Origin of the sequence: Mycobacterium sp. E796 (assembly GCF_001672815.1) — a bacterium.
Classification (GTDB): domain Bacteria; phylum Actinomycetota; class Actinomycetes; order Mycobacteriales; family Mycobacteriaceae; genus Mycobacterium.
The window spans coordinates 1-55061 of sequence record NZ_LZKK01000353.1; the positions used below are offsets into that span (position 1 = coordinate 1).

General features: G+C 68.3%; 58 protein-coding genes and 2 pseudogenes (1 of these 60 running past the window's edge). 33 read left to right on the top strand and 27 right to left on the bottom strand.

The annotated features are described in order from the left end of the window. From A5706_RS29120 to A5706_RS29140, 5 genes are all read left to right on the top strand, one after another. Nucleotides 1–609 (top strand): RNA polymerase subunit sigma-70 (locus tag A5706_RS29120; protein ID WP_197518023.1); only part of this gene is annotated, 609 nt, incomplete at its 5' end. After that, a complete protein-coding gene (locus A5706_RS29125; protein WP_068139168.1) occupies nucleotides 606–1217 on the top strand; it encodes a maleylpyruvate isomerase family mycothiol-dependent enzyme in 612 nt (203 codons plus the stop codon). The genes A5706_RS29120 and A5706_RS29125, both read left to right, overlap by 4 nt. Nucleotides 1218–1309: 92 nt before the next feature. Continuing rightward, on the top strand, nucleotides 1310–3145 hold the full coding sequence (locus A5706_RS29130) for a fatty acyl-AMP ligase (RefSeq protein WP_068139172.1): 1836 nt from the start codon (nucleotides 1310–1312) through the stop codon (nucleotides 3143–3145). 16 nt (nucleotides 3146–3161) lie between these two features. Next, nucleotides 3162–3836, top strand: coding sequence for a hypothetical protein (locus A5706_RS29135; protein WP_068139175.1), 675 nt, complete (start codon nucleotides 3162–3164; stop codon nucleotides 3834–3836). A gap of 32 nt (nucleotides 3837–3868) precedes the next feature. After that, nucleotides 3869–4630 (top strand): YqjF family protein, encoded by a 762-nt coding sequence (locus A5706_RS29140; RefSeq protein ID WP_068139177.1) that lies wholly within the window; start codon nucleotides 3869–3871, stop codon nucleotides 4628–4630. Nucleotides 4631–4649: 19 nt separating this feature from the next. Here A5706_RS29140 and A5706_RS29145 read toward each other — a convergent pair whose 3' ends face one another. Next, complete coding sequence (locus A5706_RS29145) at nucleotides 4650–5417, bottom strand: SDR family oxidoreductase (RefSeq protein ID WP_068139180.1); 768 nt, start codon at nucleotides 5415–5417, stop codon at nucleotides 4650–4652. Between the two features lie 57 nt (nucleotides 5418–5474). Between A5706_RS29145 and A5706_RS29150 the strand changes: the two genes are divergently transcribed. Beyond that, nucleotides 5475–5951, top strand: coding sequence for a nuclear transport factor 2 family protein (locus tag A5706_RS29150; protein ID WP_068139183.1), 477 nt, complete (start codon nucleotides 5475–5477; stop codon nucleotides 5949–5951). A gap of 86 nt (nucleotides 5952–6037) precedes the next feature. Continuing rightward, the gene (locus A5706_RS29155) at nucleotides 6038–6526 is read left to right on the top strand and encodes a nitroreductase family deazaflavin-dependent oxidoreductase (protein WP_231985456.1); all 489 of its coding nucleotides are present in this window, start codon (nucleotides 6038–6040) and stop codon (nucleotides 6524–6526) included. Here A5706_RS29155 and A5706_RS29160 read toward each other — a convergent pair. Then, a complete protein-coding gene (locus A5706_RS29160; RefSeq protein ID WP_068139185.1) occupies nucleotides 6523–7275 on the bottom strand; it encodes a DJ-1/PfpI family protein in 753 nt (250 codons plus the stop codon). The genes A5706_RS29155 and A5706_RS29160 overlap by 4 nt on opposite strands. A 19-nt stretch (nucleotides 7276–7294) precedes the next feature. Beyond that, the gene (locus A5706_RS29165) at nucleotides 7295–8245 is read right to left on the bottom strand and encodes a GlxA family transcriptional regulator (RefSeq protein WP_068139188.1); all 951 of its coding nucleotides are present in this window, start codon (nucleotides 8243–8245) and stop codon (nucleotides 7295–7297) included. 109 nt (nucleotides 8246–8354) lie between these two features. Between A5706_RS29165 and tpx the strand changes: the two genes are divergently transcribed. Together tpx and A5706_RS29175 are read left to right on the top strand one after the other, a co-directional pair. Then, complete coding sequence (tpx, locus tag A5706_RS29170) at nucleotides 8355–8849, top strand: thiol peroxidase (RefSeq protein ID WP_068139191.1); 495 nt, start codon at nucleotides 8355–8357, stop codon at nucleotides 8847–8849. Nucleotides 8850–8937: 88 nt separating this feature from the next. After that, complete coding sequence (locus A5706_RS29175; RefSeq protein ID WP_231985457.1) at nucleotides 8938–9243, top strand: DUF4333 domain-containing protein; 306 nt, start codon at nucleotides 8938–8940, stop codon at nucleotides 9241–9243. Here the strand turns inward: A5706_RS29175 and A5706_RS29180 are convergent. Beyond that, nucleotides 9224–9518: pseudogene (locus A5706_RS29180) on the bottom strand (nitronate monooxygenase); the annotation flags it as partial. The gene A5706_RS29175 and the pseudogene A5706_RS29180 overlap by 20 nt on opposite strands. A 110-nt stretch (nucleotides 9519–9628) precedes the next feature. Continuing rightward, complete coding sequence (locus A5706_RS29185; RefSeq protein ID WP_068139194.1) at nucleotides 9629–10006, bottom strand: NYN domain-containing protein; 378 nt, start codon at nucleotides 10004–10006, stop codon at nucleotides 9629–9631. Between the two features lie 209 nt (nucleotides 10007–10215). On the opposite strand from A5706_RS29185, the gene A5706_RS29190 reads away from it, so the two are divergent. Further along, on the top strand, nucleotides 10216–11400 hold the full coding sequence (locus tag A5706_RS29190) for an acyl-CoA dehydrogenase family protein (protein WP_068139196.1): 1185 nt from the start codon (nucleotides 10216–10218) through the stop codon (nucleotides 11398–11400). Here the strand turns inward: A5706_RS29190 and A5706_RS35075 are convergent. Beyond that, nucleotides 11395–12033: a PE family protein gene (locus A5706_RS35075; protein ID WP_068139198.1), complete on the bottom strand. Its 639-nt coding sequence runs from the start codon at nucleotides 12031–12033 to the stop codon at nucleotides 11395–11397. The two genes, A5706_RS29190 and A5706_RS35075, sit on opposite strands and share 6 nt — an antisense overlap. Before the next feature lie 291 nt (nucleotides 12034–12324). Between A5706_RS35075 and A5706_RS29200 the strand changes: the two genes are divergently transcribed. The 4 genes from A5706_RS29200 (at nucleotide 12325) to A5706_RS29215 (ending at nucleotide 19875) form a co-directional block, all read left to right on the top strand. Further along, nucleotides 12325–13794 (top strand): condensation domain-containing protein, encoded by a 1470-nt coding sequence (locus A5706_RS29200; RefSeq protein ID WP_068139202.1) that lies wholly within the window; start codon nucleotides 12325–12327, stop codon nucleotides 13792–13794. A 19-nt stretch (nucleotides 13795–13813) separates the two neighbouring features. Continuing rightward, nucleotides 13814–15172, top strand: a complete 1359-nt coding sequence (locus A5706_RS29205; protein ID WP_068139205.1) for a hypothetical protein — start codon at nucleotides 13814–13816, stop codon at nucleotides 15170–15172. A 21-nt stretch (nucleotides 15173–15193) separates the two neighbouring features. Beyond that, entirely contained in the window at nucleotides 15194–16579 is a 1386-nt protein-coding gene (locus tag A5706_RS29210; protein ID WP_068139211.1) for a hypothetical protein, read from the top strand. Between the two features lie 173 nt (nucleotides 16580–16752). Then, a complete protein-coding gene (locus tag A5706_RS29215) occupies nucleotides 16753–19875 on the top strand; it encodes an RND family transporter (RefSeq protein ID WP_082964716.1) in 3123 nt (1040 codons plus the stop codon). Here A5706_RS29215 and A5706_RS29220 read toward each other — a convergent pair. Continuing rightward, complete coding sequence (locus tag A5706_RS29220; protein ID WP_082964717.1) at nucleotides 19776–20279, bottom strand: MarR family winged helix-turn-helix transcriptional regulator; 504 nt, start codon at nucleotides 20277–20279, stop codon at nucleotides 19776–19778. The two genes, A5706_RS29215 and A5706_RS29220, sit on opposite strands and share 100 nt — an antisense overlap. 101 nt (nucleotides 20280–20380) lie before the next feature. Between A5706_RS29220 and A5706_RS29225 the strand changes: the two genes are divergently transcribed. From A5706_RS29225 to A5706_RS29235, 3 genes are read left to right on the top strand one after another with little or no spacing between them, the layout of a single operon-like run. Further along, nucleotides 20381–21274 (top strand): alpha/beta hydrolase, encoded by an 894-nt coding sequence (locus A5706_RS29225; protein WP_068139212.1) that lies wholly within the window; start codon nucleotides 20381–20383, stop codon nucleotides 21272–21274. Continuing rightward, nucleotides 21271–22263, top strand: a complete 993-nt coding sequence (locus tag A5706_RS33345; RefSeq protein WP_068139216.1) for a saccharopine dehydrogenase NADP-binding domain-containing protein — start codon at nucleotides 21271–21273, stop codon at nucleotides 22261–22263. Before A5706_RS29225 ends, A5706_RS33345 begins: the two co-directional genes overlap by 4 nt. Further along, nucleotides 22260–23009 (top strand): MBL fold metallo-hydrolase, encoded by a 750-nt coding sequence (locus tag A5706_RS29235; protein ID WP_068139219.1) that lies wholly within the window; start codon nucleotides 22260–22262, stop codon nucleotides 23007–23009. Before A5706_RS33345 ends, A5706_RS29235 begins: the two co-directional genes overlap by 4 nt. A 93-nt stretch (nucleotides 23010–23102) precedes the next feature. Here A5706_RS29235 and A5706_RS29240 read toward each other — a convergent pair whose 3' ends face one another. Together A5706_RS29240 and A5706_RS29245 are read right to left on the bottom strand one after the other, a co-directional pair. Beyond that, a complete protein-coding gene (locus A5706_RS29240) occupies nucleotides 23103–23786 on the bottom strand; it encodes a response regulator (RefSeq protein ID WP_068139222.1) in 684 nt (227 codons plus the stop codon). Beyond that, entirely contained in the window at nucleotides 23768–25453 is a 1686-nt protein-coding gene (locus A5706_RS29245; RefSeq protein ID WP_197518025.1) for an ATP-binding protein, read from the bottom strand. The genes A5706_RS29240 and A5706_RS29245 overlap by 19 nt, the downstream gene beginning before the upstream one ends. A gap of 85 nt (nucleotides 25454–25538) precedes the next feature. Between A5706_RS29245 and A5706_RS29250 the strand changes: the two genes are divergently transcribed. After that, nucleotides 25539–26441: an NAD(P)-dependent oxidoreductase gene (locus A5706_RS29250; RefSeq protein WP_068139226.1), complete on the top strand. Its 903-nt coding sequence runs from the start codon at nucleotides 25539–25541 to the stop codon at nucleotides 26439–26441. Between the two features lie 9 nt (nucleotides 26442–26450). Here A5706_RS29250 and A5706_RS29255 read toward each other — a convergent pair whose 3' ends face one another. Together A5706_RS29255 and A5706_RS29260 are read right to left on the bottom strand one after the other, a co-directional pair. Beyond that, nucleotides 26451–27272: an alpha/beta fold hydrolase gene (locus tag A5706_RS29255; RefSeq protein WP_068139229.1), complete on the bottom strand. Its 822-nt coding sequence runs from the start codon at nucleotides 27270–27272 to the stop codon at nucleotides 26451–26453. 119 nt (nucleotides 27273–27391) lie between these two features. Then, nucleotides 27392–27958 (bottom strand): TetR family transcriptional regulator, encoded by a 567-nt coding sequence (locus A5706_RS29260; RefSeq protein ID WP_068139230.1) that lies wholly within the window; start codon nucleotides 27956–27958, stop codon nucleotides 27392–27394. A gap of 81 nt (nucleotides 27959–28039) precedes the next feature. On the opposite strand from A5706_RS29260, the gene A5706_RS29265 reads away from it, so the two are divergent. The 4 genes from A5706_RS29265 to A5706_RS29280 are packed head-to-tail and all read left to right on the top strand — an operon-like array spanning nucleotide 28040 to nucleotide 30590. Continuing rightward, nucleotides 28040–28852 (top strand): class I SAM-dependent methyltransferase, encoded by an 813-nt coding sequence (locus A5706_RS29265; protein ID WP_068139233.1) that lies wholly within the window; start codon nucleotides 28040–28042, stop codon nucleotides 28850–28852. After that, on the top strand, nucleotides 28845–29699 hold the full coding sequence (locus tag A5706_RS29270; protein ID WP_068139236.1) for a lysophospholipid acyltransferase family protein: 855 nt from the start codon (nucleotides 28845–28847) through the stop codon (nucleotides 29697–29699). Before A5706_RS29265 ends, A5706_RS29270 begins: the two co-directional genes overlap by 8 nt. A gap of 29 nt (nucleotides 29700–29728) precedes the next feature. After that, a complete protein-coding gene (locus A5706_RS29275) occupies nucleotides 29729–30175 on the top strand; it encodes a helix-turn-helix transcriptional regulator (RefSeq protein ID WP_068139341.1) in 447 nt (148 codons plus the stop codon). A 4-nt stretch (nucleotides 30176–30179) separates the two neighbouring features. Then, nucleotides 30180–30590 carry a VOC family protein gene (locus tag A5706_RS29280; RefSeq protein WP_068110528.1) on the top strand — a complete coding sequence of 137 codons (411 nt, stop codon included), beginning with the start codon at nucleotides 30180–30182 and terminating at the stop codon, nucleotides 30588–30590. A 67-nt stretch (nucleotides 30591–30657) separates the two neighbouring features. Here the strand turns inward: A5706_RS29280 and A5706_RS29285 are convergent, their stop codons facing one another. The 4 genes from A5706_RS29285 to A5706_RS29300 all read right to left on the bottom strand — a co-directional run bounded on the left by A5706_RS29285 (nucleotide 30658) and on the right by A5706_RS29300 (nucleotide 33791). Then, complete coding sequence (locus A5706_RS29285; RefSeq protein WP_068106171.1) at nucleotides 30658–30912, bottom strand: hypothetical protein; 255 nt, start codon at nucleotides 30910–30912, stop codon at nucleotides 30658–30660. 96 nt (nucleotides 30913–31008) lie between these two features. After that, nucleotides 31009–32451, bottom strand: coding sequence for an amino acid permease (locus A5706_RS29290; protein ID WP_068139239.1), 1443 nt, complete (start codon nucleotides 32449–32451; stop codon nucleotides 31009–31011). Nucleotides 32452–32507: 56 nt separating this feature from the next. After that, on the bottom strand, nucleotides 32508–32777 hold the full coding sequence (locus tag A5706_RS29295; RefSeq protein ID WP_068139241.1) for an EF-Tu/IF-2/RF-3 family GTPase: 270 nt from the start codon (nucleotides 32775–32777) through the stop codon (nucleotides 32508–32510). After that, nucleotides 32778–33791: an NADP-dependent oxidoreductase gene (locus A5706_RS29300; RefSeq protein ID WP_068139244.1), complete on the bottom strand. Its 1014-nt coding sequence runs from the start codon at nucleotides 33789–33791 to the stop codon at nucleotides 32778–32780. It abuts the gene before it with no gap. A gap of 76 nt (nucleotides 33792–33867) precedes the next feature. On the opposite strand from A5706_RS29300, the gene A5706_RS29305 reads away from it, so the two are divergent. Together A5706_RS29305 and A5706_RS29310 are read left to right on the top strand one after the other, a co-directional pair. After that, nucleotides 33868–34536 (top strand): hypothetical protein, encoded by a 669-nt coding sequence (locus tag A5706_RS29305; protein ID WP_068139248.1) that lies wholly within the window; start codon nucleotides 33868–33870, stop codon nucleotides 34534–34536. Between the two features lie 29 nt (nucleotides 34537–34565). Then, nucleotides 34566–35409 (top strand): annotated as a pseudogene (locus A5706_RS29310) (class I SAM-dependent methyltransferase). Between the two features lies 1 nt (nucleotide 35410). Here the strand turns inward: A5706_RS29310 and A5706_RS29315 are convergent. Then, entirely contained in the window at nucleotides 35411–36223 is an 813-nt protein-coding gene (locus tag A5706_RS29315) for a family 16 glycosylhydrolase (RefSeq protein ID WP_068139252.1), read from the bottom strand. A gap of 230 nt (nucleotides 36224–36453) precedes the next feature. Between A5706_RS29315 and A5706_RS29320 the strand changes: the two genes are divergently transcribed. After that, nucleotides 36454–36651, top strand: coding sequence for a hypothetical protein (locus tag A5706_RS29320; protein ID WP_068139255.1), 198 nt, complete (start codon nucleotides 36454–36456; stop codon nucleotides 36649–36651). 135 nt (nucleotides 36652–36786) lie between these two features. Continuing rightward, the gene (locus A5706_RS29325; protein WP_156767400.1) at nucleotides 36787–36987 is read left to right on the top strand and encodes a hypothetical protein; all 201 of its coding nucleotides are present in this window, start codon (nucleotides 36787–36789) and stop codon (nucleotides 36985–36987) included. Nucleotides 36988–36996: 9 nt separating this feature from the next. Here the strand turns inward: A5706_RS29325 and A5706_RS29330 are convergent, their stop codons facing one another. Further along, nucleotides 36997–37638, bottom strand: coding sequence for a cutinase family protein (locus tag A5706_RS29330; protein WP_082964721.1), 642 nt, complete (start codon nucleotides 37636–37638; stop codon nucleotides 36997–36999). Between the two features lie 103 nt (nucleotides 37639–37741). Here A5706_RS29330 and A5706_RS29335 point away from each other — a divergent pair, with 103 nt between their 5' ends. Further along, on the top strand, nucleotides 37742–38422 hold the full coding sequence (locus A5706_RS29335; protein ID WP_068139265.1) for a class I SAM-dependent methyltransferase: 681 nt from the start codon (nucleotides 37742–37744) through the stop codon (nucleotides 38420–38422). Here A5706_RS29335 and A5706_RS29340 read toward each other — a convergent pair. The 4 genes from A5706_RS29340 to A5706_RS29355 form a co-directional block, all read right to left on the bottom strand. Next, a complete protein-coding gene (locus A5706_RS29340; RefSeq protein WP_068139268.1) occupies nucleotides 38403–39479 on the bottom strand; it encodes a prenyltransferase in 1077 nt (358 codons plus the stop codon). The two genes, A5706_RS29335 and A5706_RS29340, sit on opposite strands and share 20 nt — an antisense overlap. After that, on the bottom strand, nucleotides 39466–40236 hold the full coding sequence (locus A5706_RS29345; RefSeq protein WP_068139271.1) for a class I SAM-dependent methyltransferase: 771 nt from the start codon (nucleotides 40234–40236) through the stop codon (nucleotides 39466–39468). The genes A5706_RS29340 and A5706_RS29345 overlap by 14 nt, the downstream gene beginning before the upstream one ends. Then, nucleotides 40230–41459 (bottom strand): glycosyltransferase family 4 protein, encoded by a 1230-nt coding sequence (locus A5706_RS29350; protein WP_068139272.1) that lies wholly within the window; start codon nucleotides 41457–41459, stop codon nucleotides 40230–40232. Before A5706_RS29350 ends, A5706_RS29345 begins: the two co-directional genes overlap by 7 nt. 197 nt (nucleotides 41460–41656) lie before the next feature. Beyond that, nucleotides 41657–42085 (bottom strand): cellulose-binding domain-containing protein, encoded by a 429-nt coding sequence (locus A5706_RS29355; protein ID WP_068139275.1) that lies wholly within the window; start codon nucleotides 42083–42085, stop codon nucleotides 41657–41659. Nucleotides 42086–42200: 115 nt separating this feature from the next. On the opposite strand from A5706_RS29355, the gene A5706_RS29360 reads away from it, so the two are divergent. Then, nucleotides 42201–43001: a DUF1906 domain-containing protein gene (locus A5706_RS29360; protein ID WP_068139280.1), complete on the top strand. Its 801-nt coding sequence runs from the start codon at nucleotides 42201–42203 to the stop codon at nucleotides 42999–43001. A 7-nt stretch (nucleotides 43002–43008) separates the two neighbouring features. On the opposite strand, the gene A5706_RS29365 is transcribed toward A5706_RS29360, so the two are convergent. The 4 genes from A5706_RS29365 to A5706_RS29380 all read right to left on the bottom strand — a co-directional run bounded on the left by A5706_RS29365 (nucleotide 43009) and on the right by A5706_RS29380 (nucleotide 48162). Beyond that, a complete protein-coding gene (locus A5706_RS29365) occupies nucleotides 43009–43899 on the bottom strand; it encodes an alpha/beta fold hydrolase (protein ID WP_068139344.1) in 891 nt (296 codons plus the stop codon). Between the two features lie 174 nt (nucleotides 43900–44073). Then, on the bottom strand, nucleotides 44074–46257 hold the full coding sequence (katG, locus tag A5706_RS29370) for a catalase/peroxidase HPI (RefSeq protein ID WP_068139282.1): 2184 nt from the start codon (nucleotides 46255–46257) through the stop codon (nucleotides 44074–44076). Between the two features lie 48 nt (nucleotides 46258–46305). Next, on the bottom strand, nucleotides 46306–46746 hold the full coding sequence (locus A5706_RS29375; protein ID WP_197518026.1) for a Fur family transcriptional regulator: 441 nt from the start codon (nucleotides 46744–46746) through the stop codon (nucleotides 46306–46308). 150 nt (nucleotides 46747–46896) lie between these two features. Further along, on the bottom strand, nucleotides 46897–48162 hold the full coding sequence (locus tag A5706_RS29380) for an Ig-like domain-containing protein (protein WP_068139288.1): 1266 nt from the start codon (nucleotides 48160–48162) through the stop codon (nucleotides 46897–46899). A 71-nt stretch (nucleotides 48163–48233) separates the two neighbouring features. Here A5706_RS29380 and A5706_RS29385 point away from each other — a divergent pair, with 71 nt between their 5' ends. Together A5706_RS29385 and A5706_RS29390 are read left to right on the top strand one after the other, a co-directional pair. Beyond that, complete coding sequence (locus A5706_RS29385) at nucleotides 48234–48995, top strand: hypothetical protein (RefSeq protein ID WP_068139349.1); 762 nt, start codon at nucleotides 48234–48236, stop codon at nucleotides 48993–48995. Between the two features lie 59 nt (nucleotides 48996–49054). Then, nucleotides 49055–50560: an FAD-dependent oxidoreductase gene (locus A5706_RS29390; RefSeq protein WP_068139291.1), complete on the top strand. Its 1506-nt coding sequence runs from the start codon at nucleotides 49055–49057 to the stop codon at nucleotides 50558–50560. Nucleotides 50561–50563: 3 nt separating this feature from the next. Here the strand turns inward: A5706_RS29390 and A5706_RS29395 are convergent, their stop codons facing one another. Together A5706_RS29395 and A5706_RS29400 are read right to left on the bottom strand one after the other, a co-directional pair. Continuing rightward, the gene (locus tag A5706_RS29395; RefSeq protein ID WP_231985458.1) at nucleotides 50564–51085 is read right to left on the bottom strand and encodes a tat pathway signal sequence; all 522 of its coding nucleotides are present in this window, start codon (nucleotides 51083–51085) and stop codon (nucleotides 50564–50566) included. Between the two features lie 80 nt (nucleotides 51086–51165). Continuing rightward, nucleotides 51166–52158: a bifunctional 2-polyprenyl-6-hydroxyphenol methylase/3-demethylubiquinol 3-O-methyltransferase UbiG gene (locus tag A5706_RS29400; protein ID WP_068139357.1), complete on the bottom strand. Its 993-nt coding sequence runs from the start codon at nucleotides 52156–52158 to the stop codon at nucleotides 51166–51168. A gap of 272 nt (nucleotides 52159–52430) precedes the next feature. On the opposite strand from A5706_RS29400, the gene A5706_RS29405 reads away from it, so the two are divergent. From A5706_RS29405 to A5706_RS29415, 3 genes are all read left to right on the top strand, one after another. Beyond that, the gene (locus A5706_RS29405; RefSeq protein ID WP_068139295.1) at nucleotides 52431–53777 is read left to right on the top strand and encodes a PPE domain-containing protein; all 1347 of its coding nucleotides are present in this window, start codon (nucleotides 52431–52433) and stop codon (nucleotides 53775–53777) included. Between the two features lie 314 nt (nucleotides 53778–54091). Then, nucleotides 54092–54373: a DUF732 domain-containing protein gene (locus A5706_RS29410; protein WP_231985459.1), complete on the top strand. Its 282-nt coding sequence runs from the start codon at nucleotides 54092–54094 to the stop codon at nucleotides 54371–54373. A 78-nt stretch (nucleotides 54374–54451) separates the two neighbouring features. After that, nucleotides 54452–55061: the 5' portion of an MOSC domain-containing protein gene (locus A5706_RS29415; protein WP_068139302.1), read on the top strand. 194 nt of this gene lie beyond the right edge of the window; only the first 610 of its 804 coding nucleotides appear in the window; it begins with the start codon at nucleotides 54452–54454; its stop codon lies beyond the right edge, outside the window.

Genomic DNA, 55061 nt, shown 5'->3' on the forward strand with positions numbered 1-55061 from the left:
GTGGTGGTGTCCGTACGCAGCAGCGTTCGCTTGGCGTTCGTCGCTGCGCTGCAACACTTGTCGTCGTTGCAACGCGCGGTTCTGGTGCTGCGCGACGTGTTGGGCTGGCAGGCCGGCGAAGTCGCCGAGATCTTGGAGACCTCCACGCCGGCGGTGAACAGCGCGTTGCAACGCGCCCGGGCGCGACTGGCCGAGGCCGGCCCGATACTCGACGAGCTTGGCGAACCCGCCGAACCGGAGCTGCGCGCCGTCCTCAACCGCTACATGGCCGCCTTCGAACACGCCGACGTCGACCAGCTGGCGGAACTGCTCCGGGCCGACGTCCAGCTCGAAATGCCGCCCATCCCAACGTGGTTCACGGGGCGCGACGCGGTACGCGGATTCATGGCCCGGGTGGTGCTGCATACGCCGGATCAATGGCGGCTGGCCTACACCCGCGCCAACGGTGCCCCGGCGTTCGCCATGTACCGGCGGGCGGCGGACGGTTCTTTCCGGGCTCACGGCCTGGATGTGCTGTCGCTGGCCGGCGGGCGCATCTCCCGCATCGTCGCGTTCAACGACGCCACGTTGGTCGCCAAGTTCGGGTTGCCCGAGACACTAACGGGGTGAGGGCCCGGACCGTGTCCGACACCGATGAACTCCCCGTCCTAGCCGAGGCAACCCGGTACCTGTTCGGCAACCTCCTCTTGGTTCGCGAGGCCGACCTGTCGGCCCCGACGCCCTGCACGGACTGGGACCTGCGGCGGCTGCTGTGGCACGTGCGCAGCTCGCTGGCGGATGTCGCCGACGTGCTCACGGTGCGCGAGCCGCACCGAGGACCCGAGCGGGCACCGGCCGAGGGCGATCCCTCCGATCCCGTCGCCGCGTTGCGGGCCGGGATCGTCGACCTTCTGCTGGCGACTCATCTGCACAACGCCACTACTCCCCGCCCGGCGGGCCGGTGGTGTGAGATCCAGGGTCGCTCGATTCCCGCCAAAGTCGTTGTCTACGTTGGGGCGATCGAGATGGTGCTGCACGCGTGGGATATCGCCCAGGCCTGCCGAACCGACCGCCCCATTCCACCGGAAGTCGCCTCGGCGCTGCTGTGCGTTTCGCCACCCCTTGCCCAGGCGGGGGTGGCCGGGCACGTGTTCGCCGCGCCGTTGGCGTTTTCCGCCACCGCCACGCCAAGCGAGCAGCTACTCGCCCTGTTCGGCCGCCGAGCCGGCCACCGTTAGGCGGGGGCGAGGTTCGCCCCCGCCGCTCGGGCGCCCGCCCGGGGCCGACCCGGCAGCCCGGCGTTGCCCCATCGGGCCCCTAGACTGCGCTTATGGATTGCGGTACCCGCCACGACGCCGCGGCTCCAAAAGGCCTGCTGCTGATAGAGGACTGCCTGGACGCCGACGGCGCCGTCGCGTTGCCGCCGGGCACCACGCTGATCTCTCTCATCGACCGCAACATCGCCAATGTCGGTGACGCCGTGGCGTATCGCTACCTTGACTATGCGCGCTCCGAAGGCCAAACCTTCGAAGTGACGTGGAACCAACTGGGGGTCCGGTTGCGGGCCATCGCCGCCGAAGTGCAGAAGTTCGCCGCGGAGGGCGACCGGGTTGCGGTCTTGGCGCCGCAGGGCATCGACTACGTCGCCGGCTTCTACGCCGCGATCAAAGCGGGCGCCATCGCGGTCCCGCTGTTCGCACCCGAGCTGCCGGGTCACGCCGAACGGCTGCAGAGGGCGCTTCGCGACTCCGAACCCGTCGCGGTCCTCACGACGGCAGCGGCGAAAGAGGCGGTCGAGCACTTTCTGGAAAGCCTGCCGGACCTGCGCACGCCGCAGCTGATCGTCATCGATGCGGTCCCCGACTCGGCGGGGGAGCTGTTCGTCCCCGTCGAGCTGGACATCGACCGCGTGTCGCATCTGCAGTACACCTCGGGCGCGACGCGGCCGCCGGTCGGCGCGGAGATCACGCACCGCGCGGTCGGCACCAACCTGGTGCAGATGATCCTCTCGATCGACCTGCTGGACCGAAACACCCACGGCGTCAGCTGGTTACCGCTCTACCACGACATGGGCCTGTCGATGATCGGCTTTCCCGCGGTGTACGGCGGGCACTCGACCTTGATGGCGCCCACCGCCTTTGTCCGCAGGCCGCTGCGCTGGATCCACGCGCTGTCCGCCGGGTCGAAGCAGGGCCGGGTGGTGACCGCCGCGCCGAACTTCGCCTACGAGTGGACCGCGCAGCGGGGCCTCCCCGCGCCCGGTGACGACGTCGACCTGCGCAACGTGGTGATGATCATCGGTTCCGAACCGGTCAGCATCGATGCGATCCGCACGTTCAACAAGGCCTTCGCCCCGTATGGGTTGCCGCGCACCGCCTTCAAACCCTCCTATGGAATCGCGGAGGCGACGCTGCTCATCGCCACCATCGACGCCTCCGCCGAGGCATCCGTCGTGTATCTCGACCGCGAACAACTGAGCGCCGGTCACGCGGTGCGCGTCGACGCCGACGCGCCCAACGCCGTGGCGCAGGTGTCCTGCGGCCGGGTCGCCCGCAGCCTTTGGGCGGTGATCGTCGACCCCGACAGCGGATCCGAGCTGCCCGACGGTGAGGTCGGCGAGGTCTGGCTGCAGGGCGACAACGTCGGTCGCGGCTACTGGGGCCTGCCCGAGGAAACCCAGCTGGCCTTCGGCGCCAAGCTGCAGTCGCGCCTGGCCGAGGGCAGTCACGCCGAAGGCTCGTCGGCCGGGCGAACCTGGCTGCGGACCGGAGATCTGGCCGTTTACCTCGACGGCGAGATCTACGTGACGGGGCGCATCGCGGACCTGATCACCATCGCGGGGCGCAACCACTACCCACAAGACATCGAGGCGACCGCCGCGGAAGCCTCGCCGATGGTGCGCCGCGGATACGTCGCCGCGTTCGCCGTCCCCGCGAACGGCGAAGGACGCCTCGTCGTAATCGCCGAACGCGCCGCCGGCACCAGCCGCGTCGATCCGCAACCTGCCATCGAGGCGATCGAGGACACGGTCTCGCGGCGGCACGGTGTGGCGGTGTCCGACGTGCGCTTCCTGCCGGCCGGCGCCATCCCGCGCACCACCAGCGGGAAACTGGCCCGACGGGCCTGCCGCGCCGAATACCTCAGCGGCACATTGGGCGTGCGCTAGATGGCATCCTGGCGGTGTGGGTTTGCTCATCCGGTTGGCGGAACTGCTGATCGTGATCCTGCCGCTGACGGGCATGGTCATCGCGGCCGTGCGGGCGTTCGGCGCCAATAGGCGCCGCACCGAAGCGCGCCCCGAACTCGATCGACCGGCCGAAGTCGCGAACCCGCCGACCGACCGCAGCGTGAATAGTCAAGCAGCGCAATGGCGTTCGCTGCGGCGCGTCATCGATGAGCACGGCCGCACCGACGCCCGATGGCTGGAGTACGAACTCGACGTGGCCAAACTTCTCGACTTCCCTTTGATGACCGACATGCGGGACCCGCTGACCGTCGCCTTCCACAAAGCCAAGCTCCGGGCCGACTTCCTGCGCCCCGTCAAGGCCGAAGACCTGCTCGACGACCGGGAGGCGGCGGCGCAGTACCAATCGGCGGTCGAGGACTACGTGACCGCGTTCAACGTCGCCGAGGCCGAGGCGATGCGCAAACGCCGCGGCGACTTCTCGCGCGAAGCCCAGCAGCGGATCGCGCGCGCTCAGAGCTTGTTGCGGGTGGCGTCGGACCCCGCCGCGGCGCCGCAGGAACGCCAGCAGGCCTTCGACCGAGCCCGCAAAGAACTCGACGGCCTCCTGGTGTTGCCGTCCACGACCCGGGCCAGCATCGAGCGCGGGATCTCCGGTCAGTTGGAGGGATAGGCCGCAAACGCGACCCGTGCAACGATGTGCGGATGGCCGCCATACCCGACCTGCCGGACGCGCAATCGGGTCTCGTGGGGTTCCTCGTCTACCCGCCCCCACTTCCCGGCCCGGTCACGTTCGAGCAGCGCTGGGAGGACCTGACCTTCGTCCATTGGCCGGTGCGGCCCGAGGCCGTCGAACGCTTCTACCCGCCCGGCACCCGGCCGGACGTGTTCGCCGACGGGATGACCTACGTCGGCCTGATCCCGTTCGTCTTGACCAGCACCAAGGTCGGCACCGCGTTCCCGGTGCCGTATTTCGGCGGCTTCGCTGAGACCAACGTCCGGCTGTATTCGATCGATGACGCCGGCCGGCACGGCGTCGTGTTCCGGTCGCTGGAAACGTCCCGGCTGGCCGTCGTGCCCGTGATCCGGGCGACCCTCGGCGTGCCCTATGTCTGGTCGCGGATGCGGGTGACGCGACGCGGTGAGCAGATCGCGTACGACAGCGTGCGCCGCTGGCCGCGGCGCGGCCTGCGCAGCCGACTGACGGTCGCGGTCGGGGACGCGGTCGAGCCGACACCGGTCGAGATATGGCTTACTGCCCGGTGGGGGGCACACACCCGCAAGGCCGGCCGGACCTGGTGGGTGCCGAACGAGCACGAGCCGTGGCCGTTTCGCCGCGCGGAGATCGTGGAGTTCAGCGACGACCTGCTCGGCGCGAGCGGGGTGCGCCCCGCCGGCGAGCGCCTGCGCCCGCTCTTTTCGCCGGGTGTGCGGACCCGGTTCGGTCGCCCGTTCGTCGTCGGCTGACCCCTCGGTCAGGGGGAGGTCAGGGGCAGGAGTAGCCGCCGTCGATCACGATGTCCGAACCGGTCATGTAGCTGGACGCCGCGCTGGCCAGGTACACATAGAGGCCGGTGAGTTCCTCGGGCTGGCCCAAGCGGCCCATCGGTATCTTCGGTTCCCACTGCGCGTGGTAGTGCGCGAGCGGCCGCACGAGCTCGGTGAGGATGTAGCCCGGGCTGACGCTGTTGACCCGAATGTTGTGCGGCGCGAACTCGACGGCCATGGCCTTGGTCAGGTGAATGACCGCCGCCTTGGAGGCGCAGTAGTGGCCCACCCGCTGGGGGATGTTGATGATGTGGCCCGACATCGAGGCGGTGGTGATGATGGACCCGCCCTGTCCTTGCCGCACCATCGCCCGGGCCGCCGCCTGGGCGGTGAGGAAGACGCCGGTCACGTTGGTGTCCTGGATGCGCTGAAATTCTTCCAGCGGCATCTGAAGCATCGGGGTGTCCGTGATGATTCCGGCGTTGCAGACCGCAATGTCGATGCCGCCCAACTCCGCGGCCACCCGGTCCACCATGGCGTCGACCTGATCGGGCCGGGTCACGTCGCAACCGATGGGCACAGCCCGGCCACCCGCCGCGGCGAGCTCTTCGGCGACGCCGTCCAGGACGTCGGAATGCCTTGCCGCGATTGCTACTTCGGCGCCGGCCTGAACATAGGCCAGCGCCACCTCCTTGCCGATGCCGCTGGACGCCCCGGTCACCAGAGCTCTCTTGCCGCGCAAGTCAAACAGGTCCAGCACCCGCATCGCACATCCCCATTCAAAGCGTCGCCTTCAACAAAAACCCGTTCTAGTGTGTCCGATATGGGCAAATTCACCAGGGCAGAAATCGAGCGAGCCGTCGAAAACTACACGAAAGTCGCCGAGGGGTGCAGCGCCTCGGGCGACTGGCGACCTTTCGCAGATCTGTTCACCGAGGACGTCGTCTACACCGAGCATCACTACGGCGTCTTTCACGGCCGGGAGGCGGTGCGCGACTGGATCGTCGCGGTGATGGCCCCCTTCCCGCACATGCGTTTTCCCAGCGACTGGGTCGCCTACGACGACGACAACGACGCCGTGGTGCTCATGATCAGGAACCTGCTCGACCACCCCACCGACCCCAACGGGGAGCCGTTCTGGTTCCCCAACTGGACTCGGCTCGTCTACGCCGGCGACGGCCTGTTCTCGAGCGAAGAAGACATCTACAACCCCAACCGCGACGCCCCCGGCGTGGTGGGGGCGTGGCTGCAGGCCGGCGGCCAGCTGGCCTCCACGGAGTTCCTGCAGCCCAACGCTTAGCGTCGAGCGGCGCTTACCGCTATCCATAACAATTGCAGTGTGCAATAATTGCAGTTGTCTACTGTAGTGCGCAGCGGAGGCAGCCAATGATGAAGATTGTCAAGAACATTCAGCCGCCGGCGGGATTGACCCGGTTCGTGTTCCGGCTTCCGATCCACCTTTACCGGCTCGGGCTCGGGTGGCTGTTCGGCAGCCGTCTGCTACTGCTCAACCACACCGGCCGCGTCTCGGGCAAGCCCCGCCAGACCGTCCTCGAGGTCGCCGAGCGCGACGGCGACACCTATGTCGTGGCCTCGGGGTGGGGACCCGGCGCCGCGTGGTATCGCAACGTCCTGCGCAACCCCGACGTCAGCATCCAGGTGGGGACGCGAACGATTCCCGTCACCGCCACACCGCTCGACAAGGACGAAGGGGCACAGGTCTTCCTGCGGTACGCATCACGTCATCGCGCGGCGGCAAAGTTCGTGCTGCCGCGCGTGCTCGGATTCTCCGTCGACGGGTCGGACGCCGACTTCCGTGCCGTCGGCGAGAACCTGCCCTTCGTCCGGTTCGTCCCGCGGGTAGACGAGTTCTAGCCCGACGGGACCGAAGCGGCGGGCGAGACCCGCTTCCGCCGCCGCGATCGCACGGCGGCCAGCGCCTGCTCCCACGCCAGCATCGTGGTGGCCTTCAGGTTGGCCGGCTTGGCGCTGTCCTTCGACAGCAGCGCCGTGGCGGCGGCTTTGGTGGTCGCCGACGCCTTCGACATGTGACCGGAGTCGAATGGGGGCTGCGGGTCGTATTCGATCGCGAGCTGGATCGCCTTCGCGCGACCTTCGCCGGCGATCTGGCCTGCCAGCCAGAACGCGAGGTCGAGTCCGGCGGACACGCCCGCGCTGGTGACGATGTCGCCCTCGTGCACCACCCGCTCGTCGGCGACGGGGACGGCGCCGAACCCCTTCAACAACGGAATGGCCAGCCAGTGCGACGTCGCGCGCCGGCCCTCGAGCAGGCCCGCGGCCGCGAGGATCACCGAACCCGAACACACCGACGTCGTCCAGCTCGCGGTCCGGTGCGCCCGGCGCAGCCACTCCAGCAGCGCCTCGTCGCGCGCGTGCACCGGGGTTGATGGGCCGCCCGGCACCAGAATCACGTCGGGGGAAGGGGTTTCGGCCAGCGAGTGGGTGGCGCCGATGACCAGCACACCGGAGTCGGCGGTGATCGGCCCGGATTCGTGCCACACGAACCGCACCTCGGCGTCGGGCAGGTTGCGCAACACCTCGTAGGGGCCGATCATGTCCAGCGCGGTGAATCCGGGGTAGGCAACGAATGCGATCTGAGTCATGGCTCGTTTCCTCTCTTGTTTATGCGAAAGCCTTGCGGTACTGGTCCGGTGAGATGCCGATGCGCCGAATGAAGTTGCGCCGCATGGTTTCCGCGGTGCCAAAGCCGCACCGGGTGGCGATTGCGACGACGGTGTCGTCGGTCTCCTCCAACTGGCGGCGGGCGGCCTCGGTGCGAATGCGCTCGACGTATTGGCCGGGCGCCTCGCCGACCTCGTCGGTGAACACCCGGGTGAAGTGGCGCGGGCTCATCGCCGCGCGGCGGGCCAGCTCGCCGATGCTGTGCTGACCGCCCGGTTCGGCCTCGATGGCCTCCTGTACCTGGCGAACCGAGGTGCGCTTGGCGCGCGGCATCCACACCGGCGCCGCGAATTGCGTCTGGCCGCCGGGGCGGCGCAAGTACAGCACGAGCCACCGGGCGACGGTCTGGGCGACCTCGGTGCCGTGGTCGTCCTCGACCAAGGAGAGCGCGAGGTCGATGCCCGCGGTGACGCCCGCGGCCGTCCACACCGTGTCCGAGCTGCGGACGAAGATCGGGTCGGGATCGACGTCGACGGCGGGGAACTCGCGGGCCAACCGACCGGCGAACGCCCAGTGCGTGGTGGCCCGCCGGCCGTCCAGCAGCCCCGCCTCGGCGGCGAGGAACGCTCCGGTGCACACGGTGACGACGCGGCGGGCGTTTCCGGTCACCCGTTTGATCCAGCCCACCAGCTCGGGATCGGATCGTGCCGCGTCGACCCCGCCGCCGCCGGGCAGCACCACGGTGTCGATCGGTTCGCTCGGGTCGGGCAGCGGTGCGGGGAGGAAGGAGAGGCCGGTGGCGGTGGTCACCGGCTGGCCGCCCAACGAGGCCATGGCGACCTCGTACCCGCCTTCGGTCAGCAGCGACGCCCCGGTGAACACGTCGTGGGGTCCCACGACGTCGAGCGCCTGAACGCCGGGGAAGCCGACGATCACCACCTTGCGAGCCATGGTTTCAGTCTCGGCCAGCCCGCCGATGGCGTCTATGTCAGGTACCCCACGAATTAGGACAGGTGGACCTGACCCCAGGCGGTCGCATCGGCCTTGGCAGACTGTGCGCATGGCACAGATAACCTTGCGTGGAAACCCGATCAACACCGTCGGCGAGCTGCCGTCCGTAGGATCGTCGGCCCCAGCCTTCAATTTGACCGGCACCGACCTGGGCGCGATCAGCAACGACCAGTACAGCGGTAAGCCCGTGGTGCTGAACATCTTTCCCTCCATCGACACCCCGGTGTGCGCGACCAGCGTGCGGAAGTTCAACGAGCGCGCCGCCGCGACCGGCGCGTCGGTGCTGTGCGTTTCGAACGATCTGCCGTTCGCGCAGGCGCGGTTCTGCGGCGCGGAGGGCATCGAGAACGTCAAGACGGGCTCGGCATTCCGGGACAACTTCGGCAAGGACTACGGCGTCAGCATCGTCGACGGCCCGATGGCCGGACTGCTCGCGCGCGCGGTGGTCGTGATCGGCGCCGACGGCAATGTCGCCTACACCGAGCTGGTTCCGGAGATCGCGCAGGAGCCCGACTACGAAGCGGCGCTGGCCGCGGTCGGCTGACGCCGGCTGTTTGCAGCGCAACACGGCGCACGGCTCTGAGCTGCCGTAGCGCCGGAATTGCCGCCATTGCGTGTTAGCCTGCTGCGCAATGACCAAACTTGTCGAGCGGGCCGCGGCGGGGATGCTCGCGGCGGCGGCCCTGCTCACCGCGTGTCACGCGAAGTCGACGGTCAAGCCCGACGGCGCGGCGCAATCCGTCGTCGACGTCGTCTCCAGCCAGACCGGCTTTCACCCGAATGACGTGCACTGCCCGTCGGGCGTGGAGGCCAAGGTGGGCCAGGAGTTCGACTGCCACTTCACCGGCCCGGAGGGCAAGCAGTACACCGCACACATGCGCATCACCAAGGTCGACGGCGAGCGCGTCGAGTTCGACGTCAGAAGCCGTCCGTCGTAGCCGGTGCCAGTCGGTCGGCCGTGGCGGCCAGGACCTGTCGGCACCCCGTCCACATCCGCTTGATGATGTCGGCGGCCGGCGCGATGTCCTCGATACGCCCGGCCACCTGACCGGTGTTGGCGACGCTGGCGTCCATGTCGCCGTCGAAGTAGAGCCGCTGCACGCGTTGCAGCGCCGCCCCGGCCTTCACCCAAAGACATTGGGGAGTCGAGCTTTTCGGCGGCCGCGGTGCGGATCACCCGCATCATCCGTTTGCCGTCGAGGGGGAGCAGCACGGCCAGCTGGGCACCGGCGATGTAGGTCATCGGCGCCTGGATGATCGGGACCTCAATCCGCGCGATCTCGCAGACCCGGTTCGGTGCGGGGACACCGCCCTGGGCCGTCATCAGCCGCGCGGGTCGATCAGGTCACGGAAATTGGCCGCGGGGTAGACCGAGGCACCGAGGGCGCCGACGCGATCGGCGAGGCCCTTGTCCGACGTCACCACCCGAATCTCCTGCGGCCGGGCGTCAGCCTGTACCAGCCGGACGATCTGGTCGTCGGCGGAGTTCGCGGCGGCCTTCGGGGCATGCGCCACCGCGATCACCTCGTCGGTGATCGCGGTCGCCGGCGGTCGCTCGAACACCACGGTCACGTCCTCTCCTTGGGAGGATGCCCATCGGTCGAGCCGTTCCACCAGCGTGACCATGGCCGCGCCGCGGTCCTTCCACCACCCGTCGGGACGGCTCCCGATCACGTTCATGCCGTCGACGATCCATCGCACAAGGCCACGGTAGTGGTACCGCGTTGAGTACGAGTCCTGGGCATTGCGTGTGCGCTCAGGGCGGCGACACGCCGACGCGAGCCGCCCTGGATACACGCGAAAAGCCGTCAGCGCACATAAATTCCTGACTACCCGCCGGCAAGTCGCACCAATGGTATTAACTACGGGCACCGGTATCAGTTTTCTCCACTCGATGATGGGAAACGACAATGACGTCGATAGCCGACACGGACGATCGGGTGGTCTCGCTGGCCCGCGGCATGCGAGACCTCGTGCAGGCCGAAGCCGCCGAGTCCGAGCGGGCGCGCACGCTCACCCCGGCGATCGTCGACGAGATGTGGGCGAGCGGGCTGATGTCCTCGTTCAACCCCGTCGAGGCCGGCGGGGTCGAGCCATCGTTTGCCGCGATGATCGAAACCTGGATCGAAATGGGTTGGCAGGACGGGTCGTTCGGGTGGATCGGCATCGCAAACCTGCCGTCGTCGTTCGCCGCCGCGGCGTACCTGCCCGACGAGGGTTTCGCCGAGGTGTTCATAGCGAACGACAACCACGTCACCCTGGGCGGCCAGTTCTTCCCGAACGGGCAGGGGACCGTCGTCGACGGCGGCTACACCGTGAGCGGCTCGTGGAACTTCGGCTCGGGCATCGGCCACTCGCAGTACATCGCGGCCGGGTTTTTTCCGATGGACAACGGCGAGATGCGTTGGATCAGTGAGGGCTTCCCGGAGATGCGCGTCGCGGTCATCCCGCGCGACCAGATCAGCTTCAACGACGGCTGGTACGTGCAGGGGCTCAAGGGAACCGGGTCCTATGACTACAGCGCCCAGGACGTGTTCGTGCCCGACAGCCGCACGTTCGAGCTGTTCGTCCGCCAGCCGTACCGGGGCACGTCGCCGGCCACCCGCATGGGCCTGATGCCGGTCACCGCCGCGGGTCACGCCTCGTGGGCGCTCGGGGTCGCCAAGAGCATGCTCGACGACGTCCAGGAACTCGCCGCCACGAAGTTCCGGATGAGCGACATGGCGTCGCTGGCGAGCCGCCCGACGTTCCAGAAGGGCCTGGCGCACCACCGGGCGGCCTGGCGCGCCGCCCGCCTGCTGGTGCTCGACGCGTTCACCACCGCCGAGGCCGCGGTCGCCGCCGGCGACGACCTGACGCCGGCCCTGCGGGCCGACATGCGGGTGGCCGCCGTCTACGCGACCGACACGGCCCGCGGCTGTGCCGAGTGGGCGCACCTGGTGGCCGGCACCAGCTCGATCCGGGAGGGCAGCCGCCTGGAGCGCGCCTTCCGCGACATCTACACGGGAACCCAGCACGCCTTCATCAGCGAGAAGGTGGCCATCGACGTGGCGCAGATCTGGCTGGGCATCATCGACGACCAGCCGGGGCTATAGCAAGCGCTCGCCCGGTTGCGACTCGCCGGGCTCGCCGTTCTCGCTCTCGTCTTGATCCTCGTTGACCGACGACGCGAGCCCCGGCACGGCGGACGATGCTGGCGCCGTCCCTGCGGCGCCGCCCGCCGACGCGATCGAGCCGATCGAGCCCAGCGGCGCCGCTCCCGCGCCCAGCACCGTGGAGGCGGCGTTCGCGGCGGCCGGCAGCACGGACGACGGCGGGTTCGACGCCGCGACGCCCCCGACCAGGTTGGCCATCAGCGGTCCGCGGGTGACCACCTCGGTCGCGGCCGCATCTCCGGCCGCGAATGCCTGGCCGGCGAATCGAGCGCCGTCCGCCATCAAGGCGCCGGCGGCCTCCCCGTCGACCTGGCTATACATCCGGGCGATGTCCGTGAGCGCCGCGCCGGCCCGGGCGAGTTCCTCCTGAGCGGCGGCGTTCAGGGCCAGCATCGCCTGCGCCTCGGCGGCGAACGCCGTGGCCGCCTGCATCGAAACCTCTTCCGCGCCAGCCGGAGCCAGCGCCGTCAACGAGGGCGACGCCGTCGCGCCGGACGCCAGGCCGCGGCCGGCGACTTCGACCAATTGCGATCCGATCGCGGCGGCGGCCGGGTCGATCGACATCGATTCCATCTGCGGTGCTCCTGTCGCGGCGGGCTTTCCACCAAATTCTAAGGGCCACATCGGGTGCCACCGCGCACCAAATGACGCGGCCCAGCCGGCCCCTGAGCACAATGCGCAAAAGCAGGTAATCGTCGCTTACCCCGACTATTGCCCACAACAGCGACATGGGCTTTTTCCCTCCGTAAATTCGGTTTCAGCAAACAGCCGAATAAGCCGCGCCGGCGCAGCGCAGAAATCCAATTCAGTTTGGCAAGAAGGGAATTCGCGACAAGCGCGCGGCAACACAAAGGGACGGGGAAAATGGTCACACTGGGCAACATCAACGGATGGCAGCCGGGCGAAGGCACGGTTGTCACCTGGGCGGCGTCGGCCGCGGCGCGGGCGGCGGCCCGGAATGCGCGGCGCAGCGAGCTGGCACCGACTTACCAGCGGAGCCGTCACCTTCGTGCGGCATTCGACGCGAAAAAGACCGGCACTGCGCTGCCTCGCCTGATGGTGGTGGCGTGGGACATGCCGGGCGTCTGCGACATCGCGGCGATGACGGCGACCATCAATGCGCACGTCCGCCGTCACGACGCCTACCACGACTGGTTCGAATTCGACGGCGGCATCATTATCCGCCGGATGATCGAGGACCCCGACGTCATCGGCCTGGTGCCGACCGACTTCGGACAAATGGACAGCGAACAGATACGTGCGCACGCCCTGACGACCACGCCGGAAACGCTTGAGTGGGATTGCTTCACGTTCGGCATCGTCCAGCACGCCGACTATTTCACGTTCTACGCCAGCGTCGACCATCTGCACATGGACGGCATGTCCGCCGGCCTGATCTTCTTCGACATCAACCTGATGTACGAGCAGCTGTCCCAGGGCGGCACCGACGCCGCCGAAGGCCCCGTCCTTCCGGGGATCGCAAGCTACCGCAGCTACGCCGCGCGGCAGCGCGAGCAAGTGGCGAGCCTGACCGAGTCCTCCCCGGGGATCCGGGACTGGATCGAGTTCGCGCGCGACACCCGCGGCGACTGGCCGAGCTTTCCGCTCCCGGTCGGCGACACGGAGGCCGGCAACACGACCGGCAACAAGGGCACGTTCCTGACGGTCGACTTGCTGGACGCCGCCGGAACCGAGGCCTTCGAGATCGCCTGCCAGGCGGCCGACGCCCGCTTCAGCGGGGGAGTGCTGGCGTGCGCGGCGCTGGCCGAGCACGAGTTCACCGGCACCGAGACCTACCACGGTTTCACGGCCTACGACACGCGGACGCCGGGCGTCGACTCGATGACCGTGGGTTGGTTCGCCAACCTCGTTCCGGTCACCGTGCCGATCGGCGCCGCCACGTTTGCCGAGGCGGCCCGGGCGGCCCAGAAGTCATACGACGACGCCAAGCACCTCGCGGATGTGCCGGTGGAGCGGGCGCTCGCGCTCGCCGCCCCGCAGGGCGTCACACCCCCCACGGCCCGGGCAATGATGGTGTCTTTCATGGACTTTCGCAAGATACCTGCCGCCACGCTGTTCGAGCAGGCCAACTTCGGCACCTACGCCGACAACCTGTCGCACGGCGGAATCAACCTGTGGATCAACCGTCAGAACGACAAGACCACGGCGACGATTTCCTTCCCGGACAACGCGACGGCCCGCAAGTCGGTCCATCGCTACCTCGCGGCGTTGACCCAGGCATTCGCGTACGCCGTCAACACCACCTCGGACTGGGTGGACGCCGTTGCAGAGCACGCGAATTCGAATCACGGCATCCCGGTCATCAGCATCTAACAAGAATGGGCCAACCGAAATGAACAACCTACTCGATCTGTTCGACCAGACCGTCTTCCGCTTCGAGGAGGCGACCAACGTCACCAGCGTGGGGCAGTGCGTCTGGGTCTACAACCGCGCCATCGACCTCGACGGCCTGCGGCGGTTCCACCGCCACCTGCAGCGGGGACGGTTTTCGCGGCGCATCGAACGCTCGCCCCTGCCGTTCGGCCGCCACCGCTGGGTGTCGCCCAGCCACGAGTCCGAGCTCGAGATCGTCGCGACGCCCCGGCCCCGCGAGGAATTCGACGCCTGGCTGCGCGAGCAGGCCGCCACGCGGCTGGACGCCGAGCGCGGGCCCGGCTGGCACCTGGCGGTGCTCCCGTTCATCGACGGCGGCGCCGGCGTGAGCCTGGTCGGCCTGCACAGCCTGGCCGACGGCATGGCGGGCTGCCTCGCGGTGGTGGAAGCGGCGTGCGGTTACGACGGCGCCATCGACTGGCCCGCCGAGGGGTCGCGCCGGCGGTGGCAGGCCCTGCGCGAGGACGCCCGCCAGGCCGCGCGCGACCTTCCCAGCGTCGGACGCGCCATGGTCGCGGCGGCCGCCGCGGCCCGACTGGCGCGGCGCAACCGCGTTGGCGCCGCACCGGCCGGCCACCGGCCCGTGCCCGTGGCAGTGGACGGGCCCATCACCATCCCGACAGCGACGTTCTTCATCGACGCCGACGAGTGGGACGCCCGCGCGGAGGCGCTCGGTGGGACGAGCAACGCGCTGCTCGCGGGCGTCGCCGCCCGCCTCGCCGAGCGGGTGGGACGGGTCGGTGCGGACGGTTCGGTCACCCTGTCGATACCCGTCAGCGAGCGCACCGCGAACGACACCCGCGCCAACGCCGTGGCCAACGTCGACGTCGTCGTCGACCCGGCGCCAGCGGCGACGGACCTGGGCCAGATCCGCGCGGCCATCAAGCAGGCGTTGATCCAGCGTCACGAGACGCCCGACGAGCGGGAGGCGCTGTTGCCCCTGGTTCCGCTGCTGTCGAAGCGGCTCGCCAGGCGATGCGTCGGCGTCGCCACCGGCAACGCGACCGGTGTCGTCTCGTCCAACATCGGTGCCGCCCCGGCGGCGGTGAACCGGCCGGACGGCACTGACGCCGACTTCGTCTGGGTGACGTCCCTTTACCCGGGCATGACCAAGGCGACGCTGCATCGCATCGGCGGGGTGCTGGCCCTGCTCTCGGCGCGGGTGAACGGACAGGTGTTCATCTCGGTGCAGGCGTATCAGCCGGGGCGCTCCAACTCGAAGGAGATTCTGCACCAAGCCCTTTCGAGCGCCCTGGGAGAATTCTCGCTCAACCTCATCGATGACTGGTCGCGTCCCCTTGCGGCCCAAGCGATCTGACCAGACAAGGATTTGAAGACAATGAACAACACACTCGACCTGTTCGACCAGACCTGCTCCAGCCTGGACCGGGCGACCGGTGTCCTCGGCCTGCTGCAGTGCGTCTGGGTGTACGACCGGGAGATCGACATCGAAGGCCTGCGGCGATTTCACCGAAACCTGCTGCGGGGCCGGCTATCGCGGCGCATCGAACGATCCGCCCTGCCCTTCGGCCGCGACCGCTGGGTCTCGACAAGCGGCCGGTCCCGGCTGGAGATCGTCACGACGCCGAGGCCGCGCGAGGAGTTCGACGCCTGGCTGCGCGAGCAGGCGGCGACGCCGCTGGACACCGAGCGCGGACCCGAATGGCACCTGGCAATGCTGCCGTTCACCGAAGGCGGCGCGGGCGTCAGCCTGGTCATCCCGCACGCCCTCACCGACGGCATCGGCCTGTGCGATGCGCTGGAGGACGCCGCTTGCGGCCGTCCCGATCCGCTCAGCTGGCCCGCCGCGGCATCCCGCCCACGGTGGCAGGCGCTGCGCGAGGACGTTCACCAGACCGCGCGCGACATCCCGGGCATCGGCCGGGCCCTGGCGAACCTGGCGCGACAGGCCCGGGCCGGGGTCACCCAGTCCGACGCAGCCACCCCGCCACCGGCGCGTCTACCCGCCGGCCCGGACCAATCCATCACGCTCCCAACGGAAACGGTGTTCGTCGACGCCGGCGAGTGGGATGCCCGCGCGGCGGCACTCGGCGGGACCAGCAACACCCTGCTCGCGGGGCTGGCCGCTCGGCTCGCCCGCCGCGCGGGACGCGTCACCCCGGACGGCCGGGTCGCCTTGGCGATACCCGTCAACGAACGCACCCCCGCTGACACCCGCGCCAACGCCGTCGCCAACGCAGACGTCACCGTCGACCCCACACCCGCGGCGACCGACCTGCGCGACATCCGCGCCGCGACCAAGCGCGCGCTGACGCGGCTGCGGGACGCCCCCGACGGGCGGCGTGAATTGCTGCCCCTCGTTCCCCTGATGCCGCGGCGCCTGATCAGGCGCATCGTCGGCGTGGCCGCCGGGAGCCCAACTGCCGTCGTCGCGTCCAACATCGGTGACCTCAACCCGGGCGCATGCCGCCCGGACGGCACCGACGCCGACCACTTCGCCATCAAAGCTCCCCATCCCGACGCGACCGCGGCCGTCATGGACCGGTTCGGCGGCATGCTGTCCCTGGCCTCGGGGCGGTGGAATGGACAGGTCTTCGTCTCCGTCGTTGCCTACCAGCAGGGCCGGCTCAACTCGAATGAGGCGTTGCGGCAGGACCTTTCGGACGCGCTGGGTGACTTTTCGCTCGACGCCACGATCGGCTTTGCGTGCCCTCGCATCGAGACTGCGCTCAGCGCACCTCTGTGTGGGTCCACCACACTCTGAGCGCAGTCTCGGCGCCACCACCACCGCCACGCGCGAGCACAACGCGCAAAACCGTGGAATCGCGGCTAATTCCGACTATCGCCGACAAGCGAGACGCGGCCACCGGCGGCGCCATAAGTTCCGTGTAACCGAGGCGAAAGTCATTCCCGGCCCGACTATGAGGGGTTTTCACCATGACCAACGAGTCCGCTAAGTCGTCCGCTAGTTCCAGGGCAGGCACCGGCGCATTTTGGGCGCTGGGCCGCGTCGTCGTGCGCGCGCCCTGGCTCATGATCGCCGCCTGGGCCGCCGTGGTGGCGGTGCTGGCCGTGGCTTTCCCACCGCTGACGAAGGTGGTCGAAGGCCAGACGGTGCAACCGCTGCCGCCCAAGGCGATGGCCGCGGCCGAGCAGATGGCCAAGGACTTCGGGGAATCCGCCCAGAACGTGCTGATCGTCGTGCTCACCGACAAGCGGGGTCTGCAGCCGGCCGACGAGGACGTATACCGCAGGCTGGCGGTCACATTGCGGGACGACACCCGCGATGTGACCGGCGTGCAGGACGTCGCGACCACGCCCGCGCTCCGCCCGCTGATGGTCAGCGCGGATAACAAGGCGTTCTACCTCGCGGTGATGCTGCGCGCGCCCGCCGGGTCCCCCGAGTCTTCGAGGGCATACCAACGGATCACGGACACCGTCAAGCACTCCACCGCGGGCACGACGCTGACCGCGGACGTGACCGGGCAGGCCGCCATGGTTGGTGACATGTCGCTGGTGACCGCCCGCGACTTGCACATCACCGAGATTGTCACCGCGTTGTTCGTGCTGATCATCCTGCTCGTGATCTACCGGCGGCCCGTGACCGTCTTGCTGCCGTTGATCACCATCGGGGTTTCGGTGGCGTCGGCCCAGGGCGTGGTGTCCGCGCTGACTCAGGTCGGGCTCGGCATCTCCGCGCTGACGATCGGGCTGATGACGGCCATGATCTTCGGCGCCGGCACCGACTACGCCGTGTTCCTGATCAGCCGCTACCACGAGTACATCCGGTCCGGCGTCGAGTCCGACCTGGCCGTGCAAAAGGCGCTCAGTTCCATCGGGGAGGTGATCGCCGGGTCCGCGGCCACCGTGGCCGTCACGTTCCTCGGCATGGTCTTCACCCGCCTGCCCGCGTTCACGAGTATCGGGCCGGCGCTTGCCATTTCGATCGCGATTGCGTTCCTCGCCGCCGTCACGCTGCTGCCGGCCATCCTGGTGCTGGCCGGCCGGCGCGGTTGGGTGGCGCCGCGCCCGCCGTTGACCGGACGCCTGTGGCAGCGTTCCGCCGTCCACCTGGTCCGCCGCCCCAAAACGCATCTGCTGGTGAGCCTTTCGGTGTTGATCGCGCTTGCCGGGTGCGCGGCCTTCCTTCGGCCAACTTTCAACGACCGCCTGCAGTTGCCGCGGTCGGCGCCGAGCAACGTCGGCTTCACCGCGATGGAGAACCACTTTTCGACGAGTGCCCTGCTGCCGCAATACATCTACATCCGCTCGCCGCAGGATCTGCGGACGTCGCGCGCCCTGGCCGACCTGGATCAGATGGCGCAACGCGTGTCACAGTTGCCCAACATCGCCGCGGTGCGGGGCATCACGCGGCCCGACGGCCACCCTCTCGATCAGGCCAAGCTCAGCTCCCAGGCCGGGGCGGTCGGTTCCAAGCTCGAGGACGCCTCGACGCAGATCAGCGACCGCACCGGCGACCTCGACGCGCTGACCCGCGGCGCCGACCAATTGGCGGCAAGCCTCGCCGAGATCCGCGATCAGCTCCGCGGCGCCAGCGGTCCCATGACCCAGCTCAGCGCGACGCTGAGCCAGGTCCAGCAGCAGCTCGGCGCGGCGGCCAACCTGCTGGACAACGTGCGCGGGCTGGCGAACGGGTCGGTGTCGACGCTGGCCGACGCCGTCGCCGCCGCGGGGTTGGCGGAACCGCCCGCGGCACAAGGCGTGCAGTCGGCGGTGCAGAGCCTGACCACGCTGTTGGCGACGGCATCCAACAGCCTGCGGGCGGCCGGCGGCAACACCGCCGGCACGGCGCAGAAGATCGCCGGCCTGCAATCCGCCGCCGACCAGCTGGCCGACGGCAGCCGGCGCCTCGCCGACGGTGTGCGGACACTCGTCGACCAAACCAAGCGGATGGGCACCGGAATGAACCAGGCGGCCGACGTGCTGCTGTCGATGAAGCGTGACGCGACAGGGCAGTCCATGGCGGGCATGTACATCCCGCCGCAGGTACTGAGCTCGAACGACTTCAGGAACGCCGCCAGGCTGTTCATCTCGCCCGACGGGCATTCCGCGCGCTACCTGGTCGAAACGAAGTTCGACCCGTTCAGCACGGCCGCCATGGATCAGGTCGCGTCGATCCTCGACACGGCGCGCGGCGCGCAGCCCAACACCTCGCTCTCGGACGCGTCGATATCGATGGTCGGCACGACCGCGATGTACAGCGCGATTCGCGGCTACTACGACCACGATGTTCGATTGATCGTGGCGATGACGCTGCTGATCGTCTTCGTGATCCTCATCCTGCTGCTGCGCGCGATCGTGGCGCCGCTGTATCTTATTGCCTCCGTTGTGATTTCATTTCTGTCGGCGATGGGCGTGGGGGTGGTCTTCTTCCAGTTCGTGCTCCATCAGCAGATCTACTGGAACGTGCAGGCCACGGCGTTCATCGTGTTGGTCGCCGTCGGGGCGGACTACAACCTGCTGCTGATCACGCGGATTCGGGAGGAGTCGCGCACTGGCGTGCGCTCGGGCATCATCCGCGCGGTCCGCTCGACGGGTGGCGTCATCACCTCGGCCGGCATCATCTTCGCCGCATCGATGTCCGGCTTGCTGTTCGGCAGCCTCTCGACCATGGTGCAGACCGGATTCATCATCGGCATGGGCATCTTGATCGACACCTTCGTGGTTCGCACCGTGACCGTGCCGGCCCTGGCGGCATTGATCGGAAAGGCGAATTGGTGGCCTTCCAGGACGAAAGCGAGCGTCGCCAGGATTTCGGTCGTGCCAGCCGGCAACTGCATTCACGGCGACACCTCTCACGCCCTGGCCACGAGCAACATTCGCCGTTCCGCGGCGCATCGGCGGCACGAGCTGTCTCCGCACGGCGAAGGGACACGCCGCGTGCCCGTCGCGGGGACCCGGCCGCGGCGGGGGACCGGCGGTGCGCCGTTCGCCCCGGGCTATCCACCCTCGGCGGGGAATCGCAAAGCCAAGGCGTCGCCCGCGCTGGTATCGGTGAGCAATTTGCGCAGCAGGGCGGTCAGGTCACCGATCTCCTGAGGCGTCAGATGCGCGGCGATGTGATCACGCAGCCCGCCGTGCTTGACCACCTCGTCGACGGTCTCATCGCCCAACGCGGTCAACGTCAGTGTCACGGTGCGTCTGTCTTCTTCGCCGCGCTCGCGTGAGATGTAGCCGCGTTGCACGAGGGTGTCGACGAGGCGGCTGGGGCTTCCCGTTTCACAGACCAACCGCTTCCCGAGCTCGGCCAGTGTGAGCGGGCCATGCTGCTTCACCACCTCGAGCACCTCGGCTTGGGCCGGGGTCAGTCCGGTCTCCCGCAAGCTGGTGGCCATCATCCGACCGCCCTCTCGCTGGGCGCCGAGGATGAGGTAGCGGATGCGGTCGAGGTCCGCGGCCGGCCTCGGCGGTACCCGGTGTGCTTGCCGCACCGTTTGCTTCATGACGTCGATATCCCCTCTTGACACCTGCTCCCGACCCAGCGTATCAATGACGCATCATTAGTGATATGTCATTAATTGACGTAACATGAATCGAGGGTCTGATGCTCGAAACCGTTGAGTTCGCCAGTCAAGGATTGATGCTGCGGGGATGGTTGGAGCGCCCCGACACAGCGGACAAAGCACCGGCGGTGGTGATGGCGCATGGCTTCGGTGGCCTGAAGGATTGGTTGCGGCCGCAATCGGCCGCCCTGGCCGAGGCAGGCATCGCCACGCTGGTTTACGACCATGCCCACTTCGGTGACAGCGACGGCACGCCGCGACAGCACATCGATCCCGCGGCCCAAGTGCGCGGTTACCGCGATGCCATCACCTTCCTGTCGGCCCAGCCGGGCATCGACGCCGATCGAATCGGGTTGTGGGGAACCAGCCTCGCGGGCGCCCTCGTCATGGTTGTCGGCGCGGTTGACACCCGGGTGAAGGCGGTGGTGTCGCAAATCCCCATGGTCGACCCGAATGCCACGCTGCGGCGGATGATTCCCGAGTCCGCCGTGGCCGGGTTGCTCGCGCAGATCACCGCCGACCGGACGGCACGCTACGCCGGCGCGGACTACGGGACGATCCCCATCTCCGGGCCGGGGCCCGAGGTCGCCCTGCCCGATCCCGAGACGGCCGACTTCATCGCGGCCCACGCGGCCGCCGAGCCGAACTTTCGCAACGAAATCACCTTGGCCAGCATCGATCTGCTGCTCGAGTTCACGCCATACGCGTTGCTGCCGCACATCAGCCCACGGCCCCTGCTGATGACCATCGCCGACAACGACACCCTCTGCCCGACCGACCTGGCGCTCGCCGCCTACGAGACCGCCCGCGAGCCCAAGCAGCTGCACCTTGTTCCCGGCACTCACCATGCGCCCTACGGCGAACAGTTCGAAGCGGCGATCGGTCGCCAGGCGTCGTTCCTGCGGACCCACCTCGCGAACGGCGCGGCCGCATGAGCGCCGACCACGTTCTCCTGCTGGGGGCGACCGGTGTTTCCGGGCGCAACATCGCGCGCCGCCTGCACGACCACGGCCTGGCGCTGACGCTGGCGGCCCGCGACCGCACCCGCCTCGACGAGATGGCCGATGCGCTGGCGGGTTCGCGGGTGTTGGCCGGCGACCTCCTCGATCCGGGGACACTTCCGGACTCCGTCGCCCTCGTCGTCAACACCGTCGGACCGTTCAGCACGCACGCGCAACCGATACGCCAGGCCTGCCTCGAGCAATCGGTTCCCTACCTGGAAATCGCGAATGAGCACGACGCCGTCCAACAGTCACTGTCCCTCGATTCGCATGCGCGCCAACGGCACATCCCGATGCTGACCGCGGTCGGCATGGGCCCGACGGTGGCCGAAGCCCTGCTTGCCGAGATCATAGCCGGCGCGAGCCAACCACCCGCCGATGTTCGGCTGATCACCGCTCCGGCGGGCGAGGTGCTCAGCCCGGGATTGCAGGCCACGTTCGCCGGCGCCATGGCCCGCGGTGCGATCTGGCTGGAGGACGGCGAGTTGCGCACGGCGCCGTTCGGTTCCGGCATGGCCGAGGTTCACTTGGGCGGCCGGAACCGGCCGGTCCTTCCCGCGCCAACCGCCGACGTCGTCGTCGCTCAGCGAATGACCAACGCGCGCAACGTGACAGGGTTCTTCGCGGCCCCGGGGGACCTCGCGGATGCCGGCGACGACTCCTATGTGTACGTCGAAGCGCGGTGGCCGGACGGGCGTCAGCGCGGGCGACAGGCCCGGATGGGCAACGGCAACGAGGTTTCGGCTGCCATCGTCACAGAGACCGCGATCCGCATCCTGGCAGCTGACCGAGCCGCGATCGCCGGCGCATGGACACCCGTCGGCCTCTTCGGGCCGACGGTCGTGTTCGACGCGGCTTCGATGGAGGACAGCGATGTAGCGCCCGAACAGGTCTGGGTGAAGACCGGCGAGGCCGTCGAGTGACCGCCGGCGCCGTCACCGTTCATCGGCTCGGCGACCGGCACGTCAACTTCTGGGCCGTCGCGGAGGGCGGCTGGGTGACACTCGTTGACGCCGGGGTACCCAGGCATTGGCAGCACTTCGTCGCCACCCTCAACGCGGCCGGCTACGGCATCGAGCACATCAGCGCAATCGTCTTGACCCACGCGCATTTTGACCACCTCGGGTTGGCAGCCCGCATACAGCGCGTCACCGGCGCGCGCATCTGGGTCCACCACGCCGACGCGTCGCTTGCCGCCCGGCCCCGGGAGGTCCGGACGTACACGCCATCGGAGCGCCCGGTATTGCCGTACCTGCTGCGTCATCCCTCGGCGATCCGGGCGCCACTGCACTTCGCGAGGATGGGCGCGCTGAAAACCCAGGGTGTCGCCGAAGTCAGCACGATCACCTCGGATGGTGAACTCGACGTCCCCGGCCGGCTGCACGCCTTCCACACCCCGGGACACACCCCCGGCAGCAGCGTCTACCTGCTCCCGGGCGGGACGGGAGCCTTCACCGGAGACGCCCTGGTGACCCACGACGCCGTCGGGCACCACCGCGGTCCCTGCGCAATCTGCCGGGGCATCACCCACGACGGTGAGCAGGCGCTGGCGTCGCTGCGCAAAATGACCCGGCTAGAGGCTGCTGTCGTTTATCCGGGCCACGGCGGGCCCACCGCCACAAGCCTTTCCGAGGCAGCGGCGGCCGCCGTTGACTACGGGGTTCACTGAGCCGAGCCCGACTCTCCGTTCATCGCCGAGACTGCGCACAGATCGCGTTCGGTCGGAAAAATCGCGCGCTGAGCGCAGTCTCGGCGAGACGCCTCATCGCAGCGGGCGGGCGGGCCGCTTGTCCTTTGCCGCGAATTCCTGCTCGGGCCGTCCCGTCGTGCCGTACCGCAACCCGACGGAGACGTCGCCCGTGGTGGCCAGGCCCGCGAGATATCGTTGGGCGGTTGCCCGCGATATCCCGATCGCGGCGGACACCTCGGCGGCCGACATGGGTTTTTCCGAGGCGCGCAAGGCTTGCAGCACAAGCTGTTTGGTGGAGGAAGCCGCGAGGGTGGGCGGTGCCGCGGGAGCGACCCGGGGACGCAGCGCATCGAGTGCCGCGTCCACGTCGGTGGAGCTGAGGTTGGGGCTCGCCAGGATCTTGCGGTAGCGCGCGTAGCCGGCCAACCGCGCGGCCAGCTCGGTCGTGGCGAACGGCTTGACGAGGAAGCTCAGCGCGCCCGCCGACATCGCGGCGCGGATGGTGGCCGCCTCGGTCGCCGCCGTCAATACCATGCTGTCCCCGTGCAATTCGCGGACGAAGTCGATTCCTGAACCGTCTGGCAGGTACACGTCGACCAGGGCGAGGTCGACGGCCGGGGCCTCCCGCGCTGCCGCCAACGTGTTCACGGTGGCGGTCACCGTGAAGCCCGGCAGCGTGTTGACCACCTCGGCGTGCAGGTTGGCGACGCGGAAGTCGTCGTCGACCACGAGCACCGTCAGGTCTGCGTCGCCCATTGCGCCTCCTCAACCATCACGCCCGGAAGCCGGGCGATGAATTCCGCACCGCGCAGCGCCAACTCCGGATTGCCGGGACTCGCCAGCCACAGCTCACCCCCGAGCGCGCGGCTGATCTGCCGCGACAATGCCAGCCCGATGCCGCGGCCGCCCGGAATGCCGGAGTCCGGCTTGGTCGAGGTTCCCTCGGTGAAAAGGTGCTCGACGAAGTCGGGCGCGACGCCATCACCGCTGTCGGCCACCGTGATGTGCAGCGTTGTACCCTCTTGCAGCAGTTCGACTTCCACCTGTTTGGTGGGATTGTCGCTCGTGCGAGCCGCGTCGATGGCGTTGTCGAGCAGGTTCCCGACGACGGTGGTGACGTCGACCGGCAGCACGAGCCGACCGGACACCCAGGTGTTTTCACCGATCGTCAGCGTCACGCCGGCCTCGCGGGCGGCGGCGCCCTTGGCCGCCAGGAACGCCTGCAGGTAGGCATCGCGGATGGCGTCGATGCCGGGCAGCGCGGATCCCAGCGGGCCCGACCCGAGGAGTTCTTCGAGATATTGCAGCCCCTCCTCGACGTGGCCGCCGTGCAACAGCCCGGTCAGTAGGTGCAGGCGGTTGGCGAACTCGTGGCGCTGGGCGCGCAGCACCGTGCTCATCACCTGCACGGCGTCGAGCTGGCGGGTCAGCGACTCGACGTCGGTTCGGTCCCGCACCACCAAAACCGTTCCCAGCGGGCGTCCTTCGCGCGACACGGGCCGAGCCGAAACCACGACGATGCGCTCGCCGACCGTCGCCAACGCGGGGGTCGCATCGGACGCGTTCAACACGTCGAGCACGCGCGGGGTCAACCCGATCTCGTCGACGGGGCGGCCCGTTTCATTGCCGATCTCGAGCAGCCGGCACGCCTCGTCGTTGACGAAGGTCGTCTTGCCGGACGTGTCGGTGGCGAGCACACCCTCACCGATGCCCTGCAACACCGCCGCCTGGCTGCGCACCAGCTCGGTGATCTCGGCCGGCCGCAAACCCAGGGTCAGCCCTCGCCACCGGCGGGCCAGTAGCACCGAGCCGGCGATCGAGATCAGCAGCAGGGCGCCGGCCATCGCGCCCAGCACGACCAGGTTCTTCGAAAACTGCTCATCGAAAGCCTTGGTGGAGAGGCCGACGATGACCACCCCCAGCACCCGATTGGAACCCGGCTCGAACACCGGGACTTTCGCGACGATCGCGCGCCCGAGAACCGTGTTGTCGTGCGATGTCATCTCATGTCCGGCCAGCGATGGTGCGATGTCGGCCTGGACAGGAAGACCCAACCTGTCGCGTTGCGGATCCGCGACCCTGATGCCGCTTGCGTTGGCGATGACGACGAACGCCACATGGGTGCGCTGTTGAACCCGGGTTGCAACGCCCTGGATCGGACCGGTGGCAAGTTCGGCGACCAGTTCCGGGCTCGGGGTCAGCGGCCCGTTGTCGTAACGAGCGATGTTGGTGATCACCGTGGGGGACGAGGCCACCACACGGGCGATATCGGTGGAGTGGACGTGGTATTGACTGTCCAGGCGCGCGCGGTTGAAAACGGCGAACAACACGAAGGCGATGATCAGTGTCAGCGTCACGACGACGAGCTGCAGAACCAACACCTGCGTGGCGAGTCGCAAGTCGATGCGACCCCTGGCGGCCATGGAAGGGACCCTACCGCGCGGGTGAGCACAATGCGCGAAAGTCGATCATCGTCTACACGCCGCGGCGCTCACCTACTATCAGCGCATGCGCGGATCCAAGATCCTGATCACCGGCCCGACCGGTCAACTGGCCACCCCCATCGCCCTGGCGCTCGCGCCGGACAACGAGGTGTGGGGCGTCGCCCGCTTCACCAATCCCGCGGCGCGGGAAGGCCTCGAGAAGGCCGGTGTCCGGTGCGAGACGGTCGACCTGGCGGCCGGGGACTTCACCGGTCTCCCAACCGATTTCGAGTACGTCCTCAACCTGGCGGTGGCCAAGAGCGGGGACTGGGACACCGACCTCGGCGCCAACGCCGAGTCGGTCGGCCTGCTGATGGCGCACTGCCGCGGGGCGAAGGCCTTCCTGCACTGCTCGTCGGCCGCCGTGTACGACCCGCCCGGTGACGAACCGCGGACCGAGCGGTCCGCCCTGGGCGACAACCACAAGTTTCTGTTCCCCACGTACTCGATTTCCAAGGTCGCGGGGGAGGTCGTCGCCCGGTCGATGGCGCGCATCCTCGACGTGCCCACCGTCATCGCCCGCCTCAACGTCCCCTACGGGAACAACGGCGGGTGGCCGTACTACCACATGGAGATGATGCTGGCCGGCATCCCGATCCCGGTCCCGCCCGGCGGACCGGCGCAATACAACCCGATCCACGAGGACGACATCATCGCGACGCTACCGAAGCTGCTCGACGTGGCGTCGGTCCCGGCGACGACGGTCAACTGGTGCGGCGACCAAACCGTCAGCCTCCAGGAGTGGTGTGGCTACCTCGGCTCGCTGGTCGGCAAGGAGCCCGTCTTCACCGAGGACGCGCATGCGCTGCGCGGCAACCCCACCGACCTGACCCGCATGCACGAGCTCATCGGCGGCACGACGGTCGACTGGCAGGACGGGATGCGCCGACTGGCCGCGAAGTTCCACCCCGAGCTGGTGAGCGCCTAGACCTCGCGATCACAGGTGGGCCAAGAGCCGTTCGGCGAAGGTCCCGGGATGTTCCCGGTGCATGAAATGCCCACCGGGGACCTCCTCCACGACGTACTCGTTCTCGAACATGCGCGCGGCGCCGCGGTAGTCGGACGGCTCGGCGACCGGGTCGTCCAGCCCCGCGAAGACAACCGTCGGGACCCTGATCTTCGCCCTCAGTGATGCGCTGGGGACGGGGGAGAGCTTGCGGTAGTAGCCGAACGCCGCGTTCAGGCTCGCCGGGTTTGCGAAGCTGGCGCGGACGGCATCGAACTCGTGCGGATCCGGGTTCCAGGTCGGCGACCAGCGCCGGCAAATCGCCGGTAGGGCGGCAAAGTCGTTGCGCGCGAAGCGCTTCGGTGCGCCGGGCAGCTTGTACGCCGCGAAGTGGCGGACGCCCCACAGTTTCTTCAGCGTCGGCTTGAGCGCCGCCGGGTGCGGAATGCCAACGACGAACAGCTTTTTGACGCGATCCGGTCCGAGCGCGGCGGCGCCGTAGGCGGCCGAGGCTCCCCAGTCGTGCCCGACGACGATGGCCTCGCGGGCGCCGAGCGCTTCGATCAGCGCGAGCGGATCGCGCGCCAACGTTTCTTGGTCGGCGTCGCGGGCGGGGATCGCGCTGGGATGGTATCCGCGCATATACGGGCTGACCGCGCGATAGCCCTGCGCGGCCAGCCGCGGGCGCAGATCGTCCCAGGTGTGCGAGGTGTCGGGGAACCCGTGCAGCAACAGGACGAGCGGTCCTGAACCGTCCTCGAGGTAGGCGAATCTCAGCCCGTTGGCTTCGACGAAACGGATCTCATCGGCCATGGCCTGGGACACTACGCGCTTTGCGTTGGGACGGACCCCCTCGAGCGTGAAACTCACGACGCGACACGCCGAGAACGCGTCGCGCCGTTCACGTTCGGCGGCTAGGGGCCCGGCGGCCCTCAACGGGGTTTGACGATGCGGGCCGCCGCCTCGACGGCAGCGGCGCGCCGGCTGGCGATAACCGCCTTGTTGGTGGTGGCCGCCGCAGGGTCGGGCCAGTGCGCCCACGCCAGGGCGATCGCAAAGAGGAGAACCAGCAGCTGCTGCGGGTCCCACGCCGGGTCGACATGGCCGTCGGCCTGCGCCTGCGCCAGCGCGGCGATGGCCCGCTCGGGCGGGTGCTCCTCGTCGAATTCCGGGATGTCCAGCGGGAAGCCTTCCAGCCGGGCCCACGTGATCATGCGATCGTGCTCGGGCCGGCTCTGCGCCAGGTCGAAGATGCCGCCGACGAACTCGGGCACCGCGTCGGGGCGCAGCTCCACGGCCCGGAAAAACTCCGCGCCGTCGGTGGCGACCACGTCGCGAAACAGGGTCTCCTTGTCGCCGAAATGCGCGTACAGCCGTTCCTTGCTCGCGCTGGCGGCACGCGCGATCCGGTCGATGCGCGCCCCCGCCAAGCCGTACTGAGCGAACTCCGCGCGGGCGGCGGCGAGTATCTCGCCGCGGAGCTCTGTCTTCGATCTCACAGGAACATCATAAGCAGACGAACTGGTTCGTTTGTTATGGTGGCTCAAGAACGGGCTGACGAAACGAGAAGGAGAGCCGTGATGGTGACGACAGACACTCTGGACCAGGCGATCGCGACGATGCCGAGGGGTGGGCCCGACGCGTCGTGGCTGGATCGCCGATTCGAAACCGACGCGCTGGAGTACCTGGACAGCGACGACGTGGCCGACGAGGTCAAGCAGAAGGTCATCAGGATGCTCGACCGGATGGGCACGCTGACCAAGCAGCACGAGAAGTACGCGCGCACCGCACTCGACGTCGTCGCCGACGTCCCCAACCCGCGCATCCTGGAAATCGGCGCCGGCCACGGAAAGCTCTCGGCCCAGATTCTCAAGCTCCACTCGACCGCCACCGTCACCGTCAGCGACGTGAACCCGCATTCGGTGGCCAACATCGCCGCGGGGGAGCTGGGGCACCACCCCCGGGCGCGCACCCAGGTGATTGACGCGACGGCGATCGACGCCGCCGACGGCAGCTACGACCTCGTCGTCTTCGCGCTGGCGTTCCACCACCTCCCGCCGGCGGTCGCGACCCGCGCCATCGCCGAGGCCACCCGCGTGGCCAAGCGGTTCCTCGTCATCGACCTCAAACGGCGGAGCCCGCTGGCCACCATGCTGTTTCCCGTTTTCGCGCTGCCCCTGAATCTGGTGCTGATGCCGTGGTCGTCGATTCAGCCCGGGCTGCACGACGGGTTCATCAGCGCGCTGCGCGCCTACAGCCCGTCGGCGATGGAGGCCCTGGGCCGCGCCGCCGACCCGCGGATGAACATCGAGCTGCTGCCCAGCCCGACGCGATTCGGCCCGCCGTCACTCACCGTCGTATTCTCCCGCCCGCGAGCGGACGACCGTGGCTGACAACACCGACCTGGCCGCGATCACGAAGCCAAGCGCGCGGGTGCAGACATTGCGTCGAGCCCTCGACGAGGTGAGCGACCGGCTCCGCCCGGTTATCGACCTTTCCCGGCCCTACGTCGACGGCGTCGAACGCCTGCCCGCGGATGGGCGATTCCTGTTGGTGGGCAACCACACTCAGTTCGGCTCCGAGGTCTTCTTGATCTCCGATACCGTGCGGCGCACCATCGGGGCCCGGGTGCGACCATTGGCCGAACGGGGTTTCGGGCGCATGCGGGGACTGCCCGGCGACCTGATCGCGGCGTATGGCGCCGTGGTCGGCGCACCGGAGACCGCCCGCGAACTGATGCGAAACGACGAGACCATCCTCGTGTTTCCCGGGGGCGGCCGCGAGATCGCCAAGTTCAAGGGTGAGGAGTACCGGCTGCGCTGGCAGGGACGCGCGGGGTTCGCGCGACTGTCGATCGAGAACGGCTACCCGATCGTGCCGGCCGGTCTCGTCGGCGGCGACGACGTCTATCGCAGCCTGACCACGCGCGACAGCGCCTACGGACGGTTCAGTGCGACGCTGGGCCGCAGGCTGAACGGGCGCGCGGACATGGCGATGCCGTTGCTGCGGGGGATCGGGCCAACCCTGATTCCCCGGCCGCAGCGCATGTATCTCCGGTTCGGTTCGCCGATCGACACCAGCAGGCCGCTGGGCGTCACGGAGCAGGAGTGGGTGGACATCGTCAAGGACCAGACGCAACGGGCGCTGGAGAACATCCTGCGTGACCTGCGGCGGCTGCGGGAAACCGATCCGTATCGCGGCCTCAACCCGCTGGCGTGGCACCGGGCGACGACGCCGTAAGTGCCTGGCCGCGTGGCAGTATCGGCTGGGTGACCGGTAGCTCCGCCGAGCAACGGCTGCGCGACCTCGCGCTGCTGCGTCGCGTCCGCGACCGCATCGACCGGGACTACGCGCAGCCACTGGACGTCGAGGCGCTCGCGCGCGGGGTGCACATGTCCGCCGGGCACCTCAGTCGCGAATTTCGGCGCGCTTACGGCGAATCGCCGTACTCGTACCTGATGACGAGGCGCATCGAGCGCGCGATGGCGCTGCTGCGCCGCGGCGACCTCAGCGTCACCGAGGTTTGCTTCGCGGTCGGCTGCTCATCGTTGGGCACCTTCAGCACCCGCTTCACGGAGCTGGTCGGCATGCCGCCCAGCGTGTTTCGCAGGCGTGCGGCCGACCCGACGGCGGGGATAGCGCCGTGCGTCGCGAAGCAAGTCAGCAGACCGATCAGGAATCGAGAAGCGCCCCTGACGCGGCCGAACCTAACCTGACGCCATGGACATCACGATTCATTCGAGCATGCTTCCGCACGACGACCCGGAGGCCTCGCTGGCCTTCTATCGGGACACCCTCGGCTTCGAGGTTCGCCTCGACGTCGGGCAGGGCAAGATGCGCTGGATCACGGTCGGGCCGCCGAACCAGCCCGACACGTCCATCGTGCTGAGCCCGCCGGCCGCCAACCCGGGCATCACCGACGACGAGCGACGCACCATCGCCGAGATGATGGCCAAGGGGACCTACGCCATGCTCATGCTGGCCACCAAGGACCTCGACGGCGCGTTCGAGCGGCTGCAGGCCGCCGACGCCGAAATCGTCCAGGAGCCAACCGAACAGCCGTACGGGCTGCGCGACTGCGCGGTGCGCGATCCCGCCGGGAACCTGATCCGCATCCAGCAGATCCGCTGAGCCCCACAAAGGGAAAAGTCCCGAACCCACTTAGGGTTCGGGACTTTTCGACCGCAGCGTGCGCGAGTCACGACTCCCTGAAGTAGCGGGTCAGGAACCCGAAGGCGACGACCCCCGCGATGACGCCGATCACGCCCCAGAGCAGCACCTGAGGAATCATCGCCCCGGTGACCCAATTGAACGTCATCGCGAGGTAGAGCCCCCAGAACACGCGGTACAGGCACCAGAGGGCAACCAACGCGTTGCCGATCCCGATGTACAGGCTGCGCTGACGGTCGACGCGGTTGATCTGCTGTTCGAGGGCGGCGGGAACAAGCTTCATTTCTGACTTCCTTTCAGGTGGCGCCGCCGGGTTGGCGTCGTCGTTGCGACAAGTACAGAGGCCGCGATTCGCTACCGATCCCAAGAACCGCCGGTGTCACGCGGCGGGCGCGGGCTCGGCGGTGTCGCCGACGGTCTTGTTCATCTCGGCCTGGAACCGGCGATACGTCTCGGCGCGCCCGGGCCGGCGCCGCACCACCAGCCACCCGGCGGCGAGCACCACGAACCAGAGGGGAAACCACGCCAGGGCGATCGCGGTCTCGCGTTCGGTGCACAGCGTCCAGATCACGAACGCGAAAAAGCCGAGGATGGCCCAGCACATCGCCACGCCGGCCGGCATCTTGTAGGACGAGTCGTCATGGCGTCGCGGGTGCCGGCGCCGGTAGACGAGGTAGCTGGCGACGATCACCGCCCACACGAACATGAACAACAGCGACGCGACCGTGGTCACCAACGTGAACGCGCCCATGACCGAACCGCCGATGTAGAGCAGCGGGATGGAGGTCAGCAGCAGCGCCGCGGTGAGGAAGAGGGCCACCGACGGCACGCCGTGACGGTTCAGGCGCCGAAAGGGCGACGGGGCGCTTCCGTTGTCGGCCAGGCCGAACAGCATGCGACCGGTGGAGAACACGCCGGAGTTGGCCGACGAGGCGGCGGCCGTGGTCACCACGAAGTTGACGATCGACGCCGCGGCGCCGAGTCCCGCCAGCGCGAACATCGTCACGAACGGGGACTGGCCGCCGGCGAAGTGCCGCCACGGGACGACGGTGAGGATCGCCAGCAGCGCACCGATGTAGAAGATCGCCACCCGAATGGGAACCGCGTTGATGGCGCGGGGAAGGGTGCGGCGCGGATCCGCCGTTTCGGCCGCCGCGGCGCCAACGAGTTCCACCCCGACGAACGCGAAGAACGCGATCTGAAACCCGCCGACCACTCCCATGAACCCCGTCGCGAAGAACCCGCCGTCGTTCCACAAGTTCTCGACCGTCGCCCGATTGCCTTGCGGCGAAACAAAATCCGTCGCCGCCAGCACGACGCCAACGACGATGAGGCACCCGATCGCCGCGACCTTGATCAGGGCGAACCAGAACTCCATCTCCCCGAAGTTGCGCACGCTGGACAAGTTCAACACCAGGATCACGCAGCCGGTCACCAGCGGCGGCAGCCACAACGGCACGTCGGGCCACCAGAACCTCGCGTAGCCGGCGATCGCAACGATCTCGGCGATGCCCGTGACAATCCAGGCGAACCAATACGACCAGCCGACGAAAAAGCCCGCGGCGGGCCCCAATAGGTCGGCGGCGAAATCGACGAACGACTTGTAGTTCAGGTTCGACAGCAGCAGTTCGCCCATCGCGCGTAGCACGAAGAACACGAAAAAGCCGATGATCGCGTACACCAGCAGCACCGCCGGGCCGGCCAGCGAAATCGTCTTTCCGCTCCCCATGAAAAGCCCGGTGCCGATCGCCCCGCCGATCGCGATCAACTGGATGTGACGGTTGGCGAGACCCCGGCGCAGTTGCGGTGCGGCGGATGTCATGGCGAAGACATTAGAGGCGAGGGCGCCGGCCCGCGACAGTTGTGATTTGGCCCGGCTTATGCCAAAAAGGCGTCTGACGAGGCGATTACGTCCCCGGCCGCAAGATCGTTCTTGTCAAGCGATTTGAAAAGCAATCCGACGTTGTCACCGGTTGTCGCGGTGTCGACCTTCTTGCGAAAAGCCTCGATCGCGTCCACGCGGACCGTCGGACCGTCGTTGATCTTCACCTGGTCGCCGACGCGCAGCTCCCCATACTCCACGCGGCCGGTGGCCACCGCGCCGCGACCGCGGATCACGAAGACGTCCTGGACCGTCATGCGAAACATCTAGTGCGACAGCTTCACGACGAGCTTGCCGACGTTCTTGCCGTCGAAGAGCATGTTGATTGCCGTCGGCAGCTGCTCGAAGCCCTCGACGACCGTCTCGAGCGGGGTGAGTTTGCCGCCGGCGATCAGGCCCGCGATCTCGGTGGCCGCCTCCGCCGCGCGCCCCAGGTGGTCGAGGACGATGAAGCCCTGCAGCGTCGCGCGCTGGACGAGCAGGTTGCCGAACGCGCGGGGCCCCGGCGGCGGATCGGCCGCGTTGTAGCCGGAGATCAGGCCGCAGAGCGCAACGCGGGCACCGATGTTGAGGCGCGCGAAGACGGCGTCCATGATGTCGCCGCCGACGTTTTCGAAGTCGACGTCGATGCCGTCGGGGGTCGCCGCGACGAGCTGGGCGGCCCAGTCGTCGGCGCGGTGGTCGACCGCCGCGTCGAAGCCGAGCTGCTCGGTGAGCAGGGCGCACTTCTCGGGTCCGCCGGCGATGCCGACGACGCGCGCGCCGTCGACCTTGGCGAGCTGCCCGGCGATCGACCCGACCGCGCCCGCCGCGGCCGACACCACGACCGTCTCACCCTGCTTGGGCCTGCCGATGTCCCGGATGCCGACCCACGCGGTCAGCCCCGTCGTGCCCAGCGCGCCCAGGTAGGCGCTCGGCGAAATGCCCTCGGCGACGTCGACCGGCATCACCAGCGCCGAATCCGACAGCACCGCATACTCCTGCCAGCCGAGGAGCCCCTGCACCCGCTGCCCGACCGGGAACCGCGCACTCTTCGACGCGACGACCTCGCCCAGGCCGCCCGCGCGCATGACCTCGCCGATGCCCACCGGCGGCAGGTAGGTCGGGGTGTCGTTGATCCACATCCGGTTCGTCGGGTCGAGCGATATCCAGTCGACGCGCACCAGCGCCTCGCCGTCGGCGAGCTCGGGCACGGCCTCCTCGCTCAACTCGAAGGTGTCGGGGCCGATACGTCCGGTGGGGCGTTCGCGGAGCAGAAAACGGCGATTTCGATCGGGCATAAGCGCACCGTACTGGACCGCCGCCGCGACAACTACGCTTCACCGAAGGGGGCCCGCCGGACGGGAGGTTTGCGCGGTGAACGTGGTGTCGCGAGTTGCCCTGATCCCTATCGCTGTCGTGGTGGCAGGTTTGACGCCGTCCGTAGCCGCCAACGCCGATCCGCCACCCACCCAGCAGATCACGGTCGTGGCCGTCGGCCCCGGCGGCCAACCGATCAACGGTTACCGGGAGGCGCCGGGGGAGAGCGAAGTCTTCACGGTCACCGACTGCACGACGTCGTCGCCGTCCGCGGTGGCCGGCAACGTCTACTACTGTTCGCCGACTGCGGCCGGTGCCGGCACATGCTGGCCGTCGACGCCCGGAACGCTGCTGTGCGTTGACGATCCGTGGGACAAGCGCCTGCACCGGGTCAGCTATGACGGTCCGCTCCCGCCGGTGCAGCCGAACGCCACCCCGGACCCGCTCGCGCTGACCCTCGACGACGGCACCCGCTGCCTGCTCCGCAACGGCGGCGCCTGGGGTGGGCGCGCCGACGGATACGTCGGCGTCTATGGCTGCGGCACCGGCGCCAACTCCGCCGTGCTGTGGCAGCCCAGCCAGGGCGCCGGGGCCTGCATCGACCGCTCATCGGCGGTGTGGAAGGTCAAGGTCGGTGAAATCGGCGAGCCGGACAGCGTTTTTCCGCCGCCCCAGACCCGTGCGGTGACCGCGGTGTGGTTTGCGGGGGCTAAGGCCGGTCAGTAGCGCGGTGGGGCGACTGCTATAACGCACGTATGTCAGGCCCCACGCACTCGATCACCCATGTCTCGGACACCGCCCGCTGGACGGCGCTGCACCGGGCCACCGAATCGGCCCGCCCCGACGCGCTTTTCAGCGACCCGCTCGCCGAGCGCCTCGCAGGTGAACACGGCCGCGCGATCGTCGCCAACGTTCCGCGGTCGACACGCAACGGGTGGTGGCTCGTCGCGCGCACCAAGATCATCGACGACGCCATCGCCGAAGCGATCGCAGCCGGCTGCGACCGGGTGCTGAACCTGGCCGCCGGCCTGGACACCCGGCCCTACCGACTCGACCTGCCGCCGGAGTTCACCTGGGTGGAGGCCGACCTGCCGAAGTTGCTCGAGGAAAAAACCCAGCTGCTCGCCGACCAGACGCCACGGTGCCGGCTGACCCGGGTCGCCGTCGACCTGGCCGACCCGCAGGCCCGCGACGCCTTCCTCGACGACGCCCTCGACGGCGCGACCAAGGCCCTGGTGTTGACCGAGGGCCTATTGGTGTATCTGGACACCAGCGACGTCGTCGCGCTTTCGGCGGCGATCAAGCGGCCCGAGGTGGCCTGGTGGATGCTCGACTTCGGCGGTCCCGGCCTGAAGAAGATGATGAACGGGAAGATGGCCGGCATGCGGCAAAACGCGCCGTTCAAGTTCGCACCGGAGAACGGGTTGGCCTTCTTCGAAGACCTCGGCTGGCGCATCGCGCAGTCGCAGTCGCTCTTTCTCGCCGCCCGCCGGTTCCGCCGGCTCCCGATCTTCATGCGCCCGCTCGCCTGGTTGCCCCAGCCGGACCCGCGTCATCCCGGCAGCAGGGTATGGAGCAGTCGCCCTGCTTACCCACTGAGCTACCAGACGCGGATCCAGTCGACGAGCATGTCCGCGGGGTAGGTTCCCGGCCCCGGGTCGCCGCCGCCCGATCCGGCGACCGCAAGGTTGAACACCGGGTAGACGGCGTAGCCGGGGTTGTTGAACGGCCAGTCCGGTAGCGAGCTGGCCGGTACGTCGAAGTACGGCTGGGCGCCGTCGGAGTAGTCCTTCCAGAAGCGGATGCCGTTCGCGTCCCACTGAGTGCGCCAGGTGTGCCAGGCGCTGTCCATCGCGATGTTGTGGGTCTTCCACTCGCCGCCGTTCGCTTTGGCGTGAACCGTGGTGGCCGAGGGCCAGTTGCCGTTGCCGTACCACTCCATCACGTCGATCTCACCCTGATCGTCGTTACCCAGCCAGTAGGCGGGCCAGGCGCCGGCGGTCAGGCAATTGAGCTTGATCCGGGCCTCCCACGTGTGCCCGACGCCGCCCCGCCACAGGCTTTGGACCTTGCCGCTGAAGTAGGTGGGCCCGTCTTTGGCCGCGCGCAGCACCAGGTTGGAGTTGCCGTCCAGAAACACGTTCTTGCGATCGTCGCGGTACTGCCCGATGTGCTCGGGCAACTCCCAGTACGTCGGGTCCTTGATCGTCTCGCGGGCCTTGGCCACCGCCCACTTGGACGCGTCGGGGGCCGAGCCGGCCGGCCCGTCGAATTCGTCCTGGAAGATGTAGCTCTGGCCGCTGGGTGTGTCTGGTCGACTCGGAAAGGCGCAGGCCTCGGGCAGCGGCAGCGCGGCTGCCAGCACGCCGATCCCGGTCGTCAGCATCATGCGGCGGCGGTCTATCTGCGGCATAAGCAAGGCACCCTAGCAGCCGGGGCTGTCCTAGGTCGAAACGAGAAATCTGTCGGTGGCCGCCGTTAGCGTGTGGATCGCCAGGCCAGCGGGTTCAGGATTACGCCGAAATTCATGGCTAATTCTCAACTTGGCGCGTGGTTTGGTCTCAGGATCCGCAGGGCATCCTGAATTACGAACCTATAAACACTGTTCATTCTTTTGCGGATTGCTCGGGAGGAGTTGGAATCATGGCGGACGCAGACGGCGCGACGGTCATTTTCCTTCAATCCCATCCCGCATGGGCCGCGGCCCGCCGGCGGGACCGGGAGCGCCACGACGCGATGCGCCGCCATCCCTCTTTCGTTGCCCGACGGCACGCCGCCGCGGCGGGGGGCCAGGTCACCCGCAACTTCAAGGTGTACTCGAGCACCGACACCCCGGCCTGAAAACCGCCGCCCTTAAACCGCGAAATGCGGGACCAATTGCGCTTTCGAGGGTTCGGCCATTAATCCGAATTCCCTTGCAATGCAATCCAATAGCATCGGATGCGCGACGGCCCGACCCGCGGCATAATTCTTCGCGTGGCCCAGACACGCAGGACGAAGGCGCTCGCGAACCCCGCCCAGCCGCACGGCGCGCTTCTGCACGAGTTGGAGCGCTACATCGAGGCCCACAATCCCGGCGTGACGGACGTCAACGTCGTCAGCGCGACGGACACCGGCCAGGCGGACAAAAGCCACAAGCCGGTACACCACTGGTATCAGGTCACGTACGAAGCCTGAATCGCCAGCTCAGAGCTTGCCCGCGACGAAATCGGCGGCCTGATTGGCCATGCCTCCATCGATGTACGCGCCGGCTAGATGTTGCGGCCAGTTCTCTTTCCAGGTGTTCGGGTCGGCCGGGTTGCAGACGGGGTCGGCACCATGGCACAACTCGATGGTCCTGTCGTTGTAGAGCGGGTTGAAGTTCGTGATCGGACCCACCCACTGGCTTCCGTTGCCGAACAGCGCGACCGCGGCAACGTGCTGGTCAATGCCCGGCGGCAGCGGGCTGTCGAAACCGAACGCGGCGATGGGCGCGGCGAGCACCACGTCGGTGACGGCCGCACCAAGCGAATAGCCCCCCAGCACCAGTCGGGTGTCCGGGCAGTTGTTGGCCATGTCCTGGATGTGATGGCTCATGTCGTTGGCACCGACGTCGACGTCCGTGTCGGCGCCGTACTTCACCGCATACACGCCGATGTTCTTCGAAACCTTGGATCGCAGCGCACTGATGAACGCGCTGCCGAGCGCGCCGGTGCCGGGCGACTCGAACCGTCCACGGGCGAAGACGACCTGCACCGGGGGACAACTCGCGGCGACGGCCCGGGGCGTCCCCGCCGGCAACACCGCGGGCGCCACAGTCAACGCCGCCGCGGCGACAACGGCAGCCATACCGATATCAAGCAACCTGCGGACAGGCAAAGGGCGCACAGCACGATCGTAGAGCGAGCGCGCCGCTTGGGCAGGGCGAATTCCGGTCGGATAGGTTCACCCCATGAGCCATGCCGACGCCGAGTCACCCGAGCGCCTGTTTGCGCTCGCCGAGCAGGTGCAGGGCTTCATGCCGCCCGACGAGGGACGCGCCCTCTACGACGCCGCGCTGCGGTACCTCGACGGCGGCGTCGGCGTCGAGGTCGGCACCTACTGTGGCAAATCCACCCTGTTGCTCGGCGCGGCGGCGCAACAGACCGACAGCGTGCTCTACACCGTCGACCATCACCATGGCTCGGAGGAGCACCAACCCGGGTGGGAGTACCACGACACGTCATTGGTCGACGACGTGACGGGTTTGTTCGACACGCTGCCGACGTTCCGCCGCACGCTGGACGCCGCCGGGCTCGACGACCACGTCGTCGCCGTCGTGGGCAAGTCGCCGGTGGTGGCCCGCGGGTGGCGGGCACCGCTGTCGTTCTTGTTCATAGATGGCGGCCACTCCGAGAAGGCCGCGAACGAGGACTTCGACGGCTGGGCGAAATGGGTGGAAACCGGCGGGGCGCTGCTCATCCACGACGTGTTCCCCGACCCACGCGACGGCGGCCGCCCGCCCTACTACATCTATCGCCGCGCCATAGATTCCGGTCAGTTCCGGGAGGTTTCGGTCACCGGGTCGCTGCGGGTCCTCGAACGCATCGCCGGTCGGGCGGGTGAGGAGATAATCACCGGCCGGGACCGGTAACCACGCATTCGCAGTCGAAGTCGGTCTGCAGCCCCATGGGCAGCCCGTCGCCGCGGAAGATCCCGCTGCCCTTGGTGGTGTCCGACAGCGCGTCGGCGGCCAGGATCATCGCCGCGCCGGTCCAGGTGGTGCGCTCCTCAGGCCATCGCTTGCCGTCGGCGAAAACCAGACCGGTCCAATAGGACCCGTCCTCTTCGCGCAGGTGCTGCATCGCGGCGAATTGGCGGTGCGCGGCGGAGCGGTGGCCGATGGCGTCGAGGGCCATCACCAGTTCGCAGGTTTCGGCGCCCGTCACCCAGGGCCGATCGTCGACGCAGCGGATGCCGAGGCCGCCGACCACGAAGTCGTCCCAGCGCTGCCTGATCCGCTGGGCGGCCGCCGGGCCCCGCAGGGCACCGCCCAGGATCGGGTAGTACCAGTCCATCGAGTAGCGGTCCTTCTCGGTGAACGCCTCCGGGTGCACCGCGATCGCGTGGCCCAGGCGGCCCAGCGCGAGCTCCCATTCCGGCTGGGGGTCCCCGACCAGGACGGCCAGTGCCAACGCGCAGCGGATGCTGTGGAACACGCTGGCGCACCCGGTCAGCAACGCTTCCGGGACAGGCCCGGCTTCGCTTCGGGCCCAGGCGATTTCGCCGTAGCCGAACTGCAAATCGATGACGAAGTCGATCGCCTTGTGCACCACCGGCCACATCTCGGCGGCGAACGACCCGTCGCCCGTGATCAGCACGTGATGCCACACCCCGGTGGCGATGTATGCGCAGAAATTGCTGTCGCTGTTCGCGTCTTCGATTGTGCCGTCGCGCATTTGGATGGGCCAGGAGCCGTCGGGCCGCTGCGTGCGGCGGCTCCATTCGAACGCGGCCCGCGCCGGCTCCAGCAGTCCGGCCGCGGTGAGCGCCATCGCGCATTCCACGTGGTCCCACGGATCGGTGTGACCACCCGCGAACCAGGGGATGGCTCCCGACGGTTCCTGGTCGGCCGCTACCGACTTCGCGGTCTGCCGGCATTGGTCCGGGGTCAGGACACCCGGAATCGCCGGCGCGCTACCTCGACGCAACTGAATATCCCGGGGCAGCTTCGCTTTCCGCGGCAGGCGGCGCGGCGTAGTACTTCGCGAAATACAGGACCACGCTCTTTCCGACGAGCGGGTTGAGCAGCGACTCGGCCAGCTGCGTCACCTTGGGCCGCCGCATCAGGTCCCACACCAGAAGCTTGTGATAGGTGGTCACGGCTGGGTGATCCGAATTCGACACACCCACTGCGCATTTCAGCCACCAGAACGGCGAGTGCAGAGCGTGCGCGTGATGGGCGTGGATCAATTCGATTCCGCCGCCCACGATCTTGCCGCGCAACTCGTCGGCCCGGTAGATGCGCACATGCCCGCCCTCGTTGGCATGGTATTCGTCGGAAAGCAGCCAGCAAATGCGCTCGGGAAGCCAGCGCGGGACGCTGACCGCAAGCGTCCCACCGACTTTGAGGACCCTGACCAATTCGGCGATGGCCGCGTCGTCCTGCGGGACGTGCTCGAGGATCTCCGAGGCGATGACGCAGTCGAACGTCTCGTCGGCGTACGGCAGGCTCAGCGCGTCACCGAGCACGACCTTCGCCGAGGCCCCCTCGGGCGCCTCGCCGGTCTCGGCCATCGCCTTCAGGATCGTGTCGACGGACCGCAGTTCGTCCGGATCCCGGTCGAAGGCGACGACGTCGGCGCCGCGCCGATAGGCCTCGAAGGCGTGCCGACCGGCGCCGCATCCCACGTCGATCACCTTGGCGGACGGCCCGAGACCGAGCCGGTCGAAATCTATCGTCAGCATCGCGCGATCGCCCGCTCGTAGACCTGCACGGTTTGGGCGGCCACCGCTTCCCAGCTGAACACGTTGATCGCGCGCTCCCTGCCGGCCTTACCCATGGTGCGGCGCTTTTCCGGCGAGTCGAGCAGCTCGCCGAGCGCGCCGGTCAGGGCGTCGACGTCGGCCGGGGGTACGAGCTCGGCGCAGGCGCCGTCGGTCCCCAGGACTTCGGGCAGCGCGCCCACCCGGCTGGCCACGATCGGCGTCCCGCTCGCCATGGCTTCCACCGCGGGCAGCGAAAACCCTTCGTACAGAGAGGGAATGCAGGCGACCTCGGCCGACGCGAACAGGGCGGCGAGCGCTTCGTCGGACAGCCCGCTGGTGATGTGGACGATGTCCGAGATCCCCAGCTCCGCGATGAGTTTGTGGGTGGGACCGTTGGGTTCGACCTTGGCGACGAGCCGCAATTCGACGTCTCGGCGGGTGCGCAGCCTGGCGACCGCGTGCAACAGGGTCCGCACGCCCTTCAGCGGGGTGTCGGCGCTGGCGATCGCGATGATGCGGCCGGGTCGGCGGGGACCGGATGCCGGCCGGAACAGGTCGGTGTTCACCCCCAGCGGCACGACGTGCAGTTGCTCGGGGGAGACGCCGAAGTCGGCGACGATGTCGGCTGCCGACGACGACGAGACCGTCAACAGGTCGGGGATCCGGCGGGCCACCTGCTCCTGCATTTTGGAGAACCCGTACCAGCGGTGCACCAGCGGCTTGCGCCACCAGCGCGCGGCGGCGACGTCGAGCACGCGGTCGCGGGTGATGGGATGGTGCACGGTGGCCACCACCGGCAGCCCCGCGTCGGCGATCGCCAGCAGCCCGGTGCCCAGGCTCTGGTTGTCATGCACCAGGTCGAAGTCGTTCGCGCGCTCGGCCATCAGCCGGGCCACCCGCATGGTGAACGTTCGCGGTTCGGGAAAGCCCGCCGTCCACACGGTCAGCAGCTCGAGCAGGTCAATAGAGTCGCGGATCTCGCTGGGCCGCGGCACCCGGAAGGGGTCGGGCTCACGGTAAAGATCCAGGCTGGGCACCTTGGTCAACCGCACCCGCGGATCGAGCAGCTCGGGGTAGGGCTGGCCGGAGAACACCTCGACGTCGTGGCCGAGCTCCACCAGGCCGCGGCTGAGATGGCGCACGTAGACGCCCTGTCCGCCGCAATGGTCCTTACTGCGATAGGACAGCAGGGCAATTCGCATACTCAACTCTTATCCGCCGAAGAAAAATGGCGGGCGGGCGGCCCCCAATCCGTCGCGATCAACGGACTCCCGAGCTCCGTGACAGCAAACTGGACATGTGTCCAGACTATAGTTCGCCGACCTAATTGATGCAATCGAGGGCGGGACACCGCGTTCAGTCTGCCCTCAAGGCTTCGGCGCTTGCGAAGCGGCCGCCGCTAGCTGCAGGGATATTGCCCGTTGAGCACGCAGTTCACCGGCGGCGAGTAAGTACCGCTCAGCACGCCCCTCATGCCGCCCGTGGCTGAACCAAGGGGTGGAATGACGCGGTTCCAATTCGCCGGGGTGATAACGAAGTGAGTGCCATATTGGGTGAAGCTGCTGTTCCAGGTGTGGGAGATGCCTTCTCCGGCCGGCAAGTCGAACTCGATCTTCCAATCGCTCATCGGCGCGGCGCTCGCGTTGGTCACGGTGAAGTTGGCGATGAAGCCGGTCTGCCACGTGTGTTCCACCGACAACGTCGCCGCGGCCGCGGCCGCATGAGCGGCGGGGGAGCCGGCGAGTCCCAGGGCGGCAACCAGCATTGCCGGCACGGTCACGTGAAGCGCTGTGCGCCAGCGTTTCACGCAATTGTTCGGGCGAGCCATAGTGGCCAACAGTAAGGAAAAACAGGCGGTATCGGCCCGCGCATCGCGGGTAAGCTGCACGACCTTTGCCCAATCGAAACCGTCACGAAATCGGCGGAGAGTGCCGGCCCGCGGGATGAGCCCGCTTTGTTACCATCGCGCCGTGCCCGACGGATGGCGATCGATCTCGCGACGCGACGCCTTCAAGTATGCGTTCGCGCCGGCCCTGCTGGGCCTGGCCGCGCCGCTCGCGCAGCAGCGGGCGTCGGCGGCCGACCTGCAACTGATCGATTTCGCCGAGAAGAGGATCGCGCCCGGCGAGATCAAGGCGGCGGGCTATGGCGGGGTGGTCAACTATGTGTCGGCGTCGCGACCGGGCGCGAACTTCGAAGCCAAGCCCATCACGCGGGAGTACGCGGACGCGCTGCGCGCGGCGGGGCTTCAGATCGTCAGCAACTTCCAGTACGGCAAACCCGGCTGGCCCGACCCGTCGGATTACACCCGCGGGTACGACGGCGGGGTGGCCGATGCGCACACCGCCCTGCAACTGCACAACGCGGCAGGCGGGACGGCGTCGGCCCCGATCTTCTTCAGCGTCGACGACAACATCGACGAGAACACCTGGAATGGCCCTGCGGTGCAATGGTTTCGGGGCATCAACTCGGTGTTGGGTGTGGGCCGCACCGGCATCTACGGGCACGCCCGGGCGTGCGGTTGGGCGATCCGCGACGGCGTCATCGGCAACTCGACCACCCCCGGCCACCGCTGGGCATGGCAGACCAGGTCGTGGTCCAACGGGGAACGCGAACCGGCGGCGGTGCTGTATCAGGCCGTCGTCAACAGCCCGTCCAACCCGAGCCCGCTGCTGGGCGGGATCAACGTGGACATCGACGACGTCCTCGCCGCCGACTACGGCCAGTGGGATCTTCCGCGCTGATTTGGCGCTACATCCCCAGGTGTACCGAACTGTCAGCGTTCCTCTGCAGGATCGTCGACGGGGTCGTCGACGCCATGAAGTTTTCCAGGATGTCCGCCACAGCCGTTGGAGCTTCCACATGAGGAAAGTGCCCGATTCCCGCGAGCACTTCGAGACGACTGCCCTCCAGCGCATCATGGGCGGCGTAGGCGTGGGCCACGGGAATGATCCGGTCCTGGTCGCCCCAGATCAGCACGATGGGTATCCCAGCTGCCAGATGGATCTTGTTCAAAGCGCTGACGGCCTGACCGCGGTAGTCCACCACCGAGCGCAACGTCCGCAAAAAGGCTTGGCGGGTGCGCGGATCGGACAGCGAGGAGTAAGCGTGCCACATCTCACCGGCTCGCGGCGACTGAATCCCGGCCGAGGTCAGCCACGAACCCAGCTTGTTCCCGAGGTTCAGCACCGGCTGCGGTGCGACGACGGGCAATAGGAACTCGGCGCCCGGTGCAGACAGGATGCGCAGCAACGGGCTGAGGTCGGGCCCGAGGCCACCGCTGCCGATGAGGGCCAGCCGCTCGCAATGCTCCCGGTGCTGGTGGACGAACTGCATCGCGATCCCGCCGCCGAGCGACTGCCCAACTACCGTTGCCCGATCCACCCCGAGTTCGTCGAGCAGGTCGCGCAGAAAGACGGCAAAAGCTCCGAGCGAGTAGTCGCCACGCGGCTTCGCGGACATGCCGTGGCCGAGCAGGTCCGGCGCGATGACGCGGTAATTCTTTGACAGCTGCGGAATGATCGCATGCCACGTCTCGGAACTGCCGGCCATCCCGTGTACCAGCAACACGACAGGACCGTCGCCGGCATCGCGGTACGCGATCCGGTCTCCGTGAAGTTCGAGATACTTCAATTCGCTCATGTCACCGTTTACCCAGCTTCGGTAGTCGGACACATCGGCCATTAGCCACGGTACGCAACTTACGCCTTCGTAGGTTACCCGTGGGTAATAGTGTGGCTGGCCTCACGGTTCGCCCGAAATAACCGACGCCCCGCGAGCCGGGTGGCCCGCGGGGCGTCGCTTGGTATCCGACTGCTACTTGAGGTCGAACCGGTCGGCGTTCATCACCTTCACCCATGCCGCGACGAAGTCCTCGACGAACTTCCCCTGGTTGTCGTCCTGGGCGTAGACCTCGGACAGCGCCCGCAGCACCGAGTTCGATCCGAACACCAGGTCGTTGGCCGTGGCCGTCCACTTCTTCTGTCCCGACTTGCGGTCGACGACCTCGTAGACGTTCTCCGCCGTCTCCGACGCCTTCCACGCGTTGTCCATGTCGAGCAGGTTGACGAAGAAGTCGTTGGTCAGCGTGCCGGGTGTGTCGGTGAACACGCCGTGCTTGCTGCCGCCGTGGTTCGCGCCGAGGGCACGCAGCCCGCCGACGAGCACCGTCATCTCCGGCCCGGTCACGCCCAGCAGGTAGGCCCGCTCCACCAGCAGCTGCTCCAGCGGCGCCTTCTCGCCGGCGCGGATGTAGTTGCGGAACCCGTCGGCTCGCGGTTCGAGCACCGCGAACGACTCCACGTCGGTGCTCTCCTGCGAGGCGTCGGTGCGCCCGGGCGCGAAGTGCACCGTGATCTCGTAGCCGGCGTCCTTGGCGGCCTTCTCCACCGCCGCCGAGCCGGCCAGCACGATCAGGTCCGCCAGCGAGATCTTCTTGCCGCCCGAGGCCGACGCGTTGAAGTCCTGCTGGATCTTCTCCAGCACGGGCAGCACCTTGTCCAGCTCGGAGGGCTCGTTGACCTCCCAGTTGCGCTGCGGCTCCAAGCGCAGCCGCGCCCCGTTGGCGCCGCCCCGCTTGTCGGTGTTGCGGTAGCTCGACGCCGCCGACCAGGCCGTCTTGACCAGCTGCGGCACGGACAGGCCGGAGTCGAGCACCTTGCCCTTGAGCGCCGCGACGTCCCTGTCGTCGACCAGCTCGTGGTCGACGGCCGGAACCGGGTCCTGCCACAGCTGCGGCTCGGCGATCCACGGCCCGAGGTAGCGACTGATCGGACCCATGTCGCGATGCAGCAGCTTGTACCAGGCCTTGGCGAACGCGTCGGCCAGCTCCTCGGGATGGTCGAGCCAGCGGCGGGTGATGTCGCGGTAGATCGGGGACTCCCGCATCGAGATGTCGGTCACCAGCATCGTCGGGGCACGTCCCGGCCCGCCGAACGGATCCGGGATGGTGCCGGCGCCCGCCCCGTCCTTGGCGACGAACTGCCAGGCGTCGCCGGGGCTCTTGGTCAGCTCCCACTCGTACCCGTAGAGCGTCTCCAGGAAGGTGTTGTCCCACTTGGTCGGGGTGGGCGTCCAGACCACCTCCAGGCCGCTGGTGATGGCGTCCTTGCCCACGCCGGTGCCGTACGAGCTCTTCCAGCCCAGCCCCTGCTGTTCGATCGGGGCGGCCTCCGGCTCGGGACCGACCAGATCGCCGCTGCCGGCGCCGTGCGTCTTGCCGAAGCTGTGCCCGCCGACGATCAGCGCGGCGGTCTCCTCGTCGTTCATCGCCATCCGGCCGAAGGTTTCGCGGATGTCGATCGCCGCGGCGATCGGGTCCGGCTTGCCTTCAGGGCCTTCGGGATTCACGTAGATCAGGCCCATCGTCGTCGCGCCGTACGGCTGCGCGAGATTCCGCTCGCCCGAGTAGCGCTTGTCGGTGCCCAGCCAGGTGTCTTCTTCACCCCAGAGGATCTCTTCGGGCTCCCACACGTCTTCGCGGCCGAAGGCGAAGCCGAAGGTCTTGAATCCCATCGACTCCAGGGCGCAGTTGCCGGCGAAGATGATCAGGTCCGCCCAGGAGATCTTGTTGCCGTACTTCTTCTTGACCGGCCACAGCAGCCGGCGGGCCTTGTCCAGGCTGACGTTGTCCGGCCAGCTGTTGAGCGGGGCGAAGCGCTGCATGCCCTGGCCGCCGCCGCCGCGGCCGTCGAAGATCCGGTACGTGCCGGCGGCGTGCCAGCTCATCCGGATGAACAGGCCGCCGTAGTGACCGTAGTCGGCGGGCCACCAGTCCTGCGAGGTGGTCATCACCGAGATGACGTCCGCCTTGAGCGCGTCGACGTCGAGCTTGGCGAATTCCGTCGCGTAGTCGAAGTCCTCGCCGAGCGGGTTGGACTGGGGGTTGTGCGGGTGCAGCGTCGACACGTCGATCTGGTCGGGCCACCAGTCCCGATTCGTCAGCGGCGCGTGCGATTTGGGTTGGGGCGCGGGGATCGTCGGGTTTTCACTCTCAGACACAACATTCCTTTCGGTGTTCGGTGAATCGGGCTGCGACCACGGGAGTGATCAGGACTCTGCCGTCGAGCAGTCGGGGCACATGCCCCAGTAGATGACCTCGGCCTCATCGAGGACGAAGCCATCCAGAACGTTGTTGTCGTCCAACGGGGTCAAGCACGGCGCCTCGCCGACCGCGCAGTCGACGTCGTTGATGACCCCGCAGGAGCGGCAGACGACATGGTGGTGGTTGTCGCCGACGCGGGATTCGTAGCGGGCGACGAGGCCCAGCGGCTGGATCCGTCGGACCAGGCCCGCGGCGGTCAGCGCGCTCAGCACGTCGTACACGGCCTGGCGGGAAACGTCGGGCAGATCCCCGCGTACGGCGTTGAAGATCGTGTCGGTGTCGGCATGGGGGTGGGCGTGCACCGCCTCCAGCACGGCTAGCCGCGGCCGGGTCACGCGCAGGTCGGCCATACGCAGCCGGTCCGCGTAACTCGCCGATGAGGACACGTGGTCCATATCACACTCTTATTTGGAATCAGTCAAGACTTTCCCGGGGGCGAGCCGCCGAATAAGCGGTGAACCGTGCCCATCCGGTCGGTGCGCCGGGCCGAATGACGTTGCGCCAGAGCGCGACTCTGCGACCCTCGGAAGGAGACCCTAGGACGCCGGCTTCAGGGCGCTGCCGTTGCGCCACTGGTCCCAGCTCAGCGTCCAGTCACCGTTCTGGGCCAGCGTCAGCGGCGGCCCTCCACTGTTGCGGACCTCCACGACGTCCCCGGGTACCGAGAAGTCGTAGAACCACTTCGCGTTGTCGGCGTTGAGGTTCAAGCACCCATGCGAGGTGTCCCGGTGGCCCTGGGCCCACACCGTGGCGTCGAGCTCGTGCAGGTAGATGCCGTCGGTGCTGATCTTGGTCGCGTAATTGATGGTCTCGCGGTAGCCGAGGCGGGAGTTCTTGGGCAGGCCGAACGTCGAGGAGTCCATCACGACGGGGTTGCCCTTGTCGATCACGGTGTAAATGCCCGGCGGGGTCCAGAGCGAGATGGTGCGCCCACCGACATCCTCGGTGCCGCCCATCCCCATCGAGGTTGGCATCGTTCGCACCAGCTTGCCGTTGTCGAAGACGCTGACCTGTTTGGTGGCGTCGTCGGCGATGGATATATGCGCGTCACCGATCCGGAACGACACCCGCGTGTCGTCTTGCCCGAACAGCCCGTCGCCCAAGGCAATTCCGTAGATCTTGGCTTCGGCGGTGACGGTCGTTCCCGGGGCGTAGTAATGCTCGGGTCGCCAGTGGGCGTTTTGGCTGTCGACCCAGAACCATGAGCCCTGCACCGGCGGGCTGGTGGTCACACTCAGCTGTCGCTCGGCGGCGGCCCGGTCGGTGATCTGCTCGTCGAAGTGCGCGACGATCACCATTCCGACGCCGTAGGTGCCGCCGTCGTGCACCGCGGCCTCCGAGGTGGTGGTGAACGAAACCTTGGTCTGGTTGGACGGCCGCAGCGTGGAGAACGACGAGACCTGCGTCGCCGCAACTCCGTTGGGTCCGCGGGCAGTGACGGTCAGCGTGTAGGTGCGCCCGTATCCCAGCGGCACGGTGGGCTTCCAGGCGGTGTTGTCCGGGGTGGTGATGCCCTCGATCGGTTTGCCGCTCTCATTGACCATGCGCACGTCCGTCAGCGTCCCCGCGTCGGCCTTCACCATGACCGGCGCGACCGGGTCGACGTCGTGCGCGTTGGGTCCGGGCGTGACCGTTATCCGAGCCGCGCCAGGCTCTTTCGCGCCCAGGCCGGGGCACGCGCCGTGCGGGCACCTGACCGACGTTGCCAGCTGGATCGCGCCCACCACCCCGGCCACGAGCAACACCGCGAAGAGCAGCGGGCGCAGCCATCCAACTGCCGGGCGAGGGGCGGTCATGTGCATCAAATAGCCCGGGGCGTACGCCCTGAAACGTGGCGCGGGCCGCGCTGCGCGGGCGCGAGGATCATGGGGTCATGGCCGACGACGAACTCGACAGTCTGTACCGGACGGAGCCGGAGGCTTTCACCGCCGCACGCAACAGGCTGGCCAAAGCCGCGAAGGACCGCGGTGACGCCGCGGCGGCGAAACGAATCTCCGCGGCCCGCAAACCCACGGCCGCGGCCTGGATCGTCAACCGGGTCGCGCTCTCGCAGAAGGACACCAAGAAGCGCCTCGCCGACCTCGGTGACCGCCTGCGCGACGCGCACGCCGCGATGGACGGCGAACGCATCCGGGCGCTGTCCGCCGAGCAACACAAGCTGATCGAGGGGCTTGCCCGCGCGGCGTTCGAAGCGGCCGACGTGAAGCGGCCGTCCGCATCGGTGCGCGAGGACGTGACCGCCACCCTGCAAGCCGCGATCGCCGACCCCGAGGTGAGGGAGCGACTCGGCCGACTGGCCAGGCCCGAGCGATGGTCGGGTTTCGGCGGGTTCGGTGACGCGGCGCCGGCCCGGCCGGCGAAGCGATCGCAGACGGCAGCGGAGCGGCGCCGGGAGAAGTTGACCGCGGACGTCACCGACGCCGAGCAAGCCCAAGCCGCCGCCGAGGACGTCGTCTCGAAGCGGCAAGCCGAACGCGACGCGGCCCGGGAACGACGCGACGAAGCGATCGCGACCCTGCGCACGGCCGAGCGCGAACTCGACAAGGCCGAGGCCGCCTACGACGAGGCCAAGCGCGCCAGCCGCGCGGCCGCCGAATCGCTGAAGGAGGCGAAAGCACAGCTCAACAATGCGTGACCGCCGTTGCGCGGGCGGCGCGCAGTTTCCGTCGACGCTGCGGGGGTATCAGCCCAGCCGTGACTTCTTTATGGCTATCCGACCGCGCCGAACCGACCTGGACCGCAAGCCGGCTTGAGGACGGCCCACGCTCCGCCGATGTCATCGTCGTAGGTGCCGGGATCACCGGGCTGATGACCGCCGTCCTGCTGGCCCGCGCGGGTAAGGACGTGTTGGTGGTCGAGGCCCGCACGGTCGGTTCCTGCGCGACGGGCAACACCACGGCGAAGATCAGTCTGCTGCAGGGCAGCCAGCTGTCCAGGGTGCTGCCCAGGCACGGCCTGGACGTGGCCCGCGCCTATGTCGACGGCAATCGCGAGGGCCAGGAGTGGGTGCTGCAGCACTGCGAGTCGAACGGCGTCGCCGTGCAGCGCGAGGACGCCTATACCTACGCCCAGTCAGCGCGGGGCGTGTTGTCCGCGCGCGCGGAGCTGGCGGCCTGCCAGGCGGTGGGCCTGGGCGCCGTGTGGGACGACGACGCCGACGTGCCGTTTCCGTACCACGGTGGCGTGCGGCTGCCCGACCAGGCCCAGTTCGACCCCATGCCGTTCCTCGACTCGCTTGCGACCGAGTTGCTCGGCCGCGGCGGGCGGCTGGTCGAGCACACCCGGGTGCGACGGGTGTCCTGGCGCGGCAAGGGGGTGCGGGTGCACGTCAACGACGCGGCGCGGCAGGACGTCGAGCTGCAGGCCGGGCAGCTGATACTCGCCACCGGGATCCCGATCCTGGATCGCGGCGGCTATTTCGCGCGCGTCAAGCCAAGCCGGTCCTACTGCCTGGCGTTCAAGGTTCCCGGCAACATCACCCGGCCGATGATGATCTCCACCGACTCGCCGACGCGTTCGGTCCGCTACGCGCCCGTCGCGGACGGCGAGCGGCTGATCGTCGGCGGGGCCGGCCACACAGTGGGCCGCAAGAAGAGCCCGTCGAAGTCGTTGCAGGAACTCTCGTCGTGGGCGCGCAAACACTACCCGGGGTCCGTGCAGACCCATTTCTGGTCGGCGCAGGACTACACGCCCATCGACTACCTGCCGTATGTGGGCCCCATCCTGCCGAACACCGAAACCATCTTCGTCGCAACGGGTTTCAACAAGTGGGGCATGACCAACGGCCCCGCGGCGGCGTTGGCGCTGGCTAGCCGCATCCTGGGTGGACGGATGGATTGGGCCGGCGCGTTCGCCAGCTGGAGCCCGCACGAGCTGTCGGGCTTGCTGATGGCGCTGCAGGCCAACCTCGAGGTGGGCTTCGACCTGGCCAAGGGCTGGATCACCCCGGCGATACGCACCGGCCGTCGCAGCCCCGTCAACGGCGAGGGCGGCGTGGTGAGCGGGCCCCCGTGGCACCTGGAGGCCCGCTGCCGCGTGGACGGCACCGAGCACCGCGTTTCTCCGGTGTGCCCGCACCTGGGCGGGATCGTCAACTGGAACGACGCCGACCAGGCGTGGGAATGCCCGCTGCACGGGTCGCGCTTCGCCCCGGACGGCACCCTGCTGGAGGGGCCGGCCACCCGCGACCTCACCGCCTAGGCGTCAGACCTGACGCCAGGACGGCTGCGCAGGGTCGACCAGCTGCATATCGACCGGGCCCATCCCGAAAACGGCGATCACGGCCGGGTTGGGCTGATTCGCCGGGACGCCGTCGTAATGCGGGGTACGGGCGGTCCGCTTGACGTAACCACCCGGCCCGACGGGCAGCGCGTCCTGAGGCCGAAAGTCATTGCCGCTGTTGACGAACCACGTGCCGAACACGACGACCTGGATCCGGTCGGTCGCATAGGTGTGGGGCGCGCTGAACCAACCCGGGTTCCACCTCATCATGACCAGGTAGGGTCCCGGCTGGTTGAAATCCCCGTACAGCATCGCCATCTCGCCGCTGTGGGGCGGCAGGTTGCCCCACGCCTGGAAACCGATCTTGTCGTACGGCAGGACGAAAGTTTCGGCCGGGTCGGGGCCGGTGCCGGGCGGCGGCGACAAATCGATATCCGTCGGGTGGTCCGTGCTGCGCGACTTGTCGCCGGCGGCGACCGCCGCAAGCAGCAATGGCGTCGCCATCAGCAACGAGCGCCTACTCGATTCCAGATCTCCCATCACGCACCCCCAATACCGTCTCCCCTCAAAGATATTCGAACGATTCAGCCCGACTTTTGATAGACGAGCCAGCGCAACTCGATCGGGGACTGATCGCGCGGGATATCGAACACGTCGAGGCCGCTGGCCCAGCTCTCGAACCAACCGGTCGGGGGCCAGGCGCCCTCCGGTAGGTGGGCCTTCTCGTAGTCGTAGGCCGAATCGTCGGCGACGAGGTCGAACGGCAGCCCGGCCGCCGCGTTAGCCACTTCGTCACGGGTGAAGATCATGGTGTTGCACTGCTGCCCGAGTTCGATCGCGGCTCTGTCGGGGGTATAGCCGGGCCGCGGCAGGAACGTGTTGAACACCAGCCGTCCGCCCGGGGCCAACACGTCGGCGGCGAGTTCGAACACACCGCGCAATTCGTGCGGCGTACGGAAGTCGGGCACCACCTCGGAGAGGACCATCAGCTGGTACTCGTCGTGGACGCCCTCCATGGCGGTGAAAACGTCGCTCTGCATCACGCGCACGCCCAACGATTCGCGTTCCACGTCCGCGCGCATGAGCTCGGCGAACTTCGGCGCCATCTCCACGGCGTCCACGGGATGGCCGCGCCGCGCCAGGGCCACCGCGTTGCGCCCGGTTCCGGCGCCGACGTCCAGTATCCGACAGCTCGCCGGGTCGGCCGCCTCGCAGGCCAGCGCGAGCACGCGCGCGTCGGGTTCGGCGCCGAACAGTGGCGCCGGCCGGGTCTCAACCCAGTTGTCGTAGTCGGCCTCGACGGTGCGCCATTCGGCGTTGACGCGGTAGTTCAGACCCGTTCCGAAGGGAACCTGAAACGAGATGATGATCTCCGAACGCTGGGAGGCCCTGAAGGCCTTCGCCAGCTCGGTCTCCAGCACCTTGTTGAGCTGACGAGCTTGTTCGGGCGTATACGGCACACCCAGCGTCGCGCACAGGTTGGCGCACAACTGGGCGTACTCGTCGATCATGCCGGGAACGGCGGGCACCGAAATCTGGCCCTCGGCCATCGATCGGCGGTACATCCGGCTGACCATCGCTTCGCGCAGCCTCGGCGTGTCGAACGGTTTGGGCTGCGGCGCGTCCACCAGACTCTTCTACACGACCCGATTCGCGGTCGCACAGGGGCCGCCGTCCTACACCACCCGTTAACACTGCCGTTTGGCGGGGTATTAGCCAAGTTCACGTGCCGGACATGTACTACTTGAGGGAAGTGCGATCGTTTGCCGGTCCGATTCCGGCCGCGCCGCCCAATTAGTCGGGAGCCGTCCGTGTCCTGGCGGCGTTTGACTCGATCGGAGGGAACGACATGGACTTTGCGGCACTACCGCCCGAGATCAACTCCGCCAGGATGTACACCGGCCCCGGCTCGGGGCCGCTGCTGGCCGCCGCGACGGCCTGGGACCGGCTGGCCGCCGCCCTGCACGCGGCGGCGAGTTCGTATCAATCGGAGGTGGCGGCGCTGACCGCCGGGCCCTGGCTGGGCCCGACCTCGGGGTTGATGGCTGCTGCGGCCGCGCCGTACCTGGCGTGGACGAGAACCTCCGCCACGCAGGCCGAGCAGGCCGCCAACCAGGCCAAGGCCGCCGCCGGCGCCTACGAGGCGGCATTCGCGGAGACGATTCCGCCGCCGGTGATCGCGGCCAACCGCAGCCTGCTGCTCACGCTGGTCGCGACCAATATCTTCGGTCAGAACACCCCCGCGATCGCGACCACCGAGGCGCAGTACGCCGAGATGTGGGCCCAGGACGCCGCCGCCATGTACGGCTATGCCGCCGCGTCGGCGTTGGCGACGACGCTGACACCGTTCGCGCCGCCGCCGCAAAACACCAGTTCCGCCGGGCCGGCCGCGCAGGCCGCGGCGGTGGCGCAAGCCACCGGCACCTCGGCGGGAAACGCGCAGAGCGCCGTGTCCAGCGTGCAGGCCATCGCGGCGGTGCCCAACGCGCTGACCAGCCTTGCCGCCACCCCCGCCCAGGCCGGACCGCTCGACCTGCTGGCCGTGCTGGCCAATTTGAGCGGGGTCTTCATCGACCCCGAATTGAGCGCTACGAGCCTCGCCGCCGACACGGTGCTCGGCACCACGGCCCTTCCCTACGACGTCGCCGGGTACTACGTCGGTATCCACACCGACGACATCGTCAGCGGCTGGGCGGGAATACAGGGCTGGCCCGGCACGGAACCGGTGCCGCCGACGCCGTTCCCGGTGATCACCAACCTGGCCGGCGGTTCGGCGGCCACGGCCGGCCTCGCTGAAGCGAAAACCATTGGGGCCCTGTCGGTTCCACCCGCGTGGGCCGCCGAGACGACGATGATACGGCCCTTGGCGGTCGCCTTGCCGGCGACCAGCATGGGCGCCGCCGCCGAGGCCTCCGCCGGGAGCATGGGCAGCCTGTTCAGCCAGATGGCCCTGGCGGGCATGGCCGGGCGCGCGATGGCCGGCACGGGTGGCGGGGCGGGCGCCCCGGCCCGCCGGGAGCGGATTGGGGCGCCGACGACAACCGACAAGAAGGCGCCCCCGGAAGCCCCGGCCGGCGGCCCGGTCACGAGCGTCGCCGCCGAGCTTCGTGAGCTGGCCTCGCTGCGCGATTCGGGAATCCTCACCGACGAGGAATTCACCGAACAGAAAAAGAAACTCCTGGCTCAGATTCCCTAGCAAATTATCGATCAGGGCAACAGTTGCCATTTGATGGCCGCTGAAGCTATGCACCCGTCAGTTACGCGGCGTATTCGCCGGCGTTGCATTCTCGCCAACTACTCGGGCGCCCTGAAGACCGGCCGCGGCTCGATCGTCGTCTCGGCCAGGCATCGATCACCCAGGTCGGCCGACCGTCTGGCCACAAGTTTCGAAGTTTTTAATATTCATGCCGGGGCGCACGACCATATACTGACGACACCTGAACGCCGACAAGAAAAGAAGGGCACGAAATGTCTGCACCTCGCTGGCTGGCCAAACTGACAATTCCCGTGATGGTTGGCGCTGCCCTGACAGCAAGCACCGCGATTGCGTCGGCCGACTCGACGGACGACGCATACCTCGCGAAACTGAAAACCCTCGGATTCAGCTGGCCCTCGTCAAGTGACTCCGACATGATCGCAATGGGGCACGCGGTCTGCGCCGACCGGATGGCCGGCAAGACGCCCGACGCGATCGCCTCCGACTTGCACTCCAGCATGAGCTCGAAGGGCTTCTCGTTCGCGGACATGACCGGCTGGGTCAGCGCGGCGGAATCGACCTACTGCCCGGGTTAGTCGACACCCGGCCCCCGCGACCGCACTACTGTCGTCCCTGACGGTGAACGACGGGTCTCTCGCGGGGGAAAAGTGCACATGCGGGTGGAGAGTTTGCTCCGCTACCCGGTGAAGTCGATGCTCGGCGAAACCGTGGACTCCCTGTTCGTCGACGAAGGCGGAGCCGAGGGGGATCGGCGGCTGGCGCTCGTCGACATCGAAACCGGCCACGTGGCCAGCGCCAAACAGGCGCGGCTCTGGCGCGGGCTGCTGAAATGCACCGCCCACGCCGACACCGGTCAGGTCCGGATCAGGCTGCCCGACGGGACCGACGTCACCTCTGATGACCCCGACGTCGACGACGTGCTCTCCCGCCTGCTGGGTCGCACGGTGCGACTGGTCAGGCAGCGACCGCAGGGTGCGACGCTGGAACGCCCGGATCCCGAGCAGCTGCTCGAGCTGGGGCTGGACGCCGAAGTCGGCGGCCGCATCCTTCAGATCGCGCAGGCGACGCCGGGCGACTCGTTCACCGACGAGGCCCCGCTGCATGCGATCACCACGGCCACCCTCGAGCACATCGGCGTGGAGGCGCTGCGCTACCGGCCCAACCTGGTGATCACGACGCCACCGGGACATCCTGCCTACGCCGAAAACGGTTGGGCAGGAAGGGAAATCGTGGTCGGTGAGGCGCGGCTGCGCGCCCTGACGG

Bases quoted from the DNA above. Each gene is read 5' to 3' on its own strand.
- A5706_RS29410 (WP_231985459.1), top strand. From the start codon at position 54,092: ATGGTTGGCGCTGCCCTGACAGCAAGCACCGCGATTGCGTCGGCCGAC.
- A5706_RS29255 (WP_068139229.1), bottom strand. From the start codon at position 27,272: ATGGCCGATGAGATCCGTTTCGTCGAAGCCAACGGGCTGAGATTCGCC.
- A5706_RS29175 (WP_231985457.1), top strand. From the start codon at position 8,938: ATGACCAAACTTGTCGAGCGGGCCGCGGCGGGGATGCTCGCGGCGGCG.
- A5706_RS29240 (WP_068139222.1), bottom strand. From the start codon at position 23,786: ATGGGCGACGCAGACCTGACGGTGCTCGTGGTCGACGACGACTTCCGC.
- A5706_RS29405 (WP_068139295.1), top strand. From the start codon at position 52,431: ATGGACTTTGCGGCACTACCGCCCGAGATCAACTCCGCCAGGATGTAC.
- A5706_RS29190 (WP_068139196.1), top strand. From the start codon at position 10,216: ATGACGTCGATAGCCGACACGGACGATCGGGTGGTCTCGCTGGCCCGC.
- A5706_RS29365 (WP_068139344.1), bottom strand. From the start codon at position 43,899: ATGAGCGAATTGAAGTATCTCGAACTTCACGGAGACCGGATCGCGTAC.
- A5706_RS29220 (WP_082964717.1), bottom strand. From the start codon at position 20,279: ATGAAGCAAACGGTGCGGCAAGCACACCGGGTACCGCCGAGGCCGGCC.
- A5706_RS29355 (WP_068139275.1), bottom strand. From the start codon at position 42,085: ATGGCTCGCCCGAACAATTGCGTGAAACGCTGGCGCACAGCGCTTCAC.
- A5706_RS29130 (WP_068139172.1), top strand. From the start codon at position 1,310: ATGGATTGCGGTACCCGCCACGACGCCGCGGCTCCAAAAGGCCTGCTG.
- A5706_RS29350 (WP_068139272.1), bottom strand. From the start codon at position 41,459: ATGCGAATTGCCCTGCTGTCCTATCGCAGTAAGGACCATTGCGGCGGA.
- A5706_RS29225 (WP_068139212.1), top strand. From the start codon at position 20,381: ATGCTCGAAACCGTTGAGTTCGCCAGTCAAGGATTGATGCTGCGGGGA.
- A5706_RS29155 (WP_231985456.1), top strand. From the start codon at position 6,038: ATGATGAAGATTGTCAAGAACATTCAGCCGCCGGCGGGATTGACCCGG.
- tpx (WP_068139191.1), top strand. From the start codon at position 8,355: ATGGCACAGATAACCTTGCGTGGAAACCCGATCAACACCGTCGGCGAG.
- A5706_RS29290 (WP_068139239.1), bottom strand. From the start codon at position 32,451: ATGACATCCGCCGCACCGCAACTGCGCCGGGGTCTCGCCAACCGTCAC.
- A5706_RS29210 (WP_068139211.1), top strand. From the start codon at position 15,194: ATGAACAACACACTCGACCTGTTCGACCAGACCTGCTCCAGCCTGGAC.
- A5706_RS33345 (WP_068139216.1), top strand. From the start codon at position 21,271: ATGAGCGCCGACCACGTTCTCCTGCTGGGGGCGACCGGTGTTTCCGGG.
- A5706_RS29200 (WP_068139202.1), top strand. From the start codon at position 12,325: ATGGTCACACTGGGCAACATCAACGGATGGCAGCCGGGCGAAGGCACG.
- A5706_RS29395 (WP_231985458.1), bottom strand. From the start codon at position 51,085: ATGGCGACGCCATTGCTGCTTGCGGCGGTCGCCGCCGGCGACAAGTCG.
- A5706_RS29285 (WP_068106171.1), bottom strand. From the start codon at position 30,912: ATGAAGCTTGTTCCCGCCGCCCTCGAACAGCAGATCAACCGCGTCGAC.
- A5706_RS29150 (WP_068139183.1), top strand. From the start codon at position 5,475: ATGGGCAAATTCACCAGGGCAGAAATCGAGCGAGCCGTCGAAAACTAC.
- A5706_RS29245 (WP_197518025.1), bottom strand. From the start codon at position 25,453: ATGGCCGCCAGGGGTCGCATCGACTTGCGACTCGCCACGCAGGTGTTG.
- A5706_RS29345 (WP_068139271.1), bottom strand. From the start codon at position 40,236: ATGCTGACGATAGATTTCGACCGGCTCGGTCTCGGGCCGTCCGCCAAG.
- A5706_RS29315 (WP_068139252.1), bottom strand. From the start codon at position 36,223: ATGCCGCAGATAGACCGCCGCCGCATGATGCTGACGACCGGGATCGGC.
- A5706_RS29360 (WP_068139280.1), top strand. From the start codon at position 42,201: ATGAGCCCGCTTTGTTACCATCGCGCCGTGCCCGACGGATGGCGATCG.
- A5706_RS29385 (WP_068139349.1), top strand. From the start codon at position 48,234: ATGGCCGACGACGAACTCGACAGTCTGTACCGGACGGAGCCGGAGGCT.
- A5706_RS29165 (WP_068139188.1), bottom strand. From the start codon at position 8,245: ATGGCTCGCAAGGTGGTGATCGTCGGCTTCCCCGGCGTTCAGGCGCTC.
- A5706_RS29335 (WP_068139265.1), top strand. From the start codon at position 37,742: ATGAGCCATGCCGACGCCGAGTCACCCGAGCGCCTGTTTGCGCTCGCC.
- A5706_RS29145 (WP_068139180.1), bottom strand. From the start codon at position 5,417: ATGCGGGTGCTGGACCTGTTTGACTTGCGCGGCAAGAGAGCTCTGGTG.
- A5706_RS29140 (WP_068139177.1), top strand. From the start codon at position 3,869: ATGGCCGCCATACCCGACCTGCCGGACGCGCAATCGGGTCTCGTGGGG.
- A5706_RS29205 (WP_068139205.1), top strand. From the start codon at position 13,814: ATGAACAACCTACTCGATCTGTTCGACCAGACCGTCTTCCGCTTCGAG.
- A5706_RS29320 (WP_068139255.1), top strand. From the start codon at position 36,454: ATGGCGGACGCAGACGGCGCGACGGTCATTTTCCTTCAATCCCATCCC.
- A5706_RS29330 (WP_082964721.1), bottom strand. From the start codon at position 37,638: ATGGCTGCCGTTGTCGCCGCGGCGGCGTTGACTGTGGCGCCCGCGGTG.
- A5706_RS29300 (WP_068139244.1), bottom strand. From the start codon at position 33,791: ATGCCCGATCGAAATCGCCGTTTTCTGCTCCGCGAACGCCCCACCGGA.
- A5706_RS29160 (WP_068139185.1), bottom strand. From the start codon at position 7,275: ATGACTCAGATCGCATTCGTTGCCTACCCCGGATTCACCGCGCTGGAC.
- A5706_RS29280 (WP_068110528.1), top strand. From the start codon at position 30,180: ATGGACATCACGATTCATTCGAGCATGCTTCCGCACGACGACCCGGAG.
- A5706_RS29250 (WP_068139226.1), top strand. From the start codon at position 25,539: ATGCGCGGATCCAAGATCCTGATCACCGGCCCGACCGGTCAACTGGCC.
- A5706_RS29295 (WP_068139241.1), bottom strand. From the start codon at position 32,777: ATGTTTCGCATGACGGTCCAGGACGTCTTCGTGATCCGCGGTCGCGGC.
- A5706_RS29380 (WP_068139288.1), bottom strand. From the start codon at position 48,162: ATGCACATGACCGCCCCTCGCCCGGCAGTTGGATGGCTGCGCCCGCTG.
- A5706_RS29400 (WP_068139357.1), bottom strand. From the start codon at position 52,158: ATGGTCAGCCGGATGTACCGCCGATCGATGGCCGAGGGCCAGATTTCG.
- A5706_RS29265 (WP_068139233.1), top strand. From the start codon at position 28,040: ATGGTGACGACAGACACTCTGGACCAGGCGATCGCGACGATGCCGAGG.
- A5706_RS29215 (WP_082964716.1), top strand. From the start codon at position 16,753: ATGACCAACGAGTCCGCTAAGTCGTCCGCTAGTTCCAGGGCAGGCACC.
- A5706_RS35075 (WP_068139198.1), bottom strand. From the start codon at position 12,033: ATGGAATCGATGTCGATCGACCCGGCCGCCGCCGCGATCGGATCGCAA.